At 67.6% G+C, this 54599-nt stretch carries 58 protein-coding genes and 1 pseudogene (1 of these 59 running past the window's edge); 31 read left to right on the top strand and 28 right to left on the bottom strand.

Annotation, left to right across the window (positions count from 1 at the left end; translation table 11 throughout):
* From FBZ83_RS31260 to FBZ83_RS00035, 9 genes and pseudogenes are all read left to right on the top strand, one after another.
* A pseudogene (locus FBZ83_RS31260) lies at positions 1-1167 on the top strand (phage head spike fiber domain-containing protein); the annotation flags it as partial.
* 10 nt (positions 1168-1177) lie between these two features.
* Complete coding sequence (locus tag FBZ83_RS00005) at positions 1178-1798, top strand: gp53-like domain-containing protein (RefSeq protein ID WP_186465936.1); 621 nt, start codon at positions 1178-1180, stop codon at positions 1796-1798.
* 11 nt (positions 1799-1809) lie between these two features.
* Complete coding sequence (locus FBZ83_RS00010) at positions 1810-2373, top strand: DUF4376 domain-containing protein (protein ID WP_186465937.1); 564 nt, start codon at positions 1810-1812, stop codon at positions 2371-2373.
* Between the two features lie 95 nt (positions 2374-2468).
* Positions 2469-2792 (top strand): hypothetical protein, encoded by a 324-nt coding sequence (locus FBZ83_RS00015; protein ID WP_109068385.1) that lies wholly within the window; start codon positions 2469-2471, stop codon positions 2790-2792.
* On the top strand, positions 2792-2965 hold the full coding sequence (locus tag FBZ83_RS31265; RefSeq protein ID WP_186465938.1) for a hypothetical protein: 174 nt from the start codon (positions 2792-2794) through the stop codon (positions 2963-2965). The genes FBZ83_RS00015 and FBZ83_RS31265 overlap by 1 nt, the downstream gene beginning before the upstream one ends.
* Before the next feature lie 150 nt (positions 2966-3115).
* On the top strand, positions 3116-3589 hold the full coding sequence (locus FBZ83_RS00020) for a lysozyme (protein WP_145680533.1): 474 nt from the start codon (positions 3116-3118) through the stop codon (positions 3587-3589).
* Positions 3590-3695: 106 nt separating this feature from the next.
* The gene (locus tag FBZ83_RS00025) at positions 3696-4094 is read left to right on the top strand and encodes a hypothetical protein (protein WP_145680534.1); all 399 of its coding nucleotides are present in this window, start codon (positions 3696-3698) and stop codon (positions 4092-4094) included.
* Between the two features lie 64 nt (positions 4095-4158).
* Positions 4159-4650, top strand: a complete 492-nt coding sequence (locus tag FBZ83_RS00030; protein WP_432612482.1) for a DUF6932 family protein — start codon at positions 4159-4161, stop codon at positions 4648-4650.
* Complete coding sequence (locus FBZ83_RS00035; protein ID WP_145680536.1) at positions 4647-5576, top strand: hypothetical protein; 930 nt, start codon at positions 4647-4649, stop codon at positions 5574-5576. Before FBZ83_RS00030 ends, FBZ83_RS00035 begins: the two co-directional genes overlap by 4 nt.
* A gap of 70 nt (positions 5577-5646) precedes the next feature.
* Here FBZ83_RS00035 and FBZ83_RS00040 read toward each other — a convergent pair whose 3' ends face one another.
* Positions 5647-5916, bottom strand: coding sequence for a ribbon-helix-helix domain-containing protein (locus tag FBZ83_RS00040; RefSeq protein ID WP_247888063.1), 270 nt, complete (start codon positions 5914-5916; stop codon positions 5647-5649).
* A gap of 186 nt (positions 5917-6102) precedes the next feature.
* Between FBZ83_RS00040 and FBZ83_RS00045 the strand changes: the two genes are divergently transcribed.
* Positions 6103-6441 (top strand): hypothetical protein, encoded by a 339-nt coding sequence (locus tag FBZ83_RS00045; RefSeq protein WP_145680537.1) that lies wholly within the window; start codon positions 6103-6105, stop codon positions 6439-6441.
* A 173-nt stretch (positions 6442-6614) separates the two neighbouring features.
* Here the strand turns inward: FBZ83_RS00045 and FBZ83_RS00050 are convergent, their stop codons facing one another.
* Positions 6615-7247 (bottom strand): hypothetical protein, encoded by a 633-nt coding sequence (locus FBZ83_RS00050; RefSeq protein ID WP_211101607.1) that lies wholly within the window; start codon positions 7245-7247, stop codon positions 6615-6617.
* Between the two features lie 229 nt (positions 7248-7476).
* Here FBZ83_RS00050 and FBZ83_RS00055 point away from each other — a divergent pair, with 229 nt between their 5' ends.
* The 4 genes from FBZ83_RS00055 (at position 7477) to FBZ83_RS00070 (ending at position 9695) form a co-directional block, all read left to right on the top strand.
* On the top strand, positions 7477-7701 hold the full coding sequence (locus FBZ83_RS00055; protein ID WP_145680539.1) for a hypothetical protein: 225 nt from the start codon (positions 7477-7479) through the stop codon (positions 7699-7701).
* A 126-nt stretch (positions 7702-7827) separates the two neighbouring features.
* Positions 7828-8361, top strand: a complete 534-nt coding sequence (locus tag FBZ83_RS00060) for a hypothetical protein (RefSeq protein ID WP_145680540.1) — start codon at positions 7828-7830, stop codon at positions 8359-8361.
* An 11-nt stretch (positions 8362-8372) separates the two neighbouring features.
* Entirely contained in the window at positions 8373-8885 is a 513-nt protein-coding gene (locus FBZ83_RS00065) for a YgjV family protein (protein ID WP_145680541.1), read from the top strand.
* 54 nt (positions 8886-8939) lie between these two features.
* A complete protein-coding gene (locus FBZ83_RS00070) occupies positions 8940-9695 on the top strand; it encodes a hypothetical protein (RefSeq protein WP_247888125.1) in 756 nt (251 codons plus the stop codon).
* Here the strand turns inward: FBZ83_RS00070 and FBZ83_RS00075 are convergent.
* Positions 9583-10134, bottom strand: coding sequence for a hypothetical protein (locus FBZ83_RS00075; RefSeq protein ID WP_247888064.1), 552 nt, complete (start codon positions 10132-10134; stop codon positions 9583-9585). The two genes, FBZ83_RS00070 and FBZ83_RS00075, sit on opposite strands and share 113 nt — an antisense overlap.
* Entirely contained in the window at positions 10131-10610 is a 480-nt protein-coding gene (locus FBZ83_RS00080; protein WP_145680543.1) for a hypothetical protein, read from the bottom strand. The genes FBZ83_RS00075 and FBZ83_RS00080 overlap by 4 nt, the downstream gene beginning before the upstream one ends.
* Before the next feature lie 196 nt (positions 10611-10806).
* On the opposite strand from FBZ83_RS00080, the gene FBZ83_RS00085 reads away from it, so the two are divergent.
* From FBZ83_RS00085 to FBZ83_RS00100, 4 genes are all read left to right on the top strand, one after another.
* Positions 10807-11070 carry a helix-turn-helix domain-containing protein gene (locus tag FBZ83_RS00085; RefSeq protein WP_145680544.1) on the top strand — a complete coding sequence of 88 codons (264 nt, stop codon included), beginning with the start codon at positions 10807-10809 and terminating at the stop codon, positions 11068-11070.
* Positions 11071-11641: 571 nt separating this feature from the next.
* Positions 11642-11947, top strand: coding sequence for a hypothetical protein (locus FBZ83_RS00090; protein ID WP_145680545.1), 306 nt, complete (start codon positions 11642-11644; stop codon positions 11945-11947).
* Between the two features lie 368 nt (positions 11948-12315).
* Positions 12316-13140 (top strand): DUF3618 domain-containing protein, encoded by an 825-nt coding sequence (locus FBZ83_RS00095; protein ID WP_145680546.1) that lies wholly within the window; start codon positions 12316-12318, stop codon positions 13138-13140.
* A 10-nt stretch (positions 13141-13150) separates the two neighbouring features.
* Positions 13151-14158, top strand: coding sequence for a YihY/virulence factor BrkB family protein (locus tag FBZ83_RS00100; protein WP_145680547.1), 1008 nt, complete (start codon positions 13151-13153; stop codon positions 14156-14158).
* A 14-nt stretch (positions 14159-14172) separates the two neighbouring features.
* Here FBZ83_RS00100 and FBZ83_RS00105 read toward each other — a convergent pair whose 3' ends face one another.
* The 6 genes from FBZ83_RS00105 to hflX all read right to left on the bottom strand — a co-directional run bounded on the left by FBZ83_RS00105 (position 14173) and on the right by hflX (position 22686).
* A complete protein-coding gene (locus FBZ83_RS00105) occupies positions 14173-15126 on the bottom strand; it encodes a DUF1624 domain-containing protein (protein WP_145680548.1) in 954 nt (317 codons plus the stop codon).
* A gap of 62 nt (positions 15127-15188) precedes the next feature.
* A complete protein-coding gene (locus FBZ83_RS00110; protein WP_145680549.1) occupies positions 15189-16139 on the bottom strand; it encodes a sensor histidine kinase in 951 nt (316 codons plus the stop codon).
* Positions 16140-16355: 216 nt separating this feature from the next.
* Positions 16356-18302: a tetratricopeptide repeat protein gene (locus FBZ83_RS00115; protein ID WP_247888065.1), complete on the bottom strand. Its 1947-nt coding sequence runs from the start codon at positions 18300-18302 to the stop codon at positions 16356-16358.
* A gap of 368 nt (positions 18303-18670) precedes the next feature.
* On the bottom strand, positions 18671-20536 hold the full coding sequence (gene ilvD / locus FBZ83_RS00120) for a dihydroxy-acid dehydratase (RefSeq protein ID WP_145680551.1): 1866 nt from the start codon (positions 20534-20536) through the stop codon (positions 18671-18673).
* A gap of 165 nt (positions 20537-20701) precedes the next feature.
* On the bottom strand, positions 20702-21127 hold the full coding sequence (locus FBZ83_RS00125) for a DUF2934 domain-containing protein (RefSeq protein ID WP_145680552.1): 426 nt from the start codon (positions 21125-21127) through the stop codon (positions 20702-20704).
* A 137-nt stretch (positions 21128-21264) separates the two neighbouring features.
* Positions 21265-22686, bottom strand: a complete 1422-nt coding sequence (gene hflX / locus FBZ83_RS00130; RefSeq protein ID WP_145680553.1) for a GTPase HflX — start codon at positions 22684-22686, stop codon at positions 21265-21267.
* 145 nt (positions 22687-22831) lie between these two features.
* On the opposite strand from hflX, the gene FBZ83_RS00135 reads away from it, so the two are divergent.
* From FBZ83_RS00135 to FBZ83_RS00150, 4 genes are all read left to right on the top strand, one after another.
* Positions 22832-24478, top strand: a complete 1647-nt coding sequence (locus FBZ83_RS00135) for a hypothetical protein (protein WP_247888066.1) — start codon at positions 22832-22834, stop codon at positions 24476-24478.
* A gap of 57 nt (positions 24479-24535) precedes the next feature.
* The gene (locus tag FBZ83_RS00140; RefSeq protein WP_145680554.1) at positions 24536-25285 is read left to right on the top strand and encodes a TetR family transcriptional regulator; all 750 of its coding nucleotides are present in this window, start codon (positions 24536-24538) and stop codon (positions 25283-25285) included.
* A 137-nt stretch (positions 25286-25422) separates the two neighbouring features.
* A complete protein-coding gene (locus tag FBZ83_RS00145; protein ID WP_035676200.1) occupies positions 25423-25851 on the top strand; it encodes a phasin family protein in 429 nt (142 codons plus the stop codon).
* 143 nt (positions 25852-25994) lie between these two features.
* A complete protein-coding gene (locus tag FBZ83_RS00150; protein WP_014197175.1) occupies positions 25995-26330 on the top strand; it encodes a tRNA-binding protein in 336 nt (111 codons plus the stop codon).
* Positions 26331-26398: 68 nt separating this feature from the next.
* Here the strand turns inward: FBZ83_RS00150 and rimO are convergent, their stop codons facing one another.
* Positions 26399-27763: a 30S ribosomal protein S12 methylthiotransferase RimO gene (gene rimO / locus FBZ83_RS00155; RefSeq protein ID WP_145680555.1), complete on the bottom strand. Its 1365-nt coding sequence runs from the start codon at positions 27761-27763 to the stop codon at positions 26399-26401.
* 349 nt (positions 27764-28112) lie between these two features.
* On the opposite strand from rimO, the gene FBZ83_RS00160 reads away from it, so the two are divergent.
* The gene (locus FBZ83_RS00160) at positions 28113-28550 is read left to right on the top strand and encodes a MarR family winged helix-turn-helix transcriptional regulator (protein ID WP_109069538.1); all 438 of its coding nucleotides are present in this window, start codon (positions 28113-28115) and stop codon (positions 28548-28550) included.
* Positions 28551-28663: 113 nt separating this feature from the next.
* Here the strand turns inward: FBZ83_RS00160 and FBZ83_RS00165 are convergent, their stop codons facing one another.
* From FBZ83_RS00165 to FBZ83_RS00195, 7 genes are all read right to left on the bottom strand, one after another.
* Positions 28664-28894 carry a formate dehydrogenase subunit delta gene (locus tag FBZ83_RS00165; protein ID WP_035676195.1) on the bottom strand — a complete coding sequence of 77 codons (231 nt, stop codon included), beginning with the start codon at positions 28892-28894 and terminating at the stop codon, positions 28664-28666.
* Between the two features lie 32 nt (positions 28895-28926).
* Complete coding sequence (gene fdhD, locus FBZ83_RS00170; RefSeq protein ID WP_145680556.1) at positions 28927-29712, bottom strand: formate dehydrogenase accessory sulfurtransferase FdhD; 786 nt, start codon at positions 29710-29712, stop codon at positions 28927-28929.
* Between the two features lie 28 nt (positions 29713-29740).
* Positions 29741-32557: a formate dehydrogenase subunit alpha gene (gene fdhF / locus FBZ83_RS00175; protein ID WP_145680557.1), complete on the bottom strand. Its 2817-nt coding sequence runs from the start codon at positions 32555-32557 to the stop codon at positions 29741-29743.
* A gap of 19 nt (positions 32558-32576) precedes the next feature.
* Complete coding sequence (locus FBZ83_RS00180) at positions 32577-34142, bottom strand: formate dehydrogenase beta subunit (protein ID WP_145680558.1); 1566 nt, start codon at positions 34140-34142, stop codon at positions 32577-32579.
* Positions 34139-34627: a formate dehydrogenase subunit gamma gene (locus tag FBZ83_RS00185; protein ID WP_014197167.1), complete on the bottom strand. Its 489-nt coding sequence runs from the start codon at positions 34625-34627 to the stop codon at positions 34139-34141. Before FBZ83_RS00185 ends, FBZ83_RS00180 begins: the two co-directional genes overlap by 4 nt.
* Positions 34628-34783: 156 nt before the next feature.
* The gene (locus tag FBZ83_RS00190; RefSeq protein ID WP_145680559.1) at positions 34784-35728 is read right to left on the bottom strand and encodes a LysR family transcriptional regulator; all 945 of its coding nucleotides are present in this window, start codon (positions 35726-35728) and stop codon (positions 34784-34786) included.
* A gap of 128 nt (positions 35729-35856) precedes the next feature.
* The gene (locus FBZ83_RS00195; RefSeq protein ID WP_145680560.1) at positions 35857-37110 is read right to left on the bottom strand and encodes a multidrug effflux MFS transporter; all 1254 of its coding nucleotides are present in this window, start codon (positions 37108-37110) and stop codon (positions 35857-35859) included.
* A 284-nt stretch (positions 37111-37394) separates the two neighbouring features.
* On the opposite strand from FBZ83_RS00195, the gene FBZ83_RS00200 reads away from it, so the two are divergent.
* Positions 37395-40979: a PAS domain-containing protein gene (locus tag FBZ83_RS00200; RefSeq protein ID WP_145680561.1), complete on the top strand. Its 3585-nt coding sequence runs from the start codon at positions 37395-37397 to the stop codon at positions 40977-40979.
* A 33-nt stretch (positions 40980-41012) separates the two neighbouring features.
* On the opposite strand, the gene FBZ83_RS00205 is transcribed toward FBZ83_RS00200, so the two are convergent.
* From FBZ83_RS00205 to FBZ83_RS00215, 3 genes are all read right to left on the bottom strand, one after another.
* A complete protein-coding gene (locus FBZ83_RS00205) occupies positions 41013-41975 on the bottom strand; it encodes a DMT family transporter (RefSeq protein ID WP_145680562.1) in 963 nt (320 codons plus the stop codon).
* Positions 41976-42091: 116 nt separating this feature from the next.
* Positions 42092-42634, bottom strand: a complete 543-nt coding sequence (locus FBZ83_RS00210; RefSeq protein ID WP_145680563.1) for a DUF2934 domain-containing protein — start codon at positions 42632-42634, stop codon at positions 42092-42094.
* Positions 42635-42796: 162 nt separating this feature from the next.
* Positions 42797-43372 carry an acyloxyacyl hydrolase gene (locus FBZ83_RS00215; protein WP_247888067.1) on the bottom strand — a complete coding sequence of 192 codons (576 nt, stop codon included), beginning with the start codon at positions 43370-43372 and terminating at the stop codon, positions 42797-42799.
* Between the two features lie 246 nt (positions 43373-43618).
* Between FBZ83_RS00215 and FBZ83_RS00220 the strand changes: the two genes are divergently transcribed.
* The 4 genes from FBZ83_RS00220 to FBZ83_RS00235 all read left to right on the top strand — a co-directional run bounded on the left by FBZ83_RS00220 (position 43619) and on the right by FBZ83_RS00235 (position 47190).
* A complete protein-coding gene (locus FBZ83_RS00220; protein WP_145680564.1) occupies positions 43619-45178 on the top strand; it encodes an AAA family ATPase in 1560 nt (519 codons plus the stop codon).
* A 138-nt stretch (positions 45179-45316) separates the two neighbouring features.
* Positions 45317-46183, top strand: coding sequence for a universal stress protein (locus tag FBZ83_RS00225; RefSeq protein ID WP_145680565.1), 867 nt, complete (start codon positions 45317-45319; stop codon positions 46181-46183).
* A 150-nt stretch (positions 46184-46333) separates the two neighbouring features.
* Positions 46334-46594: a hypothetical protein gene (locus tag FBZ83_RS00230; RefSeq protein ID WP_145680566.1), complete on the top strand. Its 261-nt coding sequence runs from the start codon at positions 46334-46336 to the stop codon at positions 46592-46594.
* 236 nt (positions 46595-46830) lie between these two features.
* The gene (locus tag FBZ83_RS00235) at positions 46831-47190 is read left to right on the top strand and encodes a hypothetical protein (RefSeq protein WP_145680567.1); all 360 of its coding nucleotides are present in this window, start codon (positions 46831-46833) and stop codon (positions 47188-47190) included.
* A gap of 119 nt (positions 47191-47309) precedes the next feature.
* Here the strand turns inward: FBZ83_RS00235 and FBZ83_RS31270 are convergent, their stop codons facing one another.
* From FBZ83_RS31270 to folK, 3 genes are all read right to left on the bottom strand, one after another.
* Positions 47310-47468: a hypothetical protein gene (locus FBZ83_RS31270; RefSeq protein ID WP_174440004.1), complete on the bottom strand. Its 159-nt coding sequence runs from the start codon at positions 47466-47468 to the stop codon at positions 47310-47312.
* A 207-nt stretch (positions 47469-47675) separates the two neighbouring features.
* A complete protein-coding gene (locus FBZ83_RS00240) occupies positions 47676-48083 on the bottom strand; it encodes a dihydroneopterin aldolase (protein WP_145680568.1) in 408 nt (135 codons plus the stop codon).
* Between the two features lie 165 nt (positions 48084-48248).
* On the bottom strand, positions 48249-48755 hold the full coding sequence (gene folK, locus FBZ83_RS00245; RefSeq protein ID WP_145680569.1) for a 2-amino-4-hydroxy-6-hydroxymethyldihydropteridine diphosphokinase: 507 nt from the start codon (positions 48753-48755) through the stop codon (positions 48249-48251).
* A 238-nt stretch (positions 48756-48993) separates the two neighbouring features.
* Here folK and FBZ83_RS00250 point away from each other — a divergent pair, with 238 nt between their 5' ends.
* The 3 genes from FBZ83_RS00250 to FBZ83_RS00260 all read left to right on the top strand — a co-directional run bounded on the left by FBZ83_RS00250 (position 48994) and on the right by FBZ83_RS00260 (position 50782).
* A complete protein-coding gene (locus FBZ83_RS00250; RefSeq protein WP_145680570.1) occupies positions 48994-49455 on the top strand; it encodes a hypothetical protein in 462 nt (153 codons plus the stop codon).
* Positions 49456-49576: 121 nt separating this feature from the next.
* Complete coding sequence (locus tag FBZ83_RS00255) at positions 49577-50272, top strand: SRPBCC family protein (RefSeq protein WP_145680571.1); 696 nt, start codon at positions 49577-49579, stop codon at positions 50270-50272.
* A 129-nt stretch (positions 50273-50401) separates the two neighbouring features.
* Positions 50402-50782, top strand: a complete 381-nt coding sequence (locus FBZ83_RS00260; protein WP_145671894.1) for a c-type cytochrome — start codon at positions 50402-50404, stop codon at positions 50780-50782.
* Positions 50783-50866: 84 nt separating this feature from the next.
* On the opposite strand, the gene pepN is transcribed toward FBZ83_RS00260, so the two are convergent.
* The 4 genes from pepN to sufU form a co-directional block, all read right to left on the bottom strand.
* A complete protein-coding gene (gene pepN / locus FBZ83_RS00265) occupies positions 50867-53524 on the bottom strand; it encodes an aminopeptidase N (protein WP_145680572.1) in 2658 nt (885 codons plus the stop codon).
* 177 nt (positions 53525-53701) lie between these two features.
* The gene (locus tag FBZ83_RS00275; protein ID WP_145680574.1) at positions 53702-54058 is read right to left on the bottom strand and encodes a HesB/IscA family protein; all 357 of its coding nucleotides are present in this window, start codon (positions 54056-54058) and stop codon (positions 53702-53704) included.
* Positions 54059-54074: 16 nt separating this feature from the next.
* Positions 54075-54500 carry an iron-sulfur cluster assembly protein gene (locus tag FBZ83_RS00280; protein WP_145680575.1) on the bottom strand — a complete coding sequence of 142 codons (426 nt, stop codon included), beginning with the start codon at positions 54498-54500 and terminating at the stop codon, positions 54075-54077.
* A gap of 23 nt (positions 54501-54523) precedes the next feature.
* Positions 54524-54599 carry the final stretch of a Fe-S cluster assembly sulfur transfer protein SufU gene (gene sufU, locus FBZ83_RS00285; RefSeq protein ID WP_014197141.1) on the bottom strand. The gene runs 392 nt beyond the window's last position, so only the last 76 of its 468 coding nucleotides appear in the window; its start codon lies off the right edge, out of view; the stop codon is at positions 54524-54526.

Consider the following 54599-nt stretch of genomic DNA (forward strand, 5'->3'; position numbering starts at 1 on the left):
ACCTACCGCCTCGCGCTTGCCATGGCGCCAGACGACGCGGCGTCGTCCCTCAACGGCGCCGCGCCAGTGGCAAACAGGGCGGGGCTGAACCTGCCAACGGTTACCACGCTGCGCATCGGCCGGCACCCCGGCGGCGCCTACCTGAACGGTCACATCCGCCGCGCGCAGGTCTGGCCGCGCCGGCTGACGAACGCCGAGTTGCAGGCCCTGACTGCCGGTGGCCAGCAGGACGCGCCGCCGTCCACCCCGGCAACGGGCAACTGCCTGCTGTCCTGGGTCAATCTGGCCCGGCGGTCGGCCACCACGATCACCAGCACGTCGGCCGCGGCGGGGCTGGGGGCGGAGCGGCTGAAGGACCCGCAGGTCCGGCGGCGGATGCGGACGCTCTCCGGCACCTCGTCGGTGGCGCTGAACGTCGACCTGGGCGCCGCGCAGGAGGTCGGCGTGCTGGCGCTGCTCCAGCCGGACGACGCCGGATGGATCGATGATGACGGGGAGGCGGTGGGCTTTCTGGACCCCACCGCCGACACGATCCGGCACCGGCTGGACGCCGTGACGCCGGGGACCGGCGCGCTGTACGACAGCCTGTATTACCGCGACGCCACCTACACCGGGGCCACGCTGGACCTGAATTTCGGGGCGCAGACCTATCGGGAGTATCAGAACGGCACCGGCTCTGGTGTCGTGCCCGGCTACGGGCTGCACGCCCACGTCTTGCCCGCCGCGGTGCAGGCCCGGCACTGGCAACCGGACATCGCCTTTCCGTCGCTCGCCACCACGCCCGGCTATCTCGATCTTGGCTTGCCCTGGATCGGCCCGGCGTTCCGCCCGTGGCGCAACTTCGCCTACGAGTGGGGCGACCGGTGGGACGACCTGTCCGATGTGACCGAGGTCCGGCGCAGCGGCCAGGACTTCACGGATCGCGGCCCGAAAAAGCGCGTCCTGACCTTCGCGTTCAAGGCGCTGACCGAGCCTGAGGCGAAGGTGGCCATGGCCGAGCTGGGGCGCATCGCCGGCACGTCCGGCCAGGTGCTTTTCATCCAGCAGCCGAACGGCCCCTACCAGGGCCGGCAAGCCATCATCGGGCGCCTCGTGGAGGTGAGCCCGATCACCCAGCCCAACTTCGCCCTTTACGAGCGGGTCTTCCAGATCCGTCAAAGCCTTTGAGGAGGCCCCCATGCTCTATGATCGGGTCGAACAGACCACGGTGACCACAGGGACCGGCGCGCTGTCCCTGATCGCCCCCTCCGACGCCAGCCGGCGCAGCTTCCTCCAGGCGGCGCCGTCGGGCGCGCAGGTTTTCTACTGCGCCGAGACGATCGACCAGACGCAGTACGAATACGGCATCGGCACCTGCACGGCGGGGGCGCCGGACCTCCTGACCCGGACGACGGTGCTGCTGTCCAGCAACGCCAACGCGCTGGTCAACTTCCCGGCTGGGACGAAGCGCGTCTTCAGTTGCCTGCCCGCGGCCCGCACCGGCCTCGGCTCGGCGCCGCTCACCAGCACGTGGGCCGCCGGGCTGTCCGGGAATGGGTGGGTCCGTCTGCCCATCGGACTGATCGTGCAATGGGGAACGAACAGCTTCACCAACACGTCAGCCTACCAGACGCAGAACATCACCTTCCCGATCCTCTTCCCGACGGGGCTCTACGCAGTCGTCGCCGGAAATGGCGACATCGCGGCACAGCCAACCGCTTTGGTCGGTGTCGCCGAACGCTCCCAATCGTCGTTCAACTGCCGCTGCAGCATTTCGTCGGGCGTGTTCCGCATCGACTGGGTGGCGTTCGGAATTTAAGGAGGAAGTCCATGTACTATTTCAGCAACGGCGGCTTCTACCGCACCGAGATCCACGGCGACGCCATTCCGGCCGATGCCGTGCCGCTCACCGACGACGAGCACGCGGCGCTGTTTGCCGGCCAAAGTGAGGGCAAGGTCCTCGTGACGGACGCCGACGGGCGCCCGGCCCTGGCCGACCCGCCCGCCCCCGTGCTGACGCTGGCCGAGCGGCGCGCCGCGGTCGCCGCGGCGGTGGACGCGCGGCGCGACCAGCTCATGGCCGAAGGCGCCGAGCATGGCGGCAAGCGCTTCGCCCTGGACGGCACCAGCCGGACCGACCTGGGCGGCATGGCCACCACGGGGGTGCTGGTGCTGATGGGCGCGCTGGACTGGCCTGCCGACTACGCCACCGGCTGGATCGCGGCGGACAACACGCGGCTGCCGCTGCCGACGCCGCAAGACGGCATCGCCCTGGCCGCCGCGGTCGCCGGCCGCTACGCCGCGCTGGTGCAGGCCGCGCGCACCATCAAGGACGCGGTGCTGGCCAGCGACGAGCCGGAGAGCATCGACATCACCGAGGGCTGGCCGGAATAGGCCGCGACAACACTCCAGCCTGACCCGTCCGACCCGGCCGCCGCGAGCGGCCTTTTCTATGCCCGTGCCACGGCGCCGGGCCGCAGGAGACCACCATGAAGCTGCCCCACGTCGTTGCCCTGGCCGCCATCGGCACCGGCCTTCCCGCCGCGGTCGCCCTGGCCGACGATCCCACCGTCAACGGGCTGATCGGCTCCACCATCCAGGCCCTGACCGGCGCCCATCCCTCCGTCCAGGCCGCCGCGATCCTGTCCGCCGCCGGCCTGCTGGGCTGGCGGATGTGGCTGAACCGTCCGCAGCCGGCCAGCCATTCGATTGACGAGGTGTTCGCGCTCCTGAACAGCCTGTCCGAGCGTCTGGACGGACTACAGCAGCGCATGGACACCCACATCGACCAGCACGACCGCCGGGTGGCGTGATGCCGGAGGCGCCCGCTCAACCCGACGCCCAGGCGGTTGCGGACAAGGCCCTGGCCGACTGCGGCGGGAACGAGGCCGCCGCCCGCCTGCTGCTGGCGCACCAACTTCTGGTCGCCCGACGAGGGATGGTGACCGGCCACCTCCGGCTCGGTGCGAACGCCGAAGACCGCTGAGCCGCTCCTCTGTCCCTACTCGATGCGCCGGAAAAAAGAATGGCGGCCCCAGAGAGCCGCCAAAGGTTCAGCTAACTCTGCCGTGGAAAGCAGATCGCGCGACCCTAAACGCCGCCGCTCTTTAAAACAATTCCAATGAGGAAGTAACTCATGACCACCACGCCCTCCGGCGCGGCGAAGCCCCGTGACATCCACCCCGACGCCCTGGCCCTCGTCCGCCACTCCGAGGGCCTGTACCTCAAGGCCTACCTGTGCCCGGCCGGCGTGCCGACCATCGGCTACGGCCACACCGCGGGCGTGCGGATGGGCCAGACCATCAACGGCCTCCAGGCCGAGGTCTTCCTGCGCGCCGACATGGCCGAGGCCGCTGCGGCGGTGGACCGGCTGGTCAAGGTGCCGCTGACCGATCTGCAGCGCGGCGCCCTGGCCTCGTTCGTGTTCAACCTGGGGGCCGGTGCGCTGCGGGATTCCACGCTGCTGCGCCTGCTGAACCAGGGGGACTATGCTGGAGCCGCCGGCCAGTTCGGTCGCTGGGTGTTCGCCACGGTCGACGGGAAGAAGGTGGAACTGGAGGGGCTGAAGAAGCGCAGGGCCGCGGAGGCGAATCTGTTCGCGACGAGTTGATCGTTGAGCGTTGCCGGTCACGAACTGTTTAGAATTTCCCCTGCACACTCGCATCGGTGGCGCTCATTGGAGTGCATACACACACCAGTATGCGCGAGGGGTTTCTGTGGCTACACTTCTTCAGATCGTCGGCATCCTGAGCATGTTCGGCGGCTTCCTGATCGGGATGAGCGGCTTGCCGAACCCGGCGGCCCTACTGGCTGGGGCCGTCAGCGGCCTGCTGTCGCTGATCGTCTTCTGGTGGATGGCCGGCGTCCTCACCGGCATCCGCGGGACGGAGGAGTCGGTGGAGGAGGCCGTGGAGGTGCTGAAGCAGATCGCGGCGTCGGTCGCGCCGAAGGAGGCTGATCGGCCCGCCAGGAGCGGCGACCAAGGAGTCAAGGAGGTGCGCCGCGCCGCCGATATCGACAACGCAGCAGTTGCTGCGGGACAGATCCCCACGGCTGACCAGCTCGTCCGCGAAGCTATTCAGCGTCGGGCGCGCGAAGATTTTTCGGGCAGCTAAGCCCGCATGGTTGAGGTGGGGTATCCCACAGTGTGCAATTCTATATGTAACAAGCGGTAAAATCATGGCCGGAGCCCCTAAGCAGGAATTTCCACCACTGTTACGCCCAGGTTTTCATCAAATGAGCTTGGTCAATGTTCGGCAATTATGCGTTGATGAGTTTCCCTTATCTTCCACCCGCGCTCCGATTATGGATGGGATAGAAAATGTTATAAATGTTCTCATGTCTTCTGGGGTTAGAGGGAGGATTTGGGTTGACGGTAGCTTCATGACACAAAAGGTTAATCCAGAAGATGTTGATATTCTTTTAGAAATTTCTGCTGACAATTATGATAATGGCTCCTACAATGTTAAGCGCGCTGCGGATTGGGTGGGTAGCAATCTCAAAGAAACCCATCTCTGTGACAGTTATCTGCTTGTCTCATACCCCCCTGGACACCAATTTCATCCAGAAGGGCAATTCGTGTTAGCATACTGGATGCGACAGTTCGGATTTAGTCGCAGCGACCAGATGAAGGGCATCGGGGTGGTGAATTTGCCGGAGGGGGTGCAATGAGCAGTCTCCCCGATCTTCAGCAGATGATTATGGATACGGGCGCGTTAACATCGCGCTTGGAGCGCTTGCTTGCGGCCCATCCAGAGTCCTCCTCCCTCGGTGCCAACATAGCATCTCTTCGTAAGCGCCAAGCGAAGCTTGAAGCTGCTTTCCGGGAAGAAGCGGACCGGGTCGAGGTCGATGTATGTAATTATCGCCTCATTCCTGAGGTCGAACGGCCGCTAGCGGCTGGCGTCGGTGACGCACTAAAGACATTCCAATCGCTCCTTTCTGTTGTCTATGACGCAGTAAAGTATGGCCCGAAGAGCACCAAGAGGATTGGGGCGGAAGTTTGGGCGCAGACAGCGCTTGGTTTCAATTATACGTATGCCGGTTCCATCGGAATTGTGATGACGCTTCCAAACGAAAGACTTCTGATTGATAGCCATTTAGATGAGGCGATGAAAACTGTTTTTGAAATGGTCAAATCCCCGGACTCGTCCACCGTTCTTTCGCACGCCCGCCAGCTTGGCGTTGGCCCTGTCCGCGCTATGCACGATTGGGCTCAAGGTCATCTAGCAGCAGGTTTTGGTGCTAGCATCAAGTGGGGGCGCGGTGATGACATCCGATCAGAAGTCCTAGTGCAGATGCCGGAACTCGAAAATCTTAGAAGAGTCATTTCAGAAGCAAGCGATGAGAATGTGGATTACTGGTACGTTAGCGGAGATCTTGTCGGGGCCAATGTTTCTAGCAAAACATTTCACATTAAAACTGAAGATATGAACATAAAGGGTACTTTTGGTGCTGCTATTGGGCAGGCACAGACCGTGGAATTGCCTAAACGATATCGGTTCAAATTGCGCAGAACCACGCGAGTTTACTACTCCACAGACAAAGAGGATGTGGAGTATTTCCTCGAGGAGATTGATCCGAAGGATCAAGCCTAGCGCTGACTGACCAACAGGGCGCCTTCGGGCGCCCTTTCTCGTCCCCACACCGCACCCCCGCGCCGGCCCGTCACTCCGCCGCCACGGCCATTTCCCAGCGGGCCTCTTCTAGCCTCGGCGTGGCCGCCCTGAAATACTCCATCACATAGACCCGCACGGCGCTGGACAGGCTGTTGGTGTCCAGCGCCTCCACGCGCTCGGCGAGGCGAGTGCACAGCGCGCTGACCGTCAAGCCTTCCCTGTCCGCGATGTCCGCCAAGGCATCCCAGAAGGCCGGCTCCAGCCGCATGCTGGTGCGGCGCCCGGCGACCATCACGTTCCTGAGCTTCTTCGACGACATGGCACCCTCACCGCTGCATGTTGCACTCTCGGGTATGTAGCGTCGCGGAGTCGGGGCCGAAAAACATGTGATGGACATCACATAAACGCGGGGTCTCGCGCCGCGGCCGGCGAGGTCACAGCGGGATCGCCGACACCCACCCTTCGCCCCATTGACCGCCTAGGAATGTTCTCGTAACGTTCCTTCATGCCGCAGCCGAACCACCCGCCGAAACACGAGCCGTCGTACAGGCTGAACGCCCTGGGAACCTTGGCGAAGCGCGGCGTCACGCAGCTGGAGTTCTGGTGCCCGATCTGCCGGCGGCAGAGCTTCCGGGACATGAAGATGCTGCTCGCGAAATTCGATCCGGCTACCGATCTCCAGATGCTGGCCCGAAAGGCACGCTGCGGTGGCTGCGGTCGGCGTGGCTGCCACATCCAGCCCGCGGAGCCGCCGGCACAGGGCACCCCCGGCTACCGGGAATGGCTGCGCGATGAGATGAACCGCTGCCAAGCCTTCCTGGCGGAGGCCAGAGAGCAGCTATAGCCGCCGACGCACACACCCACTGCTGATCCATCCCAGCCGCCCGGCATCCCGCCCGGCGGCTTTTCTTTTTCCGGAGCCGCCAGTACGGCGAGCTGACCCCGCACGAGCACTGGCGACCCGACTGCAACGTCATGCACCAGATCGCCGTGGGGCATCAAATGTTGATAATTGGATTACCAATATTTTCTGAAGTTCTCAGGATCGCCAAGAGTTACATATATCCCGTTGGCGCATTTCATATATGCAAAGGTAATATCAATTTTCATAGGTCCATATGAATAGTACTCGTTCATGATATCGGTTTCAGGAATGAATCCTGGGCCTGCACGAAAATGAATTGCAGTTACTGGCATGGGCGGTTTGCTGGGGGTGTATACGGACTTGATGTCCGAGGATGTTATGCATATTTTATCCCTGTTTTTTAGGGATATCCTCATTGTACTGTACTGTAAATTCTCATTTATATAAATACTGGCATCTCCATCAATGGCGTCGTCCTGGTTCTTTTCTGCCTTTTGCCACCTGTACGACTCGATCGAGGGGTTGGCTTTTGTATCCCTCGAGAATTTCACATCGCTGTTAAAAATGTTCTGGATGAATCTTGCGTCTCTCCACGCTGCTGGTTGCTCAAAAACTCTTAGGCTTTCTAATAGATTTATAGAGGGGCTGGCTGCGGGGTCAGGCTTCCGAACATTTAATACTCCGCTCGATCCTGAGCAGCCACTCACGATAATGATAGAAAACAGTGATATTGATAATTTTCTTGTCGTGCGCATAAAAACATGCCCTTGGATGCGGTGCGTCACCGCATTTCGTACTTTTTGCCGCATAAATTCAATGCCGAATCGAATTCTGCGGCGACAGCTCGCATGGGCTCGCCGGCCAGACGGCGGACCTGCCGAGTATCACGGCAGACGATCTGGATTGAGGCGAACCGCGTTCCGCACCGCCTACTTAATTTCCAATCCATCATAATCTGATGTGTGAAAGTATATTAGCGTTATTACCCTTAACGCAAGCCAAGGGAGAAACGCTATGTCTGCATCCATACGTGTGTTGGTCAAAGCTTCAAGATTTGGCCCAGCGGCTAATTTTCTTCTAGTGCTTGATCGTACTCCTGTGCAGGGGGATTACATTCATATAGGCGGCAAGAACCTTGTTAAGGTGAACTCTATTGTTCTGTTTAACAACAATAGCCCGGTTGCTGCATTCGCGTATGCGGATCACGATCCAAATGACTCCCCTGATGAAGCTCAGTGATTATACGTCTCTTTGGCATAAAATAGTGCGTCCTGTGTAAATAACGTCGTTTTACTTTCGAACTGAACCTTTGCCGCCCGGCCCTGCCGAGGCGGCTTTTTCATGCCCGCAAGGAGGGGCATCCCCATGCTACCACTGCTCATCCCCATCATCTCCGCCCTGGCCCCGGTGCTTCTGCCCGAGGTCGCCAAGGCCGCCCTCGGCACCGGCGAGATCGCTCAGAAGGTCGGCAAGGCCGCGGTGTCCGTCGTCTCCGCCGTGACCGGAGTCCCGATCGACACGCCGGCGGACGCCGAGCGCGCCGTCGCCGCGGTGCAGACCGATCCGGCCAAGCTGGCCGAGCTTTACCGCCAGCAGGGCGATCAGGTCGTGGCGCTGCTTCGGCTGGACAACGAGGACCGGGCGAGCGCCCGCGCTCAGACGGTCGAACTGGCGAAGGCGGGCAGCCGCATCTCCTGGGGCGCGCCGGTCGTGTCGACCATCGTCCTGGTCACGTTCGGCGTCGTGCTGTACCGGGTTCTGAGCCAGCCGGCCGGCGAGATCGACCAGAACGCCACGCTGATGCTTGGCGCCCTGACCACCATGGCGTCGGCGGTGGTGTCCTACTGGGTCGGCTCCAGCGCCGGCAGTGCGGCCAAGGACAAGCTGCTCCGGAAGTGAGGGGACTCGCTGTGACCCTTCCTCACCTCTCCGACCTCGCCGGGGCCGCCGGGTTCGCGCTGGTCGCCCTCTGGCCCTGGCTGTCCGGTCGCCGCGCTCTGCTGGCCGGGCAGGGCGCCTCAGCCGCGGCGTTCGCGCTGCACTACCTGCTGATCGGCGCCGCGACCGGTGCCGCGCTGTCCGGGCTGTCCGTCCTGCAGGTCGCCACCGCCTGGCCTGATGACCGGCCGCGCTGGTGCCGGGCGGTGTACATCGCCACCGTGCCCGCGCTTGCGGTACTGGCCGCCTCGACCTGGGCGGGCTGGCCATCGGCGTGCGCGGCGACCGGGATGGCTCTCGGCACCGCGGCGCGCTGGTGCCGGTCGGCACCCCTGCTGCGCGCCCTGTTCCTGGCCGCGGGTGTCTGCTGGGTCGCGCACGACCTGCTGACCGGCTCGACGTTCGGGCTGCTGGCCGACCTGCTGTGCATGGCCGGGCTGGTCTACGGCGCGCTGCGCGACCGCCGGGCGCCTGCTACGGCCTGATCCGCCACCTTCTCACCCATCATCACCATCATCGAGGAATCCACCGTGGACACCATGTTCCCGGCGCGCACCGTCGCGCGCGTGCCCTTCGAGGCGATGCCCGTACCTTCCGCCCTGGCGGAGCCGCGGGCCGCGCTGTCCGTTCTCGCTCACATGCAGGGCCTGACGCCGTTCCTGTCCACCGATTGGGCCGAGCTGGAGGATCTCAACGCCCGGCATCGCTCGTCATGGTTCGAGCTGCTGCCCCGCCCGGCCTCGACACCATGCCTTTGGGTTGGGCTGGAGAACTCCGCCGGTGATGTCGTCGCTGCCCAGGCCGCGATCCTGCTGGACTGCACCGGCAAGAGCTACGGCGCCCGGCTGGAGGCCATGACGGCTTTCTACGATGATCCCGGCGCGGCCGAGGCCTCGGGGGCGTGGTGCTTCTCGGCCAGCCCGGAGGCGAGGGAGGCCTGCGGCAAGGTTGCCATGATGTCCAGCGGCTGGGTCCATCCGGATTGGCGTGGTGGCCATCGTGACCTCTTCCACCTCTCCGGTAGACTGAACCGGCTGGCGGTGCTGGCCCGCTGGGCGCCGGATTGGCTGGTTGCCCTAGTCGATCCCAACGTGTCCCGGCTATGGACCGAAAAGGCGGTCGGGCAGCGGCACATGGACCGACACGCGACCATCCTGTTCCATCAGCCCGGCGAGGGCCGCCTCAGGCTGCATCTGATGCGGCTCCGACCGGACGATGTGACCGCGGACCTGCAACGTCGTGCATTTTCACCGCAGACAGCACCGCTCGCCGATTGCCGGCCTGGAACCCTATGAGGGCGTGGGTGAAGCTGAAGGGCTGGCCGATACCGGTCACCGCGATTTCGTTGTAGACCGCTTCGCCGCCGTCGATGGCCTCCAGGTATTGGCGGCTGATCGCGTCGGCGAAGATGTCGTGCGGGTCTTCGTTCTCGGGCCGACCAAGCATCATCCGGCCCCAGGCTTCACCCAGCGTGTCGAGTGCCGGGCGCCCGATGTAGCGGAACCGGAGCGGCCCGCCATCGGGGTCCGTCGAGAAGTAGCTGCACTGTGCGAGAAGCCCCGTTTCCCGCAGCCACCTCACCAGAGCCGGGCTGCCGCCGGGATAGCGGCGGGCCTCGGCAATGATCGCCTGCTGCCAATCCAAGGCATCGGCGGTGCGGTGGCGAGCGATACGGACATCGACCGGGACGGGCGGCGGCTGAATCGCGGCTTGCGGGAAACGGATGATGGTCATGATGCCACGCGCTCCATCGCGGAGAGGGGAGCCATGAAGGTATCGTAGCAGGCACGGGCCTGCTCGACGGTGATCCCGGCGCGCTCAGCGGCCCCGGCGATGAGCGCTTCCGGCGGAGCGGTCGCGGCCTCGGCGCCGATGCCGGCGATCTCGTCATCCATGGCCGCGATGCTGTTGTCGGCGTTCGCCGCCATTGCCCGCAATCCGGCCTCCAGGCTGCGGGCGGCAGTGAGGTGGACCTCCGTCTGCCCGGCATCCAACCCGATATCCTGGTTGGTCAGGAGGCTGACGACGACGATGGCCTCCTCCGGCGTGGCCGGGATGCTGGCCGCGATGGCGTCGGCGAGGTCCCAGCGGACATCCGAGGCGTCGGGGTCGCTGAGGGCAGCGGCGAGTTGGGCGGAGAGGGCGGGAAGCGCAGCGATTTCTCCGGGTGCAGCTTGGCCGCTGGTGTTATGATCGGAACCGATCAACATGGGCTTGGACGAGCCTCCTTCGTGTTGGTCATTGCCCCGGCTGTTGCTGCAGTTCGGGGAGTGGGCGCCCGGTCGTTGCTGCGACCGGGCGTTTTGCGTTTCTGATTGGCTATTGCCGCAATCATGATCCAAAAGGTATAACTGTACCTCCGAAGTGTCAACCACTTTGGATCATAATATCCAAAAAGGATCATGCATGCTGACCGCAAAGCAGATCAGGGCCGCCCGTGCGCTGCTCGGCTGGAGCCAAGCCGATCTCGCTACCGTCACAAAGCTCTCGGTTCCCACCATTAAGCGGATGGAGGGCCCGAGGGGACCTGATTCGAGCACGGCTGCCAATGTCGCTGCGGTTCAGCGTGCCTTGGAGGACGCGGACGTCCAGTTCATCGCAGAGGGCGAGCTGTCCCCCGACGGCGGTGTCGGTGTGCGTCTCCGCAAAGAGAAACCCAACGCCGTCTAAGGTAAAAGAAATCTTATTCAAGACTTGGCCCCCTTCGTGCATATCATCGTATGTCCCGGCCAGGATGTGGCAGGACTCAATGGCCGCGCAGCGCGGCGGTCGGCGATGAATGGCGAGGGTAGCGCCTCGTGTGGTCCGGGGTGGTTGTGGCGACTGCCCCGGACCTCCACCCTGAAGACAGTGCGTCTCTCAGGGGGACTGCACTCTATGCATGATAATTCTTTTATGGGTAGCAGAATTTTTCCATCCGCTACCCCTGCATGCATAGCCAAATATGCAGGCGACATACAGAGGTATGCAAAACGCTCCGCAGGCCCGATTTGCCTCGCATTATGCGAATGCATGCGGCGGTGTGTCGCGCCGTGCAACGGGACCGAATGACGCCGATCTGTGTGGGTTGATCTGTTCTGGTTGCGTTCCCTCATACGGACAGGATGCCCATACGTAGGAATGTTGTCAATGGGCGGTGGTGACGCTTAAGCTGCGGAGCGCCTCGGATTGCGGTTGTACAGCCGAAGCTCGCGCAGCCAGAATGCGCGGATCGTTGACCCGCTGATGACCTGGAGCGCCCATGCTGCCGACCCTTCTCCGCCTCGCCGGCGCACTGGAACTGCTGGGCGCCATCATCCTGGCCGTCATTGCGATGCCGGTCACGAAGTCGTGCGATGCGTACCTATCGCACGCGCCGTCCTTCAATGCCTGCGAGGCGACCGCATCATCCGGTAGCTGGACGCGCTTCCTTACGATCATGGCTGAGGGAATTGTGGTGGCGCTGGTGCTCTTTGCGGTCGCCGGCATCTTCGAGATGGTGCGGGAGAACCGCAATCGGATGGCGGCAATTGAGGCCGAGATGAAGCGGGCGGAAAGGCCCGAGTGACACCCATGGCGTGTCAAACTGGCCTTGTAAGGTATTGATCTTACATACCCCGGAAAACCCGCGAAAGTTTGACGCCGGCCTTTAAAATCAACGATTTACCGGTGACTTTTAATCATGTGGCCGTGGGTTCGAATCCCACCCGGATCACCATCCCCCCCAAGGACTTGACGGTCTGATCGGCCGTCCGCTCAGGCTCCCCCGGCAAACCGATCCGTGACGGTTTGCAAGGTGTGGGGTACCGCTCCCGATTGCCGCCGGTTTAAAAAGATCGGGTCGGCGATCCCTCGTGTCACCCCGGCAGCAAACCGGAACCTTCGGCCAACTTGCGGTGTTGCTTGGCGGCAGCGTCAAGAGGGGGAGTCGCCGGCATGAACCGAGCCACCGATCCGTATGCCGACACCATGCACGGCGTCGCGGCGGGCAACACAGCAGACAGCACGCCCACATCCGAAAGCCCGGCATCGCCGCGCGGCCGGCGTGGGACGGACGAGATCGAACAGGACATCCACGCCATCCGCGGCCGCATGGACGCGGTTCTCGACGAAATCGAGTTCCGCCTGTCGCCCGGCCAGATGTCGGGCGGCGTCATCGAGGTGGTGCGCGACGTGGTCGAGGGCAACCCGTCGCGCATGGCCCGGGCCATACGCTCCAACCCTTGGCCGCTGGCCCTGGTGGCGGCGGGCGCCCTGTGGTTCGCCTGGACCGTGTCGCGCACGCCGGAGGTTGAACCGGTCGCCTCCGCAACGCCGACCGGACGGGTTGTCGACGGGACGATCCAGGATGTGCTGAGCGTTCTGGTCGCCGCCTGCCGCCAGGGAGCCACCGGGTTCCGTCAGGCCGACATGGTCCTCGACGACCCCGATCTGAGGAACCGGCTTTCTCAGGTCGCCACCCAGTTCGACCGCAGCGCCGCCGCCCTGGAGGCGGAACTGGTGCGCCGCGGCGGTGGCCGGGACCTGCGGTTGCCGGTGCACGCGGTCTGGCGCGACCTGGACACCGAACTGGGCGGCGCGCGGACGCGCGGCGGGCTGCTCCGTGGTCTGGAAAGCGGCGTGGAGGGCACGCTGGGTCTGTTCCGCAACAGCCTGCACGACGAGCTTCCCGAGGAGCTGACGGTGATCGTCGGCGCGCATTTCCACGAGATCGAAACGGTGCGACACCGCGTCGGCGCGCTGCGCGAAGCGGTCGCGTAAAGGGGGAACCATGCTGGGGCTGAGCCGTCGCCACCGCAACCAGTATCCGCGTGTCGAGATGGGGGGGCGAGGGCGGTCGGCGACCCGGCCATCCGATATTCCCAAGGCGGGCTGGAAGGACATCCTCTGGCGCACCTGGGAGGAGCAGGGAAAGGACAACATCTCCATCGTGGCGGCGGGGGTGGCCTACTACGCCCTGTTCGCCATCTTCCCGGCCATTGCCGCTCTGGTGTCGCTCTACGGCCTCGCCTTCGACCCGGCGGGGGTGGAACAGCAGGTCAATCAACTGGCCGGACTGCTGCCGCCGGAGGCGTTGAATGTGCTGCGCGATCAGGCGCGCAACGTGGCGTCGGCGCCGCAGGAAGGTCTGGGTTTCGGCGTCCTGTTCGGCCTCGCCTTGACTCTGTGGAGCGCGTCGCGCGGCACCAATTCCCTGATCACCGCGCTGAACATCGCGTACGGAGAGAAGGAGCGGCGCAGCTTCATCTGGCTCGCCGGCCTGTCGCTGGTTCTGACGCTGGCCGGGCTGGTCTTCGTGATCATGACCCTGGCGATGATCGTGGCGGTGCCGGCGGCCATCAATTTCCTGGGCTTGCGGGACACCCCGATCGGTTGGGCCGCCAGCCTCGCGCGCTGGCCCATCCTGGCGGTGGCGATCGTCCTGGCGCTTGCCGTGCTCTACCGCTACGGGCCGGACCGCCGGCAGCCGAAATGGCGCTGGGTCACTTGGGGATCGGCCATCGCTACGGCGCTGTGGATCATCGCCTCGGTGGGCTTCTCGGTCTATGTCTCGAACTTCGGCAGCTACAACCAGACCTACGGGTCGGTCGGAGCGGGCGTGGTGCTTCTGCTGTGGTTCAACCTGACCTCCTACGTGATCCTGATGGGAGCCGAGCTGAACGCGGAGATCGAGCACCAGACCGCCCAGGACACCACCGAGGAGGACGGGCGCGGCCCGAAGCCGATGGGCCATCGGGACGCTTACGTCGCCGACACGGTGGGCAAGCGCCGGGCGTAGGGTCCCACTCCCGGTCAGCGGCTGCCGCAGCTTTGGATGATGCCGTCGACTTTACGGGCGCTGTCGGCGGTCAGGCGGTCGTGGACGAAGTCGGACCACAGGCCGGCGCCGTTCAGGTCGTCGGAGACGCAGCGGCAGGTGGCGGTGCAATGCGCCACCGCGCCGCCGCCGGACGTGCAGGTCGCCACGCAGGAGGTCTGGAAGCTGCGGACGTCCGCCGGGTCGGCGCCGATCCCCATCGCCAGCAGCGACAGCAGGCCGAACAGAATGGGCTGGTGCAGCAGATAGACGGCCAAGCTGTGCCGCCCGGCCCAGGCGAATGCGCGCCTGACCGCTCCACCTCGAACCGCGTTCGGGGCAGGCCGCCACAAGCGCCCCAGCGCCATTCCGAACAGGAAGCCACCGAACCAGGGAAAGAGCGGCACGTAGTCGTTCGATTCCGGCGCGAAGGTCATCAGCCCGATCCAGCGCAGCCAGGGCGTGTCGAACAGCGGCAGGGCGACCGTCTCTCCTGCGGCGATGACCGCCACGCCGAGCAGCAGGAGCGCCGGCCACGGCAGGCGCAGCAGCGCAAGCCCAAGCAGGCTCGCCACCGCCATATGATGCAGCACGCCGAAGAAGATCGGGCTGTCCGGAAACAGGACCAGCGACACCGCCGACACGCCACCCGCCGCCAGGACGAGCAGAGCGAACCGCCGCAGGAACCGCCGCCGGTCGATCCCACCCTCCGCCGCCAGAACGAGGCTGAGGCCCGACAGAATCAGGAAGCTGCCGAGGATGCCGGTGCGCGCGGCCAGCCACAATGGGTCGCCGAACAGGTCGAAATCAGCCAGCCCCAGATAGGTCAGGTCCCAGGAGCCGTGATAGAGGGCCATGGCGAGCAGGGCCACGCCGCGGGCCGTGTCGATGGCGCCGATGCGCCGGTTTGCCGGGGCCACCGATGCGGGGGAGGGGGAGAGGATGGGCATGGGCGGGACTTTTGCCCAAATGCCCTATCGCTGTCCACCGGGCCGCTGTCCACCGTTGCCCGTCAGGGCGGGGTGGGCTGGGACAGGGCAAGCCGGGCCGTGGTGCCCTGTCCGTTGGCCCCGCTCATGCTGAAGGTCGCTCCGATCTGGGTGGCCAGCGAGCTGACGATCTTCAGGCCGAGACTGGAGGGGCGGGTCAGGGTGAAGCCATCGGGAAGGCCCGCCCCGTCGTCGCACACGGTCAGAACCAGCCCCCCATCGCCCGCTTGCAAATCCACCCCGATGCGGCCGGCCTCGCCGTTGGGGAAACCATGCTCCAGGGCGTTGCTGACCAGTTCGGTGAGGATGAGGGCGAGCGGGATCAGGGTGTCCGGCGACAGATCGAACGCGGCGGCGCTGACCGTGCAGTCGATCCGCTCCGCCCCGGAGGTCTTGAGGATGTCCTGGCACAGCTCGCGCAGGAACGGTTCCATGTCCATCGGCCCGTCATGGGGCGCGTGGAGCCGCCGGTGCAGGCGGCCGAGCGTGGACAGCCGTCCTGCGGCCTCCTCCAGCGCGCGGCGGGCTTCCGGATCCCTCACCTTCGACTTCTGGATCGCGATCAGGGAAGAGGCGAGCTGAAGGTTGTTCGAGACGCGGTGCTGAAGCTCGCTGAACATCACCTGGGTCTGCTGCATCAGGCGGGCGCTGCGGTTGCGCTCCTCTGCCAGCCGTTCCAGCGCCACGTTCATGATGTGGATCACGGCGATGTCCACGGCGACGACCAGGCCGAAGAAGCCCAGAGCCAGCGCGCTGCCGGGGGGCAGATCGAGCGACTGGGCGGTCCCAAGGAAGAAATACCAGGAGGCCAGCCCGCTCAGCAGAGCGGTCAGGACGCCCGGCCACAGCCCGGCGAGGAAGGTGGTGACGATGACCGCCGGGAAGAAGGTGAGAAAGGGAAAGCCCGCCGGAAGCCGGTCGTCCAAGGCGAGACGCGCGACCAGCGCGACGGCGAAGGTCGCCAGCGCGAACATGAACCCCAAACCCCTGTGCCCGCGCAATCGGGTGAGCTGGGCAAGAGTCATCGTCGGCGGTTGTCCGTTTCGAAAGCGGGGAACGGACGATGCCGTCCGCAGGGGAGAGCGTCTACGATATGGAGATTCGTATGCGAACGCACCGCCTTTTATGCGGGTGCTTGGCAAATTAAGCTCGATCTTCGTGGCGTCTGTCCAGCGTTCCCCGGTCCCTCATCACAGCGACGTCACGGATCTGCGCAGATCGGCGCATTGCGCCAGCAACGACGCCATCGAGCGCCGCGCGGCGATGCCGGCGGCGTCGTCCACGGATGACCGGGCCGCGTCGACGTTCCCCTGCGCGGCCAACCCGCGGGCCAGGGCAAGCCGCGCCCAGGCCTCGTCACCGGCCTGTCCGGCGCCCGCGGCCTTCTCCGCGGCGTCGCGGGCGTTGCGGACGGTGTCCTCCGGCTGGCCGGAGAGCAGGGCGGCCTCGGCGATCCAGACGAGGATCTGCGGCTCGTGGCGCCGGATGCCGAGCATGCGGGCATGCTCCCGGCTGCCCAGCAGCAGGGACGCCCCGTCGCTGAGCGCACCCGTGCGGGCCAGCGCGTAGCCCAGCGCGCCGAGGACGAGCGGCTGACAAGCGTGCAGGCGGATCGTTTCGGTGATGGCGACGGCCCGTTTCAGCGGGTCCACCGCCTGGGCGTAACGCCCCCCGGTCAGCGCCGCCCAGCCGAGATGCAGACAGGCCAGGGCGCGCGACGCGGCGTGACCGCTGTGCTCCGCCTGGGCGAGTGCCTCCTGCGCCAGTCGCAGCGCGTCCTCCGGATCGCCGAGTTCCGCCCGGCAGCGCGCCCGGTGCGCGGCGACGCACACTGAAGCCAGCGCCGTCGGGCCATGGAGTCGGCGAGTCTCCCGCTGATGCGCCGGGTCGACCGCCAAGTTGGCGGCGGAATCGGTAGCCGGATCGGCGACTAGGCCCGCAGCGGCGCGCAGGACGGTGTCGGCGTGTCGGAAGCGGCCCGCCTCGGTCAGGCCACGGCCGAGCTTGATCAGCGTTTGAACCTGCTGCCGGGGGCTTTCGGACTGACGCCAGATCCGCAACGCCCGCAGGCCCGTCCGCTGGGCCGCCGACAGGTTGCCGCCGACCCAGCGCAGGCTTGCCAGGATCGACAGGGCCCGCGCGGTGCGCATCCGGTCGCCAAGGTCCTCGGCGAGCGCGTGGGCCTTCTCCGCCGCCTTGATCGCGCCACCATCCGCCGACGGACGGGTCCGCGCCAAGGCGGTCCACAGGTCGATGCGCCGTTGCGCGTGCCGCCGGGTCGCCGGCAAGCGGTCCAGCGCGTCCAGCGCGTCCGCGTAATGCCGGGCGGCGTCGGCTGGACGGCAGTCCGCCTCCGCCCGCCGTCCGGCGTGCCGCGCGCAGGCGCAGGCCAGAGCCCAATCCCCGGCCAATGGGGCGTGATGGGCCATCCACTCGATCCGCTCCGGCCGCCGGTCGCGGCGCAGCGCCCTCACCAGGATGGCGTGCGGCGCCGGATCATCCGCATGGGCATCCGGGCCGCCGCCGTCCGCGCCCGGCAGGACCATGCGCCGTGTCGTGCCGGAGGGCGTCCATCCGCCGGGCCGAGCGCCGGACGCCGGAGAACCGATGGCCAGCAGGCACAGCCGGGCGTCCTCGACGGCATTGCCCAGCGCGTCGAGCAGCGGCACCGTCAAGCCGCGCGCCCACTGCGCGTTCTCCACCACGATCAGGACGGGGCGCTCGTAGCACAGGTCCAGTATGGCGGCGGCCAGGCCCTCCACCTGGAAATCCGCCCTCTGCGCGCCGTCCAGACCCAGCCACAGCGGGTGGAGCGACGGCAGGCCGAGAAGGCCGCGCACCGCCGCCCCCGCCAGTTCACCACCGCCGCGTTCGGCGGCCAGGACGAGGTTGCAATGGGCGTCGTCCGTGGGGCCATCGGCCAGAGTCAGAAGGCTGTGGGCCACCGCTTCGAGATCGTCGGGCCCGCCCAGCGGCGGCAGAAGGGATTGCGGCCAGCGCAGAACGCCGAATCCGGCGGTGACGGGGCTGTGGACGAGGGCGGCGATCAGGCGGTGGGAGTCCTCCGCCGCCGCTGTCACGGCCAGGACGGAACCGATGCCTTCCTCAGCCCGGTGCAGGGCATCCGCGATGTCCATCAGCGCGCGCCGGAACGCCGCACCCGCGGGTGTCGCTTTGGCATCCTCCCGGACGACGGACCGCGGCTGCGCCATCGGTTTCCCCGTGGTGTTGATCTTCCGGAACGCGTATCGCGTTCCGGCATGCCGGCGCATGCCCAAGGACGATGACAGATTTCGCGATCGAAGGCCTGTGCTTCTTTCGGCGATGGTGCAGGGGGATCGGAGACATACTGCCGCATGCCCTTGCGTCGTTCACTGCCCCCGCAAAGCGAAACGGCACCGTGGATTGCCGCGGTGCCGTTCGTTGCTGTTGACGATGCTCACAACCTTTCCGAAAGTCTTAACCGGAAGGACCGGGGTCCTTCGGTCGCGCCTTCGGAGGGGCGTCAGCGCTTCACGGCGATGCCTTCGACCTGCGAGACATCGCGGACCGCGCCGCGGTCGGCGCTGGTGGTCAGGGCGGCGTAGGCGCGCAGCGCCGGCGAGACGACGCGGTTGCGGTTGGCCGGCTTCCAGGCGTCGGCGCCCTTGGCGTTCTCGGCGTCGCGACGGCTCCGCAGCTCTTCCTCGGACACCGCGAGGTTGATCTTGCGGTTGGGGATGTCGATCTCGATCCGGTCGCCGTCGCGGACGAGGCCGATGGCGCCGCCCTGGGCCGCTTCCGGCGAGGCGTGGCCGATCGACAGGCCCGAGGTGCCGCCCGAGAAGCGGCCGTCGGTGACCAGGGCGCAGGCCTTGCCCAGCCCCTTCGACTTCAGGTAGCTGGTCGGGTAGAGCATCTCCTGCATGCCGGGGCCGCCGCGCGGGCCTTCGTAGCGGATGACCACCACCTCGCCCGCCTTGACGGTGTCGCCCAGGATCGCCTCGACCGCCGCGTCCTGGCTTTCAAAGACGCGGGCCGGGCCGGCGAAGACGAGGTTGGAGGCGTCGACGCCCGCCGTCTTCACGATGCAGCCCTTTTCGGCGATGTTGCCGAACAGCACGGCGAGGCCGCCGTCCTTGCTGAAGGCGCTGTCGACGGAGCGGATGACGCCCTTGTCGCGGTCGAGGTCCAGTTCCGGCCAGCGCTTCTCCTGGCTGAAGGCGATGGTCGTCGGGATGCCGCCGGGAGCGGCCTTGAACATGGTATGCACGCCCTCGTCCTGGGTGCGCTTGACGTCCCAGCGGTCCAGCGCGTCGCCCAGGGTCTTGGCGTGGACGGTGGCGACGTCGCGGTTCAGCAGACCGCCGCGGTCAAGCTCGCCCAGGATGCCGAAGATGCCGCCGGCCTTGTGCACATCCTCGATGTGGACGTCGGAGACCGCTGGCGCGACCTTGCAGACGTTGGGCACGCGGCGCGACAGACGGTCGATGTCGGCCATGGTGAAGGGCACCTGGCCTTCCTGCGCGGCGGCCAGCAGGTGCAGCACCGTGTTGGTGGAGCCGCCCATGGCGATGTCGAGCGTCATGGCGTTCTCGAACGCCTCGAAGGTGGCGATGCCGCGGGGCAGGGCGGTGGCGTCCTCCTCCTGGTACCAGCGGCGGCACAGCTCCACCGCCATGCGGCCGGCGGCCAGGAACAGCTCCTTGCGGTCGGCGTGGGTCGCCAGGATGGTGCCGTTGCCGGGCAGGGAGAGGCCCAGCGCCTCGGTCAGGCAGTTCATCGAGTTGGCGGTGAACATGCCGGAGCAGGAGCCGCAGGTCGGGCAGGAGCCGCGCTCCATGACCGCGGCCTCCTCGTCGGTCACCGTCGGGTCGGCGGCGGCGACCATGGCGTCGATCAGGTCCACGGCCTTGGTCTTGCCGCGCCAGTTGACCTTGCCGGCCTCCATCGGGCCGCCCGACACGAAGACCGCCGGGATGTTCAGCCGCATGGCCGCCATCAGCATGCCGGGGGTGATCTTGTCGCAATTGGAGATGCAGACCAGCGCGTCGGCGCAATGGGCGTTCGCCATATACTCGACGGCGTCGGCGATCAGCTCGCGCGAGGGCAGGCTGTAGAGCATGCCGTCGTGGCCCATGGCGATGCCGTCGTCCACCGCGATGGTGTTGAACTCCTTGGCGACGCCGCCGGCCTTTTCGATCTCGCGGGCGACGAGTTGGCCCAGATCCTTTAGGTGGACGTGCCCCGGCACGAACTGGGTGAAGGAGTTGGCGATCGCGATGATCGGCTTGCCGAAATCGCCGTCCTTCATGCCCGTCGCGCGCCACAGGCCGCGGGCGCCCGCCATGTTGCGGCCGTGCGTGGAAGTGCGGGAGCGATAATGCGGCATGTCTCTACCTCAGGGATCGAACATTGCGTGCGGATGCGCAGGGGCAGCAACACTAGCAATCCCGAAGGGCGGAAACCAGACCTCTCGTTCCCTTTTCCGTCCCATTTTCCGTCCTGCGGGGCATGGGAGGTCTGCGCGGCATGGGGGGGGAGGGCCCCCGCCCCTTCAGCCGCGCGAGGCGTCCCGGCGCGACGCCTTGCCCGGCTTTCCGCTGGCTGCACCGCCGCGTGAGATCTGGCCGCCGGTTTTGGTCGTGCCGGTCTGCTCCGTCCGTCCGGCCGCCACCGCCGACAGGTTTTCCGCCGCCGCCCGCGTGCCGCTGCCCCCAACGGCCTTGGAAGCGGCCTTTGACTCCTTTGCGGAGGACACCTTCGCGGCGGTCGCCTTGGAGCGCCGTTTCGGCGGAGCGTCCGGCGCGCCGCTTTCCGTTTCCTCGCCCCGCCGCTCGGCGCGGATCTCGTCGTCGACCTCGGCTTCGGCCTGGGCCCAATGCTCGTCGTGGCGTCCGTCGGGGCGGCCCTCCCGCTCCCAGATGTCATGGGCGCGGCGGCGCACGCGCTCGGCCCGATCGTGGCCCGGCTTTTCAGTCATGGGGCTGCCTCCTCCTGGTCGTGGCGGGACGTCATGGCGGGTCGGGGTCACGGACCGGCCTGCCCGTCACAACGCAGGAGAGCGGCGGTGGTTTCAAACCATCGGAAACAGAAGGCCGGATGAGGGGCGATTTCCCGTCAGCGGCTGTCCTGTCCGACGAAGCGGTTCTCGAAACGGGCGACGTCGGCGGGGGCCAAGGCAACATGCACATGGGCCTGCCCGTCCTCGTCCCGACGGTCCAGCACCTGCCCATGTTCATAGAGCCAGGCCAGGGCGCGCCCGTCCGACAGGTTCACGCTCAGCTCCAGCACCTGCCGCCCGGCCGAGATGCGCCGGTCCAGTAACTCCAAAAGATCGTCCAGCCCCTCGCCGGTCAGGGCCGACACGGCGACGGCGCGCTCTTCCCCCTCCATCATCCGCTGGTTGGCAAGGCGCATGTGCAGCGCGCCACGGGCGGTCGCCGGCATCTGGTCGGTCTTGTTGAGCACCTCGACCACCCGCGGGTCATTGTCGGCGTCGATCCCGAGGTCGGCCAGCACCGAATCCACATCCGCCTTCTGCGCCGCCGTGTCGGGGTGCGAGACGTCGCGCACGTGCAGGATCAGGTCGGCGGCCTGAACCTCCTCCAGCGTGGCGCGGAAGGCGGCGATGAGCTGGGTCGGCAACTCCGACACGAAGCCCACCGTGTCCGACAGGGCCATGGTCTTGCCCGAGGCCAATACGATCCGGCGCACCGTGGGGTCGAGCGTGGCGAACAGCATGTCCTCGGCGGTGACGCCGGCGCCGGACAGCCGGTTGAACAGGGTCGACTTGCCGGCGTTGGTGTAGCCGACCAGCGCCACCAGCGGGGTGCCGCCGCGTTGCCGGGCGGAGCGGTGCAGCTTGCGCGTCCGCCGCACCTCCTCCAGGTCCGATTTCAGCCGCGCGATGCGTTCGGCGATCAGGCGGCGGTCGAGTTCGAGCTGGCTTTCGCCGGGGCCGCCGAGGAAGCCGAAGCCGCCGCGCTGCCGCTCCAGGTGGGTCCAGGACCGCACCAGCCGCGAACGCTGGTAGGTCAGCGCCGCCAGCTCGACCTGCAACTGGCCCTCGCGGGTGTGGGCGCGCTCCCCGAAGATCTCCAGGATCAGGCCGGTGCGGTCGATCACCTTGGCCATGCAGCGGCGCTCCAGGTTGCGCTGCTGCACCGGGCTCAGGGGATGGTCGATCACCACCAGATCGGCGTGGAAGGCCTCGACCATGCCGCCGATCCGCTCGGCGGTGCCGCGCCCGAACAGGGTGGCGGGATCGGGGCGGGCGACGCGGATGACCTCGGCGTGCGGCACCTCCAGGCGGATGGCTTGGGCAAGCGCGATCGCTTCGGACAGCCGGGCGTCGGGCTGGCGGAACCCTCCCTGTCCATGAATGCCGTTCCCCTCGTCGGGATGGGCGGGCAGGAGGGGAAGGATGACCAGGGCACGGCCGGAGGAGGGAGGCCGCGCCCCGTCAGGGTCCTGGCCGTGAGCGCTGCGGGAAACGGCGGCGGTGGAACGGGGTGACGGGCGGTCGTCGGAATCAGGCATCGGGCTGGCACCGTTCCTATGGCAATGGGATTGATCGATCAGGAGTTGCAGGTCCGCAAAAAACAGCCCGCCGCCGCCGCGGTTCCAAAACCGTCCGGAATCGTGCACAAACCGCTGGCGCGTAACCTCTGGACATACTCCGATCATGTCATCGTTCGACCGCGGCGCCGTCTCGCCCCATGGGGGCATGCCCAACCGCACCACCGGGATGCCCGGCACCGGCCTGCTGGACCGCTGGCCCTGGTGGGGGCTGTGCGCGGCGCTGGCGCTGGTGATGGTGGTGTCGGCCCTGGCGATCGGCTTCCGCACCCCCTACTGGTCGCACGCCGACCAGGATCTGGTGCTGGCCTATCACGGGCTGCTGTTCAACGAGGGGCTGCCCCAGGAGTATTTCGACCATCCCGGCTACACCTATTTCCTGGTGATCGAGGTCTGGTACCGGCTGCTGCACGCCCTGGGGCTGATGCCGGTCGTCACCCTGTCCGGCTTGCCGCCCGCCGCCGACACCGCCGCCTACACCGCAGCCTGGCAGAATCTGGTGGAGGCCGGGCGGGCGCTGTCCATCCTCATCACCACGACCTTCGCGCTGGTCTACGCCAATCTCGTCCGCGCGCTGGTCGGCGACCGACGGGTGGCCTTCCTGGCCGCCGTGGTGATGGCCTTCGGCATCGGCCTGTCCACCCAGGCGCGGCAGATGCGCACCGATCTGCTGTCGGCCTCCTTCGTGGTGACGGCGCTGCTCCTCGTGCTGGTCGCCGTCCGCACCGCGCCGGGCTGGCGCCCCCTGCTGCTGCTCGGGCTCGCCGGGCTGCTGGCCGGGCTGGCGGTGGTGACGAAGATCCAGGCGATCTTCCTGGCGATGGGCATTCCGGTCATCGCGCTGGCCTTCGGGCGGCGTTTCGCCGGGGAGAGCGGTCCCCGCTGGATTGCCGCCGGGATTCTGGGTCTGGCCGCCGCCGCCGCGTCCATTCCCGCGGTGGCCCTGATCCAGCACGGCATCGCCAGCGCCGGCCAGTCGCTCTATCCCTACCGCCCGGTCGGCGGCGGGCTGTCGGGGGTCTATCAGGGGATCATCGTCGGGTGGGTCGTCCTCGGCATGGCCGTCTACGCGGCGGTGTGGCGGGTGCGCCTGTCCTACGCGGCGGCGGCCATGGCGGCGGTCGCGCTCGGGCTGGCGCTCGGCGTGCTCGCCCTGACGATCCGCCCGCACGAGCAGAACGTCATCGCCGTCGCCAACCTGATCGAGCATATGTTCGTCTTCACCACCTGGAAGCATCAGGCCGCCCTCCAGGGGCAGGAGCAGGTGCTGTCCGACGGGCTGGTGACGTTGCTGGCGAAGGGGCTGTGGCGCACGCTGGCGATCCGCACCATCGTCCTGCACCCCGACAACATCCCGCAGACCGTGGTGGTGGAGTGGTTCATCATCGGCGGCTGCATCGTCCTGTGGCGGCGGGGGGAGCGGGTGGCCGCGGCGCAGGCGGCGCTTCTGCTGCTGGTCGCCTGGGGGCTGGAGACGCTGTTCTCCCTGCGCGGCTTCCAGCGGGCCTACGCCGCCTACACCGACCCGCTGATGGGTCTGGCCGCGGCCTGGGTTCTGCTGCGCCTGCCCGGTCTGCTGGAGCACGCGCGGACGCGGCGCCGGCTCATCGGCACGGTGGCGCTGGTGGTGGTGGTCGCCCAGGTCTGGCCGGCCATCGAGGCGATCCGCCTGCCCAACCCCGCCGGGCAGTGCGGCTGGATTCCCACCTACATGAAGCGGGTCGAGCCCTTCCCCTTCTGCCGCCCCGGTTGAGGTGCGGCGCGGGCGTCCCACATCATGGGGAACAGGCTGACCACGAGGCTCGACCCCATGGACGACACCGCCGACACCCGCTGGAAGACCGACCCCGAAGCCCCCGATGCGGCTGAGAGCGCCGCGGCCGAAAGCGCCACGGCGGGGGGAGGCGCCGACGACCTGGACCGGCGGGTGGCCGCCGCGGCGATGCGGCTCGCCGCCGGACAGGGCTGGCGCAACACCGGCCTGCTGGCGATCGCGCGGGCCGCCGGGGTGCCGCCGGACGTCTTCTACCGCCGCTTTCCCAACCGTTCCGACACGCTGGCCGCGGTGTCGCGGATCGCCGACACCGCGGTCCTCGCCGACGACGCCCCGGCCGGTCCGGACGAGAGCGCCCGCGACCGGCTGTTCGACGTGATGATGCGCCGCTACGACGCGCTGCTGCCCTACCGCGAGGGGCTGCGCTCGGTCGTGCGCGACCTGCGGCGGGAGCCGCTGACCGCGTTGGCCTTCTCCCGCCATTTCGGACGCTCGATGGCCTGGATGCTGCGCGCCGCCGGGGTGGAGGCCGACCGTACCGGCGGTGCCCTGCTGGTGGCCGGTCTGGGCGCGGTGCAGGCGCGGGTCATGCGTGTCTTCCTGGAGGACGACAGCGCCGACCTGTCGCGGACCATGGCGGCGCTCGATTCCGAACTGCGGCGGGCGGAACGCTGGGCTGGGGCATTAAGCCGCAGATCCGGGCGCGCTTCTCCCACCGAAGCGCAGGCGGCGCCGCAGAGCGCGGGAGAACCGGCCAGGGAACCGGGAAGCGCGTCCGCTGGTTGAGGTTCCGTAGGACGCAGTGTAGCCCCTGGTGCGACGCACAAGGGCGTTGACTATCTTTTTGGCAATCTGCATAGTCGCGCCACAGGTTTGCTGCGCCGCAGCACGCCGAATGAATCCTTTCGTCGGGGGTGAGAACCATGGCCAAGCAGACCGGTAACCCGTTCCTCGAATTCGACCTGTCCAAGATGCTGGGCGAGTACAAGGTGCCCGGCCTCGACGTCGAATCGATCCTGGCGAGCCAGCGCAAGAACATCGAGGCGGTGACCGCCGCCAACCAGCTCGCGATCGAGGGTCTGCAGGCCGTGCTGCGCCGCCAGGCCGAGATCGTCCGCTCCTCCGTCGAGGAGGCCGGCACCTATGTGAATCAGGTCGCCGCCGCCGGCACGCCGGAAGAGAAGGCCGCCAAGCAGGCCGAACTGGTCAAGGTCGCCTTCGAGAAGGCCCTGTCGAACATCAAGGAACTGGCCGAGCTGGTCGCCAAGTCCAACACCGAGGCCGCCGACGTGCTGTCCAAGCGCGTGTCGGAGAGCCTGGACGAGGTCAAGGCCGCCATCGCCAAGAAGTAAGCCTCTCTCCCACCGGGGAGATGCGCCGCAAAGGGCCGCCCATCGGGGCGGCCCTTTCGCGTTTCGGCTTCGGCGTCACCGGTGCTAGCCTTGCCCGTGATGATTGAAACCGTGACGACCGCAACAGGGCAGGGAAGAGAGCCGTGACCATCAGCTACGACGATTTCCTGAAGGTGGACATCCGCGTCGGCACCATCACCGCGGCGGAGCCCTTTCCGGAGGCGCGCAAGCCGGCCTACAAGCTGACCATCGACTTTGGACCGGAGATCGGCACCCGGCGCAGCTCCGCCCAGATCACCCGCCACTACACGCTCGACGAGCTGGTGGGGCGGCAGGTGCTGGGCGTGGTGAACTTCCCGCCCAAGCGCATCGGCCCCTTCACCAGCGAGGTCCTGTGCCTGGGGCTTCCGGACGCCGACGGCGAGGTGGTGCTGGTCGGGCCGGGACAGGGCGTTCCGAACGGCGGGCGGCTGTACTGAGCGTGTGAACAGAAAAAGGGCCGGGAGGCATTGCCGTCCCGGCCCTTTGTCCTTTTGACCGACCGGTCTTACTCGGAGCGCTCGATGGAGCCCCAGAGGTCGTACTCGTCGGCGTGCTCGATGGTCACGTCCACGATGTCGCCCGGCTTCACGTTCGTCTCGCCGTTCAGGAAGACGTTGCCGTCGATCTCCGGCGCGTCGGCGTAGGAGCGGCCGATGGCGCCCTCCTCGTCGACCTCGTCGATGAGGACGCCCAGCGTGAAGCCGACCTTCTGCTGGAGCCGTTCGGCGCTGATCGCCTTCTGCGTCTCCATGAAGCGCTCCCAGCGCTCCTGCTTGACCTCTTCCGGAACGGCGCCGGGCAGATCGTTGGCGGTGGCGCCCTCGACCGGCTCGTACTTGAAGCAGCCGACGCGGTCGAGCTGCGCTTCCTTCAACCAGTCCAGCATGAACTGGAAGTCCTCCTCCGTCTCGCCGGGGAAGCCGGTGATGAAGGTGGAGCGCAGAACCAGATGCGGGCATTCCTGCCGCCACTTCCGGATGCGGTCGAGCTGCTTCTCCTGGGCCGCCGGGCGGCGCATCGCCTTCAGCACGGTGGGGGAGGCGTGCTGGAACGGGATGTCCAGATAGGGGAGGATGCGGCCCTCCGCCATCAGCGGGATCACCTCGTCCACATGCGGGTAGGGATAGACGTAGTGCAGGCGCACCCAGACGTCGAAGTTCGCCAGCTCACGACAGAGGTCGATGAAGCGGGCCTTCACCTTGCGACCGTACCAGTCCTCTTCCGCATACTTGCGGTCGACGCCGTAGGCGCTGGTGTCCTGGGAGATGACCAGCAGTTCCTTGACGCCGGCGGTCGCCAGCTTCTCCGCCTCGCGCAGGACCGAGACGACGGGACGGCTGACCAGATCGCCGCGCAGGGACGGGATGATGCAGAAGCTGCAGCGGTTGTTGCAGCCCTCGGAAATCTTCAGATAGGCGTAATGGCGCGGGGTCAGCCGCAGCCCTTCCGGCGGCACCAGATCGGTGAAGGGGTCATGGATCGGCGGCACGGCGTCGTGCACGGCGTTGACCACTTGCTCGTACTGGTGGGGGCCGGTGACGGCCAGCACGTCCGGATGGACCTGCCGGATCATGTCCGATTCCACGCCCATGCAGCCGGTCACGATGACCCGGCCGTTTTCCTTGATCGCCTCGCCGATGGCCTCCAGCGATTCCTTCTTGGCCGAATCGAGGAAGCCGCAGGTGTTGACCAGCACCACGTCCGCGCCGTCGTAGGACGGCGAGATCTCGTAGCCTTCGGCGCGCAGGCGCGTGAGGATGCGCTCGGAGTCGACGAGCGCCTTGGGGCAACCCAGGCTGACGATCCCCACCTTGGGGGAGGAGGCCGGATTGGTCTTGAAACCGGGAATGGACGGGGGCGTGCTGGTCATGGCGCGGATATATAGGCGAGTCGCGGCGCAACGCCAGACAAAACGCGCGGCGCAGCCCCGACACGAGGTGGTAGGAGCCCTGCGTTGTCTCCGCACCGGGTCCGGTGAACCGGACGGCGCCACAGGGGGGGTGCGACACCTTGTGCTGGATGAGTTTTAAGGTCAATGTTTCGTTTACTGTGCCGATGACGTAGTGTGCGCCCCGTCGTCGGGGGTGGGGGAGTCGTGGACTTGCCTACTGGGGCATGATAGTTTTGTAACCATATAGTCTCTGCATCGTACAGACTCGTTGCCGGCGACTTCGCTGCGCTGCGGGTCATTTTTTTGGCAACTGTCGAGACCCCGCTGCATGTCGAAAAGCCCCCAGTCCCTGGCATCGGCGCAGGCGATCGCCGAGGTCATGATGCACATCGGTCACATCGCCGACAGCATGGGCTACACGCAGGGTTTGAAGCCGTCGCAGTGGACGGCGCTGCGCTACTTCGCGCGCGCCAACGACAGCCAGCGGACGGTGTCGGCCTTCGCGGACTTCCACGCGACGACCCGCGGCGCGGCGTCCCAGATGGTCGAGGTGCTGGTGACGAAGGAGTTGCTGACGCGGGTTCCGGTGCCGGAGGATCGCCGCGTCGTGCAGCTTCACCCGACGGAGAAGGCGCTGGCGCTTCTCGAATACGATCCGCTGAAGGATTTCGCCGCGGTCATCGCCGCTCTGCCGGGGCCGGAGCAGTTCCAACTGGCGGATCTGCTGTCGCGCGTGCTCAAGGGGTTGCTGAGCAAGCGGGCCTGAACAGGAGGGGTGCGGTTGCCCCCTCCCTAACCCTCCCCCGCTTCGCAGGGGAGGGGACAATTCCTCCCTTCCCTGCGTCAGCGGGGGAGGGTTAGGGAGGGGGCAACGCGTTCCTACGCGCTGCCCACCGTCGGACCCTTCAGCCGCTCGACCGCCTGGGTGACGATCTCATGAAGGCCTTCGCCGCCCGCGCTGCTGTGCTCCAGCAGGCGCTGGCGCATGCGCGGTTCCCAGAAGGCGCGGATGTGGCCGGCGGTTTCGGTCACCGCCTCGTCCTGCGGGTAGGACTGGAAATAGCTGGCGATCTGGTTCGCCATGCGGACGAGTTCGCGTGTGGTGTCCATGGGTCGGCTCCCGGAAAAGTCGGTTTTCTTCGTTAACGGAACAGCATGACGCCGTTGCCGCGGGCGCGGGCGGCCAGAGTCATGCCGGCGGCGCGGGCGAGCTTCAGCGCCAGCGCCGTGGGGGCGGAGATGGTGGCGAGCATGGGGATGCCGATGGTCGCGGCCTTCTGGACCAGCTCGAAGCTGCAACGGCTGCTCATCACCGCGAAGCCGCCGGACGGGTCGATGCCCGCACGGGCCAGCGCGCCGGCCAGCTTGTCGAGCGCGTTGTGCCGCCCGACGTCTTCCCGCGCCATCACGATGCGCCCGTCCGGCCCGGCCCAGGCCGCGGCGTGCAGCGATTTGTTGGCGCGGTTCATCGGCTGGTGGTCGGGCAAGGCGGCGAAGGCGGCGGCCACCGCCACCACCGACGGGGTGAAGCCCGCCGTCACCTTCGGCGGCTCGCGCACCGCGTTGGCGAGGCTGTCGATCCCGCACAGGCCGCAGCCGCTCCGCCCTTCCATGGAACGGCGGCGGAGCGAGCCGCGCAGAAGACGCAACGGGTCGGCCTCGATGGACAGGACGATGCCGTCCTCCACAGGGCGGACGTCGATGCGGTCGATGTCCGCGGCGCTGCCGACGATTTCCTCGCACAGGCTGAAGCCCAGCGCGAAGTCCTCCAGGTCGGCGGGCGTCGCCATCATCACGGCGTGGGAGCGTCCGTTGTATTCGAACGCCACCGGAGTCTCCTCGGCGACCAGCCACGTCACGTCAGCCTGATTGGCCGCTTCCGGAAAGCCGGTGCCGCTGGCCGGCAGGGAATGGGCGTGGATTAACATGACTGGTCCTCCGCTGCGCGTTGCCGCTTTACTCCGCCGCCACTTCCACCAGATCGCCGCGGCGGATCTGCCAGTCGGACGGGTGGTTGCTCAGCGTCACCTGCACCGCGGTCACCTTGTATTCGGGGCAGTTGGTGGCCCAGTCCGAATTCTCGGTGGTGACCACGTTGGCGCCCGTCACCGGGTGGTGGAAGGTGGTGTAGACCACGCCCTGCGGCATCCGGTCGGAGATGCGCGCCCGCAGCGTGGTGGCGCCGATGCGGCTGGCGATGGACACCAGATCGCCGTCGCGGATGCCCCGCTCCTCGGCGTCGTGGGCGTGGACTTCCAGGATGTCCTCCGGGTGCCACGCCACGTTGGCGGTGCGGCGGGTCTGGGCGCCGACGTTGTAGTGGCTGAGGATGCGGCCCGTCGTCAGGATCAGCGGGTAGAAGCGCGACGCCCGCTCCTCCGTCGGCACATACTCGGTGATCATGAAGCGGCCCTGGCCGCGCACGAAGCCGTCGGCGTGCATGATCGGCGTGCCGACCGAGTCATCGTCGGTGCAGGGCCATTGCACGCTGCCCACCCGGTCCAGCTTCTCGAAGCTGACGCCGGAGAAGGTCGGGGTCAGGCGGGCGATCTCGTCCATGATCTGCGCGCCGCTGCGGTAGAACATGGGATAGCCCATGGCGGTGGCCAGATCGCAGACGACCTCCCACTCCTGCTTGCCGGTCTTGGACGGCATCACCGGGCGGACGCGGTTGATGCGGCGCTCGGCGTTGGTGAAGGTGCCGTCCTTCTCCAGGAAGGAGGTGCCGGGCAGGAAGACGTGGGCGAAGGCCGCGGTCTCGTTCAGGAACAGGTCCTGCACCACGACGATCTCCATGGCCCGCAGGGCGGCGAACACATGCTGGGTGTTCGGGTCGGACTGGGCGATGTCCTCGCCCTGGACGAACAGGCCCATGAAGGTGCCGTCCACCGCGGAGTCGAACATGTTGGGGATGCGCAGGCCGGGCTCGGGGTCGAGCGCCGCGTTCCACACCTCCTCGAACTGCTGGCGGACCACGTCGTCGGAGACGTGGCGGTAGCCGGTCAGCTCGTGCGGGAAGGAGCCCATGTCGCACGAGCCCTGGACGTTGTTCTGGCCGCGCAGCGGGTTCACGCCGACGCCGTCACGCCCGATGTTGCCGGTCGCCATGGCGAGGTTCGCCATGCCCATCACGGCGGTCGAGCCCTGGCTGTGCTCGGTCACGCCCAGGCCGTAATAGATCGCCGCGTTGCCGCCGGTGGCGTAGAGCCGGGCCGCCGCGCGCATCTCCGCTGCCGGGATGCCGGTGTACTGCTCGGTGTTCTCCGGGGAGTGGCGTGGGTCGCGGACGAAGGCTTCCCAACGGGCGAACTCCATCGGGTCGCATCGGTCGGCCACGAAATTGCGGTCGACCAGCTCCTCGGTCACGATCACATGGGCCAGCGCGTTCATCGCGGCGACGTTGGTGCCGGGGCGGAGCTGGAGGTGGTGCGTGGCCGAGACGTGCGGGCTGCGCACGAGGTCGATGCGGCGCGGGTCGATGACGATCAGCTTGGCGCCCTGGCGCAGCCGCTTCTTCATGCGGGAGCCGAAGACGGGGTGGCCGTCCGTCGGGTTGGCGCCGATGACCAGGATCACGTCGGACTTGTCGACGCTCTTGAAATCCTGGGTGCCGGCGGAGGTGCCGAAGGTCTGCTTCAGGCCGTAGCCGGTCGGGGAGTGGCAGACGCGGGCGCAGGTGTCGACGTTGTTGTTGCCGAAGGCGGCGCGGATCATCTTCTGGACGACATACACCTCCTCGTTCGTGCAACGGGACGAGGTGATGCCGCCGATGGAGCCGCGGCCGTACTTCTGCTGGACCGCGCGCAGGCGCGTGGCGGCGTAGGTGATCGCCTCCTCCCAGGACACGACGCGCCACGGATCGTCGATGCTCTCGCGGATCATCGGCTGCGTCTGGCGGTCGGCGTGGGTGGCGTAGCCCCAGGCGAAGCGGCCCTTGACGCAGGAATGGCCCTCGTTGGCGCCGCCGTCCTTGTGGGGGACCATGCGGACCACGGTGGTGCCCTTCATCTCCGCCTTGAAGGAGCAGCCGACGCCGCAATAGGCGCAGGTGGTGATGACGCTGTGCTCCGGCTGGCCCAGCTCGATCAGCGACTTCTCGGTCAGGGTCGCGGTCGGGCAGGCCTGGACGCAGGCGCCGCAGGACACGCACTCGCTGTCCATGAACTGTTCGAGGGCGCCCGGCGACACCTTGCTGTCGAAGCCGCGCCCGTCGATGGTCAGGGCGAAGGTGCCCTGAACCTCGCCGCAGGCCCGCACGCAGCGCGAGCAGACGATGCACTTGGACGGGTCGAAGGTGAAGTAGGGGTTGCTCTCGTCCTTCACGGCGGCGCGGTGGTTCTCACCCTCGTAGCCGTAGCGGACGTTGCGCAGGCCGACCGCGCCGGCCATGTCCTGAAGCTCGCAATTGCCGTTGGTCGGGCAGGTCAGGCAGTCCAGCGGGTGGTCGGAGATGTACAGCTCCATCACGCCGCGGCGCAGCCGGCCCAGACGCTCGTTCTGGGTGTGCACCTTCATGCCCGGGGCGACCGGCGTGGTGCAGGAGGCCGGCGTGCCGCGCCGCCCCTCGATCTCCACCATGCACAGGCGGCAGGAGCCATAGGCGTCCAGCATGTCGGTGGCGCACAGCTTCGGCACGGTGATGCCGGCTTCCATCGCCGCACGCATCACCGAGGTGCCTTCCGGCACGGTCACCGTGCGGCCGTCGATGTCCAGCGTCACCATGGTGGCGGACTCGCGGGCCGGGGTGCCGTAATCGATGTCTTGGATGGACATGGGGTCTGGTCCTTTCCGCTCACTCGGCCGCGACAGCCGCGGGGCTGCGGGTGAAATCCTCGGGGAAGTGCTTCAGGGCGCTGCGCACCGGGATCGGCGTCATGCCGCCCATGGCGCAGAGCGAGCCGTCGGTCATGACCTCGCACAGGTCGTTCAGCAGCGTGATGTTCGCCTGCACCTTCTCGCCGGCGATGATGTTGTCCATCACCTCGACGCCGCGCACCGCGCCGATGCGGCAGGGGGTACACTTGCCGCAGGACTCCGCGGCGCAGAACTCCATGGCGAAACGGGCCTGCTTGGCCATGTCGACGCTGTCGTCGAAGACGACGATGCCGCCGTGGCCGACCATCGCCTCGACCGCCGCGAAGGCCTCGTAATCCTTCGGCAGCTCGAACAGCGAGGGCGGCAGATAGGCGCCGAGCGGGCCGCCAGCCTGCACCGCGCGGATCGGGCGCCCGGTGATGGTGCCGCCGCCGAACTCGTAGAGCAGCTCGTGCAGGGTGACGCCGAAGGCCTTCTCGACGATGCCGCCGTGCTTGATGTTGCCGGCGAGCTGGAAGGCGAGCGTGCCGCGCGACCGGCCGACGCCGAAGTCGCGGTAGTGGTTGGCGCCCTTGTCCAGGATGATCGGGACCGAGGTCAGCGACAGCACGTTGTTGACGATGGTCGGCTTGCCGAAGAGACCTTCCAGCGCCGGCAGCGGCGGCTTGGCCCGGACGGTGCCGCGCTTGCCCTCCAGGCTTTCCAGCATGGAGGTCTCCTCGCCGCAGATGTAGGCGCCGGCGCCGACGCGGACGTCGAGGTGGAAGCGGTGGCCGGTGCCGTGGATCTCGTCGCCCAGCCACTTCTCGTCATAGGCCAGCCGGATCGCTTCGCGCATGGTCGCGACGGCGTGCGGATACTCGGAGCGGATGTAGATGTAGCCCTCGGTGGCGCCCACCGCGATGGCGGCGATGGTCATGCCCTCGATCAGGCAGAAGGGGTCGCCTTCCATGATCATGCGGTCGGCGAAGGTGCCGCTGTCGCCCTCGTCGGCGTTGCAGCAGATGTACTTCTGGTCCGCCCTGGCGTTCAGCACCGTGTTCCACTTGATGCCGGTCGGGAAGCCGGCGCCGCCGCGGCCGCGCAGGCCGGATTCGGTGACCTCGGTCACGATCTCCGCCGGGGTCATGGCGAGCGCACGCTCCAGCCCGCGGAAGCCGCCGTGCAGCCGGTAATCCTCGACCGACAGCGGGTCGATGATGCCGCAGCGGGCGAAGGTCAGACGCTCCTGCTTGGCGAAATAGGGGATCTTCTCGGTCAGGCCGTGGGCCAGCGCGTGGTCGGCGCCTTCGAGAAAACCGGCGTCGAACAGGCCGGCCACGTCCTCGGCCATCACCGGGCCATAGGCGACCCGGCCCTCGGGCGTCTCCACCTCGACCAGCGTCTCCAGCCACAGCATGCCGCGGGAGCCGTTGCGGACGATGCGGAGCGGGATGCCGCGCTTGTTGGCCTCGGCGCGGATGGCGGCGGCGGTCTCGTCGGCGCCCACCGACAGGGCGGCGGCATCGCGCGGCACGTACACGGTGTGCAGGGGCTCGCTCATCGCGCGGCCTCCGTGGCCAGGGTGGAGGCGGTGATGGCATCGAAGCGGGCCGGGCTGACCCGGCCGTGCAGCGTCTCGTCCACCATCACGGCGGGGGCCAGGGCGCAGTTGCCCAGGCAGAAGACCGGCTCCAGCGAGAAGGCGTCGTCGGCGGTGGTCTCGTGGAAGTCCACCTTCAGACGGCGGCGGATGTGCTCGATCAGCCCGTCGGCGTTCATCGACTGGCAGGCCTCGGCCCGGCAGACCTTGATGGTGTGGCGGCCCGGGCGGCTGCGGCGGAATTCGTGGTAGAAGGACACCACCCCGTGCACGTCGGCGCGCGACAGGTTCAGCTCACGCGCCAGCAGCGGGATGGCTTCCTCGTCGATGCAGCCGAACTCTTCCTGAAGAGCGTGCAGCATCGGCAGCAGGGCCCCGCGCAGGTGACGGTTGGCGGCAATCACCGCCGTGGCGCGGTCTTCGCTCCATGGAGATCGGGCGTTCATGGTCTCCTCCCCCGCGCCCACCTGGATCGGCGGCGCTTCGTTGGTGTCTTGTCCGTCAGCGTTACGGACATTGGGGGAGGCGCGCAAATTTGATTTTCTGATGCGGTGATAGGGTTTCGCTATCACCACACGGATTGCGCGGTTATGTCCTTGAGATCATAGCCCTTTTGGCAGGCCCCAGGGGGCCAGCGCCTCGTCGGTCAAAGCGCGGACACGCTCGGCGAGGCCCGGTTCCGCCGCCACGGCGGCCAGCGCCTTGGCGAGCGGGGCCGGTGGTTCGCGGTCGGCGTAGACGAGTCCGACGGCGTAGGTGAGGTCCGGTTCGGTCAGCGGCAGGGCCACCAGATCGGGGTGGAGCGCGACCAGGGTGAGGAGCTGGCTGGGCACGACGCTGGCCGCCAAGCCGCTGCGCACGATGGTGTAGATGGTGACGATGGAGTTCGTCTCCATCAGCGGGACCACCGTCCGGTCGGCCATGCGGAAGGCGGTGTCGGCGATGCGCCGGTTCTGCATGTCCGGGGTGAGCAGGCACAGCGGCAACGTCGCCGCGTCCGCCCAGCGGATGCTGGTGGTGCCGTCGCTGACTTGGCGGCGCTGGGCCAGCAGGAAATAGCGCTCCGAGAACAGCGGGACGGTGCGGACGTTGCTCAACGGCTCGTTGTCGAGATAGGTGATGGCGGCGTCCAGCTCGAAGCCGTCGAGGTCGCGCTGGATGTCGCGCGAGCTGAGCGACCGCACGCTGGAGCGGATCTGCGGGTAGCGCTCGGCGAAGCGGGCCAGCACATGGGGGACGGCGGGCAGGGCGGTCGGGATGGCGCCGATGCGCAGATGGCCGGACAGGCCCTGGCCCAGCGCGGTCAGCTCCTGGTACAGCCCGTCGCGCTCCGCGACGATGCGGCGGGCGTACTCCAGAACCTTCAGCCCCTCCGGCGTGAAGCCGGAAAATTTCTGCCCGCGCTCGACGATGGGCACGCGCAGCTCGTCCTCGAGCTGGCGGATGGCGTTGGACAGCGTCGGCTGGGAAACGTGGCAGGCTTCCGCCGCCCGGCCGAAATGCTGCTCGCGCGCCAGGGCCAGCAGATAGACGAATTTGCGGAACACAGTCCCCTCCCGTGCGTGATGGGCCGGTGCCCCCTCGGCGCCCGCAGTCGGGCGTCGCGCACGTTATGCCGAATCGGGCACACCGGCGGCAAGGAAAGAGGTTCCCCGCTGGCGCGTCCGTCGGCGGATCACTCCCCGGGTTGCGCCGCGTGGGCCGCGTGGGTGGAGCGCATCAGGGTTCCGCGTTCGGTCAGCAGAACGGTCAGCAGCGCCAGCAGGCCCAGCACCGTGAAGCCGATGGTCAGCGGCCGCACGGTGCCGTCGAAGGACTGGCCGACGATCCAGCCAACCACGGCCGCCAGTCCGGTGCTGAAGAAACCGACGAAGGAGGATCCCATGCCCGCCACATGGCCCAGCGGCTCCATCGCCATGGCGTTGAAGTTCGGGGCGATCAGGCCGAAGCAGAAGAAGATCGCCGCCATGAACAGGCCGAGGCCGAGCAGCGGCGGGTGTTCCGGAAAGCCGAGCAGCGCCATGGCGAGGCCGGTCAGCGCGTAGCCGATCAGGGCGACGTGCGACACCCGGTGCATACCGACCCGCCCGACCAGCCGCGCATTCACCAGCGAGGCCAGGGCCATCACGCCGGCAATCGCCCCAAAGGCCACCGGGAACAGCGCGCCCAGCCCGTAAACGTCCACGAAAATCTGCTGGGCGCTGCCGACGTAGCTCAGCAGTCCGCCGAACAGCAAACCCATCGCCGCGGTGTAGCCGACCGTGGCGCGCGTCGTCACCACCTTGTGGAAGGCGTGGCCGAGCGCCGCCGGGGACAGCGGCAGCCTATCCTCCGCCGCGCGGGTTTCCCTCAGCCGCAGCATCGACCAGGCGAAGGCGGCGACGGCGGCAAGGAACAGCGCGCCGAACACCCACGGCCAGGTGCCGAGACGCAGGATGCCCTCGCCCAGGGCCGGCGCGATGATCGGCACGATGATGAAGATCATCATGACGAAGGACATCACCCGCGCCATGTCGCGCCCGACGAAGCGGTCGCGCACGATGGCGATGGCGACGACGCGCGGCGCGGCGGCGCCGAAGCCCTGGAGCGCGCGGGCGGCCAGCAGCGTGGTGAAGCTGGGGGCGAAGACCGCGCCCAGCGACCCGATGGCGAAGATCACCAGCCCGGCGGCCAGCACCGGCTTGCGCCCGAAGCGGTCGGACAGCGGTCCGTGGAAGGGTTGCCCGACCGCGAAGCCCAGCATGTAGGCGGTGATGACGAGCTGCCGGTCGTTTTCGCGGACCACCCCGAAGGACGCGGCGATGTCCGGCAAAGCAACGAGCATGATGTCGATGGACAGCGCCGTCAGCGCCATCAAGAGGGCCATGAGCGCGACGAACTCGCCGAAACGGACGTCGCCGCTCCGGCCGGCGGAAGCGGAATGGGGCATGGAGTCAGGCATTGGACCAATGTGCCGCCCGTCCGTCTCCGCGGCAAATCGAATTCCCGCAGGCCCGCCATCGATATTTGGACATCGACAATTCAAGGCTGTGGCACCTTCCCGCCTTGTGCGCCGCACACTACCACTTTTTATGGAAGGCCCAACTTTCATTTGCGAAAGACAAGAACTTCACGTGGACACTGCTGAAAATAGTGATAGATGCGCGGATTTTGTGGGAGTCGCCTGAGTGCGTCTCTATAGTGGGCGGCGTCAACGGTCTGTGAAAAGTGGGTATGCGCCTTCGTCTCCCCTTTGTGGCCCTGCTGGCGCTTCTTCCGCTCGTCGCCTTTGCGGTGGCCGCGATCATGCTGGTCGACCGTCAGCAGGAGCGGTCGGTGGAGGAGTTGGTCCGCCATGCCACCGACGCGGCGGTGCGGACGGTTGATGGGCGCGTCCTTATGACGCGCAGCGCGTTGGAGATCATGTCCTCGGCCCGTTCGCTGGACATCGGCGACCGCAACGTCTGGAAGGAGCGGTCGGAGCGTGCGCTGCGGCAGCGTCCGGATTGGGTCGCCCTGGAGGTGCGCGACCGCCAGGGTATGGTCACCCTGCTCCAACGGCCGCAGGATCCGGACGCCGGCCGAATCGATCCCGCCGCCCGGGCCGCCCAGGCCGACCGGGTGTTCCGGTCGGGAGAGTCCTGGGTCGGCGGCGTCATCAGGGATCCGACCGGCACGGTGGAACCGGTCTTCGCGGTCAGCGTGCCGGTGTGGGGCGTGGGCGAGGTGCGGCTGGTGCTGACCGCCTATGTGCGGGCCTGGTCGCTGCGTCAGGTCCTGATCGATCAGGTGGTGACCCCGAGCTGGGTCGGCGCGCTTCTCGACCGCGACGGGCGGATCGTCGCCCGGACGCGATCCGAAACCGCCTTCGATCCGGCGGTCGGACAACCGGCGCCCGACACCCTGGTCCGTCCGCTGAGAAGCGGCGAGGAGTTCTTCCTGGCCCACACCCGGCTGGGGGAGGAGATTCTGTCGGCGAAGGCCGGTTCCATCGCCGCGTCCGGCTGGCTCCTGGCTCTCGGCACGCCGGCCGAGCCGATCCAGGCGGCGGCGCGGCGCACGATCTACACCGTGGCCGGCGGCGGGCTGGGCGCCCTGGCCATAGCGGCGCTGGTTGCCTGGACGCTGGCACGCTCCCATGCCCGGCGGGAGGCGGCGGAGCAACGCGCCCGGGTGGCCGAGGCCGCGGCGGAGGCCGACCGGCGGTCGCACGCCATTCTGGAAAGCACGACGGACGGCGTCTACGAAATCGACCGGTCCTGGCGCATCGTCTACATGAACGGGCGCGCGCGCGGCCTGATGGGCGGCAGCAGCGACCTGACCGGTCAGCGGCTCTGGGAAGCCTTTCCCGACGCCATGGGGACGGTGCTCTGGGACCGCTTGCTAACGGCCATGAGGGACCGCCACCCCGACGAGTTCGAAGCCTATTTCGCACCGCTCGGCGTCTGGCTCTACCTGCGGGTTTTCCCGTCGTCGGTCGGTCTGGCCATCTATTTCCAGGACATCAGCAAGCGCCTTCTCGCCGAACGTGCGCTGGAACGCGCGGTGGAGCAGGCGAACCAGATCCTGGAGAGCATTGGCGACGCCTTCTACGCCATCGACCGCGACTGGCGGATCACCTATGTGAACAAGCGCGCCCAGGAGATGTTCGACCGCACGCGTGTTGATCTTGTCGGACGCTGCCTGCTGGATCTGTTTCCTGAAGTGGCCGGCAACACCATCATCCGCACCTTCGAAGCCGCCATGGCCGACCAGCAGCCGCGGGAGTTCGAGGCGCTGTCCGGCATCTTCCAGCGCTGGACCATGTTCAACGTTTACCCGCAGGCGGGCGGCGGCCTGTCCATCTATTTCCGCGACGTGTCCGCCCACCGCGCGGCGGAGGCCGCCCTGCGGGCCAGCGAGCAGCGCTACCGGACGCTCCTGGAGGCGCTGCCGCAGATGGTCTGGACCTGCCGGGCGGACGGCGGCTGCGACTTCCTCAGCCGGCAATGGCTGTCTTACACCGGCCAGACGATGGAGGAGGGACGGGGGAACGGCTGGTCCGCGGTCATTCATCCCGATGACAGGGAGCGGATGTTCGCGGTCTGGATGCAGGCCGTGGAGAAGCGGACGACTTACGACACGGAGGCGCGCATCCGCAGCGTCGATGGAACCTACCGCTGGTTCAAGCAGTGCGCGTTGCCGATCGTCGATCCGGAAACCGGCGAGGAGCGTTGGTTCGGCACCTCCACCGACATCACCGACATGTTCGAGGCGCGCACCGCGATGCAGGCGGCGAAGGAGGAGGCGGAGCAGGTCGGGCTGCGCTTCCGCACGCTGGCCGATTCGATCCCGCAGCTCGCCTGGATGGCGCGTCCGGATGGCCGCATCTTCTGGTACAACCGGCGATGGCGCGACTACACGGGTGTCGAGGGCGCGGACTCCGCAAACGGCCCGTTGTGGGACGGCATCCTTCCCGCCGACCACGCCGACCGCGTCACCGCCAGCCTCCAACGCTCCTTCCGGACGGGGGAGCCGTGGGAGGACACCTTCCCCATGGCCGGACGGGACGGCGCCTTCCGCTGGTTCCTGTCGCGGGCGTTGCCCGTGCGCGATTCCGACGGCGCCATCGTGCTGTGGTTCGGCACCAACACCGATGTGACCGACCGGCTGGAGTCCGAGGAGGCCCTGCGCCGGGCCAAGGAGGAGGCGGAGCGGGCGGCCCTGTCCAAATCCAAGTTCCTCGCCTCGGCCAGCCACGACCTGCGCCAGCCGATGCAGTCGCTGTTCCTGTTCTCGGGCGCGCTGCATGGCCACGTCCAGAGCGAGAAGGGACAGAAGGCGCTGCGCCTCCTGGAGAGCGGGCTGGACGCGCTGAAAGGGTTGCTGGACAGCCTGCTCGATGTGTCCCGTCTCGACGCCGGGGTGGTCAAGCCGACGCTGGAGGACTTCCCGATGGCTCTGCTGCTCGACCACATCGCGGCGGGCTACGCCCCGGTGGCCCGTGGCAAGGGGCTCGACTGGACGATGGAGGGGTGCCCGCTGAACATCCGCTCCGACCGTGTCCTGCTGGGCCGGATGATCCGCAATCTCGTGGAGAACGCCATCCGCTACACCGAGCAGGGCAACATCGCCATCACCTGCTCGGTCGTGGACGGGCGGATGCGGATCACGGTCGCCGACACCGGCATCGGCATTTCGGACGAGCATCTGCCCCGGATCTTCGAGGAGTTCCACCAAGTCGGAAACCCGGAGCGCGACCGCAGCCAGGGTCTCGGGCTGGGCCTCGCCATCGTGCAGCGCATCGGGCTGCTGCTGGAGCACCCGGTGACCGTCCGCTCCACGCCCGGCGTCGGGTCGGTCTTCACCATCGAGGTGCCGCTGGGCGAGACTCCGAAGCCGGTGGACCTCGTGCCGGCGGTGCACCCCCTTGCGACGCGGCCCGTGGCGGCGGGCGGCGGGGAGGAGCGGCTGGCGATGGTCATCGACGACGATTCCATCGTGCTGCTGGGCCTGCAGGCGATCCTGCGCGAATGGGGCTACGAGGTGCTGATCGCCGGGTCCGGGGAGCAGGCGGTGGACAAGCTGCGCTCGGTCAGCCGCAAGCCCGACATCATCATCGCCGACTACCGTCTGCGCGAAGGCAAGGTCGGCACCGACGCCATCCTCGACATCCGCCGGCTGTTCGACTCCGAGATTCCGGCGATCGTCGTGACCGGCGAGACCGGTCCGGAGTGCCAGCGCGACGCGGTGCGCCACGGCTTCGGCCTGATGCACAAGCCGGTGACCCCGCGCCAGCTGGCCGGGGCGATGGAGCGCTCCCTGCAGCTGGCCGAGTGAGGCCGGCGGAGTGACGCCGACGGCGTCGGAGGGTCAGTCGCCGCCGCCGCCCATCGCGGGCGGGCTGGGGGGAAGGCGGCGGCGGGTCTCGCGGTGCAGAATGTAGAGGCCGCTCACCGCCACCACGGCGGCGCCCGACACCATGTGCAGGGTCGGCATCTCGTTCCACAGCAGCCAGCCGAACAGCACGGCCCACAGCAGCGCGGCGTAGTTGAAGGGCGCCACCACGGCCGCCGGGGCCAGCGAATAGGCCCGCGTCAGGAACAGCTGCGCGCCACCGCCGAGAACGCCGGTGGCCGACAGCAGGGCGAAATCGGTCAGGCTGCGCGGGGTGACCCACACGAAGGGCATGACCAGCGCCAGGATCAGGGTGGTGATGGCCGTGAAGTAAAAGACGATGGTGTTGGCGCGCTCGGTCTTGCTGAGCTGGCGGATCGCCACCATCGCGAAGGACTGGCAGAAGGCGGCGCCGAGCGCGACCAGGGCGCCCAGATGCGTGAGCATCTCGCCGGACGGCTGGACCATGATGAGGACGCCGACGAAGCCGACCAGCACCGCGCTCCACCGGTAGACGCCCACCCTCTCGCCGAGCAGCGGCACCGACAGGGCGGTGAGGAAGAGCGGGGCCGAGAAGTTCAGCGCCACCGCGTCGCCCAGCGGCAACAGGTTGAACGACCAGAAGGTCAGCGACATCGCGGTCAGCCCGACGACCGAGCGCCAGACATGCCCCATCGGCCGCTCGGTGCGCAGGTTGTTGATCCAGCCGCCCTGAAGAGAGATGACCACCGCCACGGGGATCAGCGCCATGGCGTTGCGGAAGAAGGTCACCTCGATGACGGGGTACGTCTCCGAGAGCAGCTTCACCAGCACGTTCATCACGGAGAAGAGCAGCACCGACCCCAGCATCATGACGATGCCGAGCGGTATGTTCTCCACGCGGATGTGGCGGGGCGTCGCGGGACGGGCGGGGGCGGGGGAGAGGGGGGGCGCGGTCACGCCCGAATGCTATCAAGCGCAACCACCCGCGTCACGTTGCCGCGACGCGGGTGGTCATGTCCTGACGGAATGGCCGGATTGCGGCGCCATGCCGATCCGGCCGCCTTGCGGTCCCGTCAGCGGTTGTTCAGCAGGTCGGCGATCTCGGCCTCGGCCAGCAGCCAATGGTCCATCTCGCGTCCGTTCGGCCGGCCCTCGCGCTCCCAGATCTCATAGGCGCGCTCCTGCACCATGCGGCTCTTCTGGCCCTGCAGCAGGCCCTCCGCGATGTGCATGTTGATGCGCGACAGCGAAACCAGCTTGCGCGCCTCGATGGAGCCCTTGGTCGCTTCCATGGTGGTGACGGTGACGTACTGCGCGAGGTTGCGCAGGTTCGCCTTCACCTCGGAGTCCAGGGTGTTCTCCTCGTTCTGGAGCACCGTCTTGATGGCGACCCAGAGGCGCAGGTTGTGGTCGAGCGCGTGGCTCGCCTTCTCCGGGGTGTCGGCTTCGACCAGCAGGCTGGCGGCGTGCAGGAGAGCGACCGCGTCCTGCTCGATGGCCGCGAAATTGGTGTTCAGGACGATTTCCGCCCCGGTGTCGGTGGCGAGCGCCTCGGCCGCTTCAAGCGACGGAGCGGCTTCGACGGTCTTTGCGGTGGCGGTCTTGCGCTTGGCCATGATCGAATCCCCGGCGTTGGTCCCCATGGTCAATAGAACCAGCCGTCATTAACAAGTGGTTAAGGCGAGTATTGCCAACCCCTTTGCGCAGCCTTCGCGTCAGAACAGAGGTCAAGTGATTCGCGGATGGTCATGCTGCGCCGCAAAACAACCGGCGGAGTCTCAGCGTCCGGTGAAGGCTCCGAACGGCATGCGGTAATAAAATCCGAAGACGTTGTTGGCCGGCGTGGCGGCGTCGGTGGCCGGGCCGCTGGTGTCGATGCGGCTGTAGCCGAGACTGAAGCGGGCCTTGTTCTCGAACTGGTACCCGAGTTCGAGCTGGGAGCGGAACTCGACCACGCTGCCGGTCGCCGACGGATCGCGCGGAGTGACGGGCAGGGTTCCGGCGCCGACGCTGGGCGTGAAGACGAAGGAGGAACCGCCGAGCGGCACGTCGATCAGGATGCCGCCCATGCCGTGCAGGCTGCCGTCCGGCGCGCTGGGGCCGAGCGACACCCAGGGACGCACCTCCGCGTAGCCGTCGAGCTTGGGCAGCAGGGAGGAGCCGATGCGGATCTTGTTGTGCAGGTCGGACACCTTGGTGTCCGGCGTTTCCCCGACGCTGTAGGCGAGGCCGCCGATCTTCCAGTTTCCGATCCGGTCTTCGGGCATCGACAGGGTCTGCGCGCCGGCGGGACCGGAGAGCGCGAGGCCCGCCACGGCAACCACCAGACAGAGGCACGAGGTCCCATGACGCACGGCGGCCTGCTCCCGATCGATCGTTGACCGTCCTACTCCGGCTGCTCCAGCCTACCGCGTCCGATCCCGACGCGGTTGTGGCATTACGCGTTGCACCGCACCCCCGCGCAAGCGCGTAACGGGGCTACTCCCACATGTCGTGCGCGCCGCGCGCCGCGTCAATGGTGGGAGGGCTGCCCTGATCGGGACGGCCTAGGCGGTTGGCGGGGCTCATCGGGGGGCGGGGGAGCGTGCTAGACTGTAGTCATGCAGCCCGCCGCTTCCGATCCGGCACAGGAGCCGACGCCGTCGGTGGCCGCCTTCCTCGCTGATCCGGCGAGCCACGGCGGTGCGGCGGTGGAGCGTGTCGAAACCCACGCGGCCATGGTGTTCCTGGCCGGTGACCGCGCCTACAAGCTGAAGCGCGCGGTCCGCTATCCCTATCTGGATTATTCGACGGCGGAGCGGCGGCGGGCGGCCTGCCTGGAGGAACTGCGCCTGAACCGGCGGACGGCGCCCTCCCTTTATCTCGGCCTGGAGTCGGTGGTGCGGCGGGCGGACGGAACGCTCGCCTTCGGCGGCGCGGATGCCGCGGGTGGCGTGGCGCTGGACTGGCTGGTCGTGATGCGCCGCTTTCCCCAGGACGCCCTCCTGGACCGCGTGGCGGAGCTGGGCGGTCTCGACGAGGCGCTGGTTCGCGGCCTCGCGGACGCCGTCACCGCCTTCCACCAGGCCGCCGCGCCGCGCCCGGACGGCGGCGGGGCCGTGGCGATGCGGGAGGTGGTGGAGGGGAACATCGCTGAATTGCGCGCCAGCCCGACACTGTTCCCGCCGGAGCGTGTGGAGCGGCTGGCCAGCGCGTCGGCGGCGGCGCTTGAGCGGCTGTCTCCGCTGCTGGAGGAGCGGCGACGCGGCGGTTTCGTCCGGCATTGCCACGGCGACCTCCATCTGCGGAACATCGTTGATCTGGACGGAAGGCCCGTCCTGTTCGACGGCATCGAGTTCGACGAGCGGCTGGCGGTCATCGACGTCGCCTATGATCTCGCCTTCCTTCTGATGGATCTGGACCGGCGGGGGCTTCGCCCGCAGGGCAACGCCGTCCTCAACCGCAGTCTGGACGCGACGGAGGATTACGGCGCCCTGGCGCTTCTGCCCCTGTTCCTGTCGGCGCGGGCGGCCATCCGCGCCAAGATCGCGGCCAGCACGGCGTCTCTCGGTCACGGCGGTGACGCGGCACGGATGTCGGAAGGGGAGGCGGCCGCCTATCTGGAGCAGTCCCTCGCGGCGCTGGAGCCGCCGCCACCGCGGCTGGTTGCCGTCGGCGGTTTGTCCGGCAGCGGCAAGACCCGGCTGGCCCGCGCCCTGGCGCCCTCGCTCGGGGCATCGCCCGGTGCCGTCGTCCTGCGGTCCGACGCACTGCGCAAGCGCCTCGGCGGCGTTGCGGAGACGGAGCGCCTTCCCGCGGAGGCCTACGCGCCAGCGATGACCGAGCGGGTCTATGCCGGGCTTCTTGAGCGGGCACGGATCGTGCTGGCCGCCGGGCACGCCGTGGTGCTGGACGCGGTGCACGCCCGCCCGGACGAACGGGACGCCGTCGCCCGTCTTGCGGCGGAGGCCGGCGTGAGATTCGACGGCGTCTGGCTCGACGCGCCCTTGGACACCCGGATCGCCCGCATCGCCGTCCGCCGCGGCGACGCCTCGGACGCGACGGCGGAGGTCGCCGAGCGTCAGGACGTCTATGATCTGGGCCCGCTCGCGTGGCTGCGTACGAATGCTGGCAGGGATGCGGGGGAAACGCTTGCGGCCGTGCTGGAGCGACTGGTGTAATTCCAGGTGGAACGGGCGCCGCCGGTTCCCCATGGTCTAGACTACAGGCGGCGCGGCGCTGGAAACGGTGCATCCAGCCGCCGTTCCGACAGGCACCGTCCAGAAGATGGGCCGGCGGAAACGGCCCGGGGGGAGATCATGTCACTCAAGACGATCCTTGTGCCGCTGGCCGGACTCGACGGCGACACGGTGGCTTTGAACGCCGCGCTGAAGATCGCGCGCGAATTCGACGCCCATATCGACGCCCTGTTCGTGTCGCTGGACCCGCGCGACGCCGTGCCCATGCTGGGCGAGGGCATGTCCGGCGCGATGGTCGAGGAGATCATGCGCGCCGCCGAAGGGGAGTCGAAGACCCACCTCCACACCGCCCGCCGCACCTTCGACGATGTGATTCGCGCCGCGGACATCGAACTGCGCGACATGCCCACCGGAGTCGAGGCGCCGACCGCCCAATGGCGCGAGGAAACCGGCCGTGTCGAGGAGGTGGTGCCGCGCGAAGGGCGGCTGGCCGATCTGCTGGTCTTCGCCCACACCACCTTGGACAGCAACACCCAGGCCTACGCCACGGTGGAAAGCGCCCTCTTGGGGGCGGCCCGTCCGCTGCTGCTGGCACCCGCCACGCTGCCGGACGAGATCGGGCGCACGGTCGCGCTCGCCTGGAACGGCAGCCCCGAATCGGTGCGCGCCCTGGCCGGGGCGATGCCCTTCCTGACCGGCGCCGACACCGTTCATGTCCTGACCGCCGAAACCTCCAACACCCAGGCTGCGGCAGGTCGTCGCATTGCCCAACATCTGGCTTGGCACGGCATTAACGTTCAGGTAACCATATTGAAGCCGGGATCGGAACCCGTCGGCCAAGCCATCATCAACAAGGCCGCGGAACTTGGGTCCGACCTCCTCGTGATGGGGGGCTACGGACACAGCCGGATGCGGGAAATGATCCTGGGTGGCGTGACCCGCTATGTGCTGAATCACGCCGGCCTGCCCGTGCTGATGGCCCACTGACCACAGGGCCGCTCTTTCAAAAGGCCGGGCTTCTCCGATCCGACGCGCGGCGCCGCACTGTCCGGCGCCCTCCACGCCGATGGTTTTCAACCAAAAAGGCCACCCGGACTCCGGTCCGGGCAAGGCCCGGCAATCGGGAAGGAACGCGCCATGTTGACGATCGACGATTGCATCGCGCTCAGCGATCTGACCGAAGCGGAAATCGACGCCATCGCGGAGCATGAGCATCTGCCGGAAATCCTGGCGGTGGAACTGGGCTGCTGCCTCGCCCACGACGCCGAAGGCATCCGTCGGATCGCCCGCATCATCCGCGAGGACATCGACCGCGCCCGCAGCCACGGGCAGGTCGTCCATGCCCGCCAGCTGACGGTGGTCCTGGACGGCTTCGTGCACCAGCACCCGGCCCTGTAGACGAGCCTGCGGCGCACAGGCCCCACGGGTCGGAAGCGAGGAAGGAAACGCCCCATCCGCACCGCGACGGTGCGGTGGGGAGCGGGGAGGTGCGGAACAACCGGCCCTCCGTTCGGTTGGCATTGGCGGGTTGGCGTCGGGGGGGACGGCGGGGAGTGCGCAAGGCGCGCTCCCCCAACCGTCGAGCCACCGCGACGCGCAGTCTTGTTCCGCCGCCAGCACAAAGGACGACGCCCGTGCCCTTGAAGACGATCCGCCTCGAACTGGCCCGTACCGCCGACCATCCGGAAGGCAGCGCGGAGCATGGCTATGAATTCACCGCTCCGCTGACCGCGGACGGTCACCTCGATCTGGAGGAATGGCGCAACCAGACGTCCGCCTGCACGGTCCGCCGCTTCTGGCGCGGCGAGGGCGAGCAGACCGGCCACTTGGTGCACCGGGGCAAGGCATGGCTTTTCGACTACGACGCCGACGACACGGACGACGACGAACCGATCTTCCGTTTCGACCGCCATACACTGGTCGAGGGCGAATACATCTCCGTCACCGAACATGACGGAGAGCAGCGCCCCTTCCGCGTCGTATCTGTCCGCTGAACGCCGGCCCGCTGAACGCCGGCCCGCTGAACGCCGGACGACTTCCGCGGCGGTCGGCTTGTTCCGGACCCGCCGCGCGACGTCACCCGATCAGGCGGCCAGCATCAGGGAGGCCGGCATCAGGCGGCCAGCCGGTCCTCGCGGTCGCGCAAATTGCGCCCGACCTGTTCAAGAAGTTGCCGTAGGGTTTCCGCGGTCATGCCGTCCCGATTCATCAGGGCGACGATGATGGGCTCGTCCAGGATTTCCGACAGGGTCGGAGCCGTCAATTGGTCCATGTTACCCTCCCTGTTCATTCCGGCCGGCCGAGAGGCGGCGTCGTTTCCATTCTACGCAAGATACGGTATTTCGCAACAATGATGCGCCGCGAAATAAACGAATAGAGTCGGCGCAAGGGTAGAAAGGCGCTGAGTGTTCATGCCTGAACATCGCACCGATGCCTATGCGGGTAATGTGGTTACCCCGATGGAGGGATTCGGACCGGCTCAGCTGTCCGCGTCGCGGTTCCGGATGATCGTAACTCCGGCTCCGGCGGTGTCGGGACGCGGGGAGGAAAGCTCCACATCGACGCGCGCACGGCGGACCTTCGGGTGGGCCAGGCAGAGATCGGCGGTGCAGTTGGCCAGATAGTCGGGACCCGGCACCGACTCCTGCGCGCACAACCGGCGGAGATCTTCGACGATGTCTTCGTAGGACATGACGGCGGTGATGTCGTCGGGGAAGCTCACGCCGGGGTGGCTGACCTTCAACTCGAGGCTGATTCGGACGGTGGAGCGGTCGGGGCGCCCGGCGAGCGACACGGTGGCGGTGAAGTCGCGCAGCAGAATGGTGTAGGTCGCCGCCGCGACGGAGGCATCGGCGCCGGAAGGTCGGGTAACAGGGTCGTTGGCCAAAAAACATCTCCTGGCGGGTGGCGGCCCTGGTCCATGCCCCGCCGGGGGCGGCCGCCTCGTCGCTGCGCCGCGCCCACTATAGCGCAGGCGCCCGCCCATTCGGCAAGGTCAGTCCGCCTACTCAGTCCGCCTACAAGGATCGGTCCGCTTCGACCATCGCCGGGGTCAGACCGTCACCGGACGCTCCGCGCCGATGCGGACCACCGTGTCGCGGCCCGGAACGGCGGCCAGAAGATCGTCGACGCTGCGCGCGATCGCCGGGTGCTGGAGGTCGCCCGCGATGTCGCCCAGCGGGGCCAGGACGAAGGCGCGCTCCGCGAGGCGGGGATGGGGGATCTCCAGTTCCGGCGCGTACATCACCAGCTCGCCATAAAACAGGATGTCGATGTCGATGGGGCGCGGCCCGAAGCGCGGTCCACCCTTCAGGTCGCGGCCCATCTCCGCCTCGACACCTTTGACGTGGCTCAGGAGTTCCCATGGGCCGAGCGCGGTCTGGGCGCACAGCACCATGTTCAGGAAGGCCGGCTGGTCGGTCACATACATCGGGGCGGTTTCATAGACGGGCGAGGCCAGAGTGATGCGGACCTGCGGAGCGAGCCGCTGCTGCGCGGCCGCCAGATTGGCGGCGCGGTCGCCCAGATTGCTGCCAAGCGCTAGGTAGACCGTGGTCATCGCAGAACCGTCGCTAGTCGAAACCATACCATTGTCAGTCATACCACGATCCTCCGCTCCATCAACCGTCAAAGCGTGCTCACATCCGAAACCGGCCTCTCGTCCCCTGGGGAGGGGCGACCCCGAACGGGATCGGCGGGGAGCACGCTCCGGTTTAGGTAGCCGGCTTTCTCCGGGAACCGCAAGCGGTGGGCAGGGTTGTGCCAGTCGTGCGATGCTGCGTGGGAGGATGAGGGTCATGACGCTTCGGCAGGTCGGGACGGCGGCACTTCTTGGGATGGCCGGGGCAATTCTGGCGTCCTGCGCCACGGGGCCGGACCCGCAGATCGCCCGGCGCGCCCAGACCGAACTGGTCGGCATGCCGAAGGAAAGGCTCCTCGCCTGCGCCGGTGTTCCGGCGCGGCAGGCCCAGGCCGGCGGTCGGGAATACTACACTTACGTCTCAGACCCCGGCGTGGCCGTCAGCCCGCTCGGCGGCAGCAGCATCGGCGTCGGCGGCTTCGGCGGGGGTGGGTCCAGCGGCGTCGGTGTCGGGCTGGGATTCGGGTTCCCGTTCAGCTCCTCCTCCCCCGGCATGTGCGAGGCCACGTTCGTCCTCGGACCGGGCGGAACCGTGGAGCAGGTGTCCTACCCGGGCAACGCCTCGCTGTCCGCCTGCACGCCGATCGTCCAGAACTGCGTGCCGCCCGCCCCGCGCTGAGCCGGTTCCGTCCCAGGTGAAAGGGGGACTGTGCTGAAAGGGGGACTGTTGCCGGTTGCGGCCTTGCCGTATCGTCCGGCTATGGCTTGGCTGTGAAAAAAAGGCAGGGGAGGACAAGGTCATGGACATGAGCGGCAGCCAGCGCATCACGGCCCCGCGGGACAAGGTGTGGGCGGCGCTGAACGACCCGGAGATCCTGCGCCAGTGCATTCCCGGCTGCGAGGAGGTGCAGAAGACCTCCGACACGGAATTCACCGCCAAGGTGGTTGCCAAGGTCGGGCCGGTCAGCGCCAAGTTCTCCGGCAAGGTGACGCTCTCCGACCTCGACCCGCCCAACGGCTACACCATCACGGGCGAAGGGTCCGGCGGGGCCGCCGGTTTCGGCAAAGGCGGCGCCAAGGTCTCGCTGCAACCGGACGGCGAGGCGGCGACGGTCCTGTCCTACACGGCCAACGCCACGGTTGGCGGCAAGCTGGCGCAGATCGGGTCCCGTCTGGTCGACGCCACGGCGCGCAAGATGGCGGACGACTTTTTCAACCGCTTCACGGCGGTGGTCGGCGGGCCGCCGCCGGAACCGGTTGTCGGGCCGGCGTCCGAGAGCGTCGCTGCAGCGGTCTCCGCACCGGTCTCCGAAGCCGTTGCGCCGGCGGCCCGGAGCGCCGCCGCTCCGCAACCGGTGACGCCCGCCGTGGCGGCGCCGGCCCCGGAAATTCCCATTCCGCTGCCCGCCGCCCGGGGGCGGGGTGGCTTCTATGTTCCCTGGGCGGCGCTTGGAGTCGTGGCTGTTCTTGTGCTTCTTCTCGCCTGGATGAAATAACCCGTATTTGGTGTTTGTGCTTTGGGCGCGACACGTTGGGGGTTTGGCCTTAACCACAGAATGTGTATGCTGCGCCCGAACCTGCCGGCATCCGAATGCCGGCCTCATCCGGAAGGGGGAATCTGACCAATGAACAAGCATATCCTGGGCGCCGCCTTGATCGCCGGCATTGCCATGGGCGCGGGCGCCGCGCAGGCCGCTGACGCCGCCGCCGGTAAGGACGTCTTCAAGCAGTGCATGGCCTGCCACACCGCCGAGCAGGGCAAGAACAAGGTCGGCCCGTCGCTGTTCGGCGTCGTCGGCCGCCCGGCCGCCTCGATCGACGGCTTCAAGTATTCCAAGCCGATGCAGGAGAAGGCCGCCGGCGGTCTGGTCTGGACCCCCGACAACCTGAAGTCCTACATCACCGCCCCGAAGGAAGTCGTCCCGGGTGGCACGATGGCCTTCGCCGGGATCAAGGACGCCGGCAAGGTGGACGATCTGGTCGCCTTCCTGAGCGAGCAGAAGTAAAGACGCCCGCGTTTCGGCGCGGGGGTATGGACGGGCCGGAGGGGAAACCCTCCGGCCCTTTCCTTTTGCACCGGATTTTTCCGGTCAGCCCGCCGCCTCCAGGCTCTTGCTCGCCACTTCGAAGACGTCCGGCGACAGGCCCGGCGTGGCGACGATGCGTTCCAACTCGGCCTTCATCAGGGCACGGCGCGGCGCGTCGTAGCGGCGCAGGCGCGAGAAGGGGCCGACCATGCGGGCGGCCACCTGCGGGTTCATCGGGTCGAGCCGCAGGACCTGATCGGCCAGGAAGCGATAGCCCGCCCCGCTGGTGTCGTGGAAGCGCACCGGGTTGCCGCCCGCGAAGCCGCCGATCAGGGCGTAGACCTTGTTCGGGTTGCGGATCTCGAAGGCGGGGTGGGCGAGCAGCTCGGTTACCCGCTCCAGCGCGTCGGGCCGGTGCGAGGTCGCCTGCACGCCGAACCACTTGTCCACGACCAGCGCCTCGCCCTTCCAGCGCTCGTAGAAGCTGGCGATGGCCTCGTCCCGCTCCGGCGCGTTGGAATTGCTGAGGAACTGCAGCGCCGCCATCACGTCGGTCATCGCCTGGGCGCCACGATACTGGCCGAGGCAGAGGCCGAGCGCCTCCTCGTCCTCCAGCGCCATGAGGTAGGCGAGGCAGAGATTCTTCAGTGCGCGACGCCCGATGGCGGCGGCGTCCACCGAGAAGGGCTCGTTGCCCGCGTTGCGGCGGTGCGTGTCGAGCCAGCCTGGCCGCAGCGCTTCGGCCAGCCGGCGGCGGGCGAACTCGCGCACGGCGTGAATGGCGTCGGGGTCGATCACCTCCATCTGGGTGCCGAGGTAGCTTTCGGTCGGCAGCACCAGGGCTTGCGCGGCGAAGGCCGGGTCCTGGTCGGCGTCCTTCAGGACGGCGCCCACCGCGTCGATGAAGCTCTGGGGCAGCGCCAGTTCCCGCCCGGCCTGCCGATCGGCGACGAGGGAGAGCAGCAGCCGGGTCGCCAGCGTTTGCCCGGCCTCCCAGCGGTTGAAGGCGTCGCTGTCGTTGGCCATCAGGAAGGTCAGGTCGCCGTCCGTCAGGTCGGCCCGCAGCTTCACCGGGGCGGAGAAGCCGCGCAGCAGCGACGGCACCGGGCGGCCCGGAATGTCGGTGAAGGTGAAGGCCTGTTCGGCCTCGGTGATGTGCAGCGTGCGGCTGGTCCCGGCGGCTTCCGCCTCGCCGGTCAGGCGCAGCGGCAGGTCCGCCCCGTCCGGACCGAGCAGGCCCATGACCAGCGGGATGTGCATCGGCTCCTTCACCGGCTGGCCGGGGGTGGGCGGCACGGTCTGCTTGACGGTCAGCCGGTAGGTTTTGGCCGCCTCGTCATAGGCGCCGCTCACGTCCAGCTCGGGCGTGCCGGCCTGCCGGTACCAGCGCTTGAACTGGGTCAGGTCCACGCCGGTCGCGTCGGACATCGCCGCGGCGAAGTCGTCGCAGGTCACCGCCTGCCCGTCGTGGCGCTGGAAATACAGGTCCATGCCCTTGCGGAAGCCCTGCGGCCCCAGCAGCGTGTGGTACATGCGGATGACTTCCGACCCCTTGTCGTAGACGGTGGGGGTGTAGAAGTTGTTGATCTCCACATAGCTGTCCGGGCGGACGGGATGCGCCATGGCGCCGGAATCCTCGGGGAACTGCACGGTGCGCAGGCGCTGCACGTCGGCGATGCGCTTGACCGCCCGCGAGTTCATGTCGCTGGAGAATTCCTGGTCGCGGAAGACGGTCAGCCCTTCCTTCAACGAGAGCTGGAACCAGTCGCGGCAGGTGACGCGGTTGCCGGTCCAGTTGTGGAAATACTCGTGCGCCACCACCGCCTCGATGCCGAGGAAGTCCTGGTCCGTAGCGGTCTCCGGCTTCGCCAGGATGTACTTCGTGTTGAAGACGTTGAGGGACTTGTTCTCCATCGCCCCCATGTTGAAGTCGCCGACCGCGACGATGTTGAAGATGTCCAGGTCGTATTCCAGACCAAACACCTCCTCGTCCCAGCGCATCGACTTGATGAGCGAACGCATGGCGTGGTCGACCTTGTCCTCGTTCCCCGGCTCGACATAGATGCGCAGGGTGACGTCGCGGCCGGACGCGGTGCGGAAGCGGTCCTCCTGATGCACCAGCGTGCCGGCGACCAGGGCGAACAGGTAGCAGGGCTTGGGGAAGGGGTCCTCCCACACCGCGCGGTGGAGTCCGTCGGGCAAGTCGCCGGATTCCATGAGATTGCCGTTGGACAGCAGCACCGGATAGCGCGCCTTGTCCGCGGTGATCGTGGTGGTGTAGCGGGCCATCACGTCGGGGCGGTCGGCGAAGTAGGTGATCTTGCGGAAGCCCTCCGCCTCGCACTGGGTGCAGAAGTTGCCGGAGGACTTGTAGAGCCCCTCCAGCGCCGTGTTCTCCTGCGGCTTGATGCGGACGACGGTTTCCAGCGTGAAGGTCTCCGGCACGCTGTGGACGGTCAGATGGTCCGGCGTGACGGTGTAGTCGGCGTCGCCCAGCGGCCGCCCGTTCAGCGCCACGGACACCAGCTCCAGCCGCTGCCCGTCCAGCGTCAGGGGCTGGGTCGCCGCATCGTCGCGCGCCGGGTTGCGCCGCAGCCCGAGCTGCGCGCGGACCGTGGTCACGTCCTCGCCGAGGTCGAAGAACAGATCGACCGTGTCGATCAGATGCGCGGGCGGGCGGTAGTCCTGCAGGCGGATGGCCTTGGGCGTGCCTTTGTCCATGGGGCTTTTCTCTAACCTTGTTTTGGCCGTGTCGGCGTCGCGGGGACGGACTCTAACATGGAGAGTGGGGACGCGGAGTGCCGTTGGACAGGGCCACCGTCACTCTCAGACGATCCATGAAAAAAGCCCCCATCCGTCAGGAAGGGGGCTTTCGTGGCTCGGTACGCCGCGTCGACCTCAAACGTGGAAGCTCTCGCCGCAGCCGCAGCGGCCCTTCTCGTTCGGGTTCTTGAAGACGAAGCCGGTCTGGAACTTGTCGTCGACGTAGTCCATCTCGCTGCCGATCAGGAACATCACGGCGGCGGGATCGATCAGGACGGTGACGCCCTTGTCCTCCACCACCTCGTCGAACTTCATCTTTTCCTTGGCGTACTGCACGTCGTAGCTGAGGCCGGAACAACCCTTGGCCTTCACGCCGATGCGCAGGCCGATGTAGTCGTCGGTCGCCTTTGACATCAGAAGCCGCACGCGCTCCGCGGCGGCGTCGGTGATGGAAAGGGCCTTGGGGAGAGAAGCCGTAGAAGCCGTGGCCATGGGGATCTTCGCCTCCTTAAAACATGTCCAGTTGGACCCGCGCGACCTCGGACATCATGTCCTGGCGCCAGGGCGGTTCCCAAACCAGTTCCACCTTGCATGTGGTGACGTCCTCGACGGACTCAACCGCCTGCTGCACCTGCATCGGCAGTTCGCCGGCCACCGGGCACATGGGGCTGGTCAGGGTCATGTCGATTTCGACCTCGTTGTTCGGGCCGATGTCGACGCGGTAGATCAGCCCCAGCTCCCAGATGTCCACGGGGATTTCCGGGTCGTAGCAGCTCTTCAGCGCCGAGATCACCGCCTCGCTCAGCGCGGCGCGCGGGTCGTAGGCGGCCTTGGCCGCGGCCATGTCCGCTTCGGTCTGGTTCATCGGCCTGGCCTCCGCGGCGTCGGCGTCCTTGGAGATGGCGTCAGTGGGGGAGATCGCGTCATCGGGCATCGCGTTTCACCGTTTCCTGCAACTTACTCGCTGCTCGCCTTGTCCTCGCCTTCGATGGCCGCGTTCATCGCGTGCCAGGCGAGGGTGGCGCATTTCACG

It is taken from the genome of Azospirillum brasilense (genome assembly GCF_007827815.1).
GTDB classification, from domain to species: Bacteria; Pseudomonadota; Alphaproteobacteria; order Azospirillales; family Azospirillaceae; genus Azospirillum; species Azospirillum brasilense_C.

Excerpts from the sequence above, each read along its gene's own strand:
- FBZ83_RS00005 (WP_186465936.1), top strand. The coding sequence starts at position 1,178 with ATGCTCTATGATCGGGTCGAACAGACCACGGTGACCACAGGGACCGGC.
- FBZ83_RS00010 (WP_186465937.1), top strand. The coding sequence starts at position 1,810 with ATGTACTATTTCAGCAACGGCGGCTTCTACCGCACCGAGATCCACGGC.
- FBZ83_RS00015 (WP_109068385.1), top strand. The coding sequence starts at position 2,469 with ATGAAGCTGCCCCACGTCGTTGCCCTGGCCGCCATCGGCACCGGCCTT.
- FBZ83_RS31265 (WP_186465938.1), top strand. The coding sequence starts at position 2,792 with ATGCCGGAGGCGCCCGCTCAACCCGACGCCCAGGCGGTTGCGGACAAG.
- FBZ83_RS00020 (WP_145680533.1), top strand. The coding sequence starts at position 3,116 with ATGACCACCACGCCCTCCGGCGCGGCGAAGCCCCGTGACATCCACCCC.
- FBZ83_RS00030 (WP_432612482.1), top strand. The coding sequence starts at position 4,159 with ATGGCCGGAGCCCCTAAGCAGGAATTTCCACCACTGTTACGCCCAGGT.
- FBZ83_RS00035 (WP_145680536.1), top strand. The coding sequence starts at position 4,647 with ATGAGCAGTCTCCCCGATCTTCAGCAGATGATTATGGATACGGGCGCG.
- FBZ83_RS00040 (WP_247888063.1), bottom strand. The coding sequence starts at position 5,916 with ATGTCGTCGAAGAAGCTCAGGAACGTGATGGTCGCCGGGCGCCGCACC.
- FBZ83_RS00045 (WP_145680537.1), top strand. The coding sequence starts at position 6,103 with ATGCCGCAGCCGAACCACCCGCCGAAACACGAGCCGTCGTACAGGCTG.
- FBZ83_RS00055 (WP_145680539.1), top strand. The coding sequence starts at position 7,477 with ATGTCTGCATCCATACGTGTGTTGGTCAAAGCTTCAAGATTTGGCCCA.
- FBZ83_RS00060 (WP_145680540.1), top strand. The coding sequence starts at position 7,828 with ATGCTACCACTGCTCATCCCCATCATCTCCGCCCTGGCCCCGGTGCTT.
- FBZ83_RS00070 (WP_247888125.1), top strand. The coding sequence starts at position 8,940 with ATGTTCCCGGCGCGCACCGTCGCGCGCGTGCCCTTCGAGGCGATGCCC.
- FBZ83_RS00075 (WP_247888064.1), bottom strand. The coding sequence starts at position 10,134 with ATGACCATCATCCGTTTCCCGCAAGCCGCGATTCAGCCGCCGCCCGTC.
- FBZ83_RS00080 (WP_145680543.1), bottom strand. The coding sequence starts at position 10,610 with ATGTTGATCGGTTCCGATCATAACACCAGCGGCCAAGCTGCACCCGGA.
- FBZ83_RS00085 (WP_145680544.1), top strand. The coding sequence starts at position 10,807 with ATGCTGACCGCAAAGCAGATCAGGGCCGCCCGTGCGCTGCTCGGCTGG.
- FBZ83_RS00090 (WP_145680545.1), top strand. The coding sequence starts at position 11,642 with ATGCTGCCGACCCTTCTCCGCCTCGCCGGCGCACTGGAACTGCTGGGC.
- FBZ83_RS00095 (WP_145680546.1), top strand. The coding sequence starts at position 12,316 with ATGAACCGAGCCACCGATCCGTATGCCGACACCATGCACGGCGTCGCG.
- FBZ83_RS00100 (WP_145680547.1), top strand. The coding sequence starts at position 13,151 with ATGCTGGGGCTGAGCCGTCGCCACCGCAACCAGTATCCGCGTGTCGAG.
- FBZ83_RS00105 (WP_145680548.1), bottom strand. The coding sequence starts at position 15,126 with ATGCCCATCCTCTCCCCCTCCCCCGCATCGGTGGCCCCGGCAAACCGG.
- FBZ83_RS00110 (WP_145680549.1), bottom strand. The coding sequence starts at position 16,139 with ATGTTCGCGCTGGCGACCTTCGCCGTCGCGCTGGTCGCGCGTCTCGCC.
- FBZ83_RS00115 (WP_247888065.1), bottom strand. The coding sequence starts at position 18,302 with ATGGACATCGCGGATGCCCTGCACCGGGCTGAGGAAGGCATCGGTTCC.
- ilvD (WP_145680551.1), bottom strand. The coding sequence starts at position 20,536 with ATGCCGCATTATCGCTCCCGCACTTCCACGCACGGCCGCAACATGGCG.
- FBZ83_RS00125 (WP_145680552.1), bottom strand. The coding sequence starts at position 21,127 with ATGACTGAAAAGCCGGGCCACGATCGGGCCGAGCGCGTGCGCCGCCGC.
- hflX (WP_145680553.1), bottom strand. The coding sequence starts at position 22,686 with ATGCCTGATTCCGACGACCGCCCGTCACCCCGTTCCACCGCCGCCGTT.
- FBZ83_RS00135 (WP_247888066.1), top strand. The coding sequence starts at position 22,832 with ATGTCATCGTTCGACCGCGGCGCCGTCTCGCCCCATGGGGGCATGCCC.
- FBZ83_RS00140 (WP_145680554.1), top strand. The coding sequence starts at position 24,536 with ATGGACGACACCGCCGACACCCGCTGGAAGACCGACCCCGAAGCCCCC.
- FBZ83_RS00145 (WP_035676200.1), top strand. The coding sequence starts at position 25,423 with ATGGCCAAGCAGACCGGTAACCCGTTCCTCGAATTCGACCTGTCCAAG.
- rimO (WP_145680555.1), bottom strand. The coding sequence starts at position 27,763 with ATGACCAGCACGCCCCCGTCCATTCCCGGTTTCAAGACCAATCCGGCC.
- FBZ83_RS00160 (WP_109069538.1), top strand. The coding sequence starts at position 28,113 with ATGTCGAAAAGCCCCCAGTCCCTGGCATCGGCGCAGGCGATCGCCGAG.
- FBZ83_RS00165 (WP_035676195.1), bottom strand. The coding sequence starts at position 28,894 with ATGGACACCACACGCGAACTCGTCCGCATGGCGAACCAGATCGCCAGC.
- fdhD (WP_145680556.1), bottom strand. The coding sequence starts at position 29,712 with ATGTTAATCCACGCCCATTCCCTGCCGGCCAGCGGCACCGGCTTTCCG.
- fdhF (WP_145680557.1), bottom strand. The coding sequence starts at position 32,557 with ATGTCCATCCAAGACATCGATTACGGCACCCCGGCCCGCGAGTCCGCC.
- FBZ83_RS00180 (WP_145680558.1), bottom strand. The coding sequence starts at position 34,142 with ATGAGCGAGCCCCTGCACACCGTGTACGTGCCGCGCGATGCCGCCGCC.
- FBZ83_RS00185 (WP_014197167.1), bottom strand. The coding sequence starts at position 34,627 with ATGAACGCCCGATCTCCATGGAGCGAAGACCGCGCCACGGCGGTGATT.
- FBZ83_RS00195 (WP_145680560.1), bottom strand. The coding sequence starts at position 37,110 with ATGCCCCATTCCGCTTCCGCCGGCCGGAGCGGCGACGTCCGTTTCGGC.
- FBZ83_RS00200 (WP_145680561.1), top strand. The coding sequence starts at position 37,395 with ATGCGCCTTCGTCTCCCCTTTGTGGCCCTGCTGGCGCTTCTTCCGCTC.
- FBZ83_RS00210 (WP_145680563.1), bottom strand. The coding sequence starts at position 42,634 with ATGGCCAAGCGCAAGACCGCCACCGCAAAGACCGTCGAAGCCGCTCCG.
- FBZ83_RS00220 (WP_145680564.1), top strand. The coding sequence starts at position 43,619 with ATGCAGCCCGCCGCTTCCGATCCGGCACAGGAGCCGACGCCGTCGGTG.
- FBZ83_RS00225 (WP_145680565.1), top strand. The coding sequence starts at position 45,317 with ATGTCACTCAAGACGATCCTTGTGCCGCTGGCCGGACTCGACGGCGAC.
- FBZ83_RS00230 (WP_145680566.1), top strand. The coding sequence starts at position 46,334 with ATGTTGACGATCGACGATTGCATCGCGCTCAGCGATCTGACCGAAGCG.
- FBZ83_RS31270 (WP_174440004.1), bottom strand. The coding sequence starts at position 47,468 with ATGGACCAATTGACGGCTCCGACCCTGTCGGAAATCCTGGACGAGCCC.
- folK (WP_145680569.1), bottom strand. The coding sequence starts at position 48,755 with ATGACCACGGTCTACCTAGCGCTTGGCAGCAATCTGGGCGACCGCGCC.
- FBZ83_RS00250 (WP_145680570.1), top strand. The coding sequence starts at position 48,994 with ATGACGCTTCGGCAGGTCGGGACGGCGGCACTTCTTGGGATGGCCGGG.
- FBZ83_RS00255 (WP_145680571.1), top strand. The coding sequence starts at position 49,577 with ATGGACATGAGCGGCAGCCAGCGCATCACGGCCCCGCGGGACAAGGTG.
- FBZ83_RS00260 (WP_145671894.1), top strand. The coding sequence starts at position 50,402 with ATGAACAAGCATATCCTGGGCGCCGCCTTGATCGCCGGCATTGCCATG.
- pepN (WP_145680572.1), bottom strand. The coding sequence starts at position 53,524 with ATGGACAAAGGCACGCCCAAGGCCATCCGCCTGCAGGACTACCGCCCG.
- FBZ83_RS00275 (WP_145680574.1), bottom strand. The coding sequence starts at position 54,058 with ATGGCCACGGCTTCTACGGCTTCTCTCCCCAAGGCCCTTTCCATCACC.
- FBZ83_RS00280 (WP_145680575.1), bottom strand. The coding sequence starts at position 54,500 with ATGCCCGATGACGCGATCTCCCCCACTGACGCCATCTCCAAGGACGCC.